This window comes from Pseudomonas putida (genome assembly GCF_003228315.1).
Classification (GTDB): Bacteria; Pseudomonadota; Gammaproteobacteria; order Pseudomonadales; family Pseudomonadaceae; genus Aquipseudomonas; species Aquipseudomonas putida_S.
In genome coordinates, this window is sequence record NZ_CP029693.1 from 171,409 (window position 1) to 227,513 (window position 56,105).

Below are 56,105 nucleotides of genomic sequence, written 5' to 3' on the forward strand. Positions count from 1 at the left end.
CATACGCCAGAGATGGCGGTAGTGGCGGGGGAGGCGGTGGTGGAGGCGGTCACGGCGGTGGCGGTGGCTCAGGTAACGGTGGTGGTGGCCATGGAGGCGGCGGTGGCGGTTCCGGTAACGGTGGCGGTGGCCATGGTGACGGCGGAGGCGGCAACGGTGGCGGCAATGGCGGCAATGGCGGCGGTGGCGGCGCTGGTGCTGGCAACGGTGGCGGTGGTGCTGGTGGTGCCGGCGCGGGCAATGGCGGTCATGGAGACGGTGGCGGTCATGCCGGCCAGGGCCACGGCGATGATCATGGCGGCGTGGCTGGCAACAGAGGCCAGGGCAATGCCCGTGACCACGATGCCAATGATGACAATGGCGGCGTAGCCGGCAACAGGGGCCGGGGCAATGCCCGTGACAACGATGCCAACGATGACAATGGCGGCGCAGTCGGCAACAGAGGCCCGGGCAATGCCCGTGACAACGATGCCAATGATGACAACGATCGCGACAGAAACGCTGCGAGAAACGATGCGGATGCCGCCCGCGACGCAGCCCGCGCTGATGCGGATGCTGCTCGCGATGCCGCCCGGGCCGATGCGGACGCCGCCAGGGCTGCTGCAAGAGCGGCCGGCGATCCGAACGCAGACGCCACTCGGGATGCTGCAAGGGCTGCGGCCGATGCAACGCGCGACGCTGCTCGCAGAGACGCGGATGCAGCCCGGGATGCGGCCCGAGCGACTGCTAATGCGACCCGAAATGCCGCCAGGAATGGAACGACCGCTCCAGGTGCGCCGGTTCAGGCGCAGAACTAGGTTCGTCGGTTCGTCGGTTCAGCAGTGAGACAGGCGCAGTGCGCTGCCTGATCCACTTTGAATGGACGTCGCTTTGAAGATCGCAGCCTACGGCAGTTTCTGCGGGGATTGCATACCCTGCAGCTGGCTGCGATCTTTTTTTGATCTTCGACCACTCGTCGCCCAACTAAAAAATAATCTTTGACTTCATTCGGTGTTTGGATGAGTATCTGTACATCGCATGCGATCTAATCGAAGGCGATCAAAAGAAAGCAACCCTTGACGCTTGGAGATCCAGTCATGAACACCGAAAGCAGCCACAGCCTGTTCCACTTTACCGATCACGCTTTCGATGGTCACAACGGCAATAACTGGATCACCGCCCCAGCGGCTTGATAAGCGACTTTTTAAATCACTAATATCGCATGCGATCAAATCGCATAAGAAATTGAACTGAGAGGAAGCCCCCATGAGCAAGATCGAAAAAGTCCTGGTAACCGGCAAAACCCACACCACCCACAGCGCTGCCGGCAACACCTTGCGTGGCCACAACGGCAATCTCGACATCGAACTGTCTTCGCCTGGCAGCAGCACGCCGGCCCACGTGTTCAGCGGCGTGCAACCTCATCCGAAAGCCGAGCAACTGTTCGCTGGCGCCTGGTCGGCCTGCTACACCGCCGCGGTCGGCCTGGTCGCTCAAGAGCGCAATATTGTGTTGCCGGCGAACATGGCCGTGGACATTGAAGTGGACCTTGGCCAGACCGGTGCGGAGTACTTCCTCCAGGCCCGACTGACCCTGAACGTGCCAGGGCTGGCGCATGACGTCGCGACCGAATTGGCGCACATCGCCGACTCCATCTGCCCTTACTCCAAAGCTACACGCGGCAATATCGACGTTGCCCTGAATGTAATCACTGCGTAACCCGCGAATTTTTATCAAAAACATCGCGTGCGATATAAGCGCATACGTATGTAAGCCCTGAAAACCCGAGGAAATCACCATGAGCAAGATCGAAAAAGTACTGGCCAGCGGCAAGACCCACACCACTCACAGCAGCACCGGCAACACCTCGCGCGGCCACAACGGCAGCCTCGACATCGAGCTGTCCTCGCCTGGCAGCAGCACGCCGGCCCACGTGTTCAGCGGCGTGCAGCCTCATCCGAAAGCCGAGCAACTGTTCGCCGGAGCCTGGTCGGCCTGCTACATCGCCGCAGTAGGGCTGGCCGCCCAACAATTGAAGGTGACACTGCCGGCCGATACCGCTGTCGACATCAAAGTGGACCTTGGCCAGACCGGTGCGGAGTACTTCCTCCAGGCCCGACTGACCCTGAGCGTGCCGGGCCTGTCGAACGAAGTCGCGACTGAACTGGCACACAAGGCCGATGCGATCTGCCCTTACTCCAAGGCCACTCGCGGCAACATCGACGTCGCCATCAACGTCATCACCGCTTGATGCAACACGCCGCCGGTTCACCTGGGAATCCCGGGTGAACCGGCGGCGCTCTTTCATGAACGACGGAGAAAGTGAGCACTACCGATACGATCGCATGCGATGTATAGTCGGTGCCTCGCAATCCCTTCGTTTCTGGCCACAGAGAACGCTCATGAAATCGACCAAGAAGCCCGCCGCCCTCGACCTCAAGCTCTCTGAATTCCTCTGCTTTGCGGTCTATTCCTCCAACCTGGCCTTCGGCAAGGCCTACAAGCCGATGCTCGAGCGGCTCGGCCTGACCTACACGCAATACATCACCCTCGTGGCGCTCTGGGAAGAAGACAACCAGACCGTTGGCAGCCTCGGTGAAAAGCTGTTCCTGGAATCCAACACCCTGACGCCGATCCTCAAGAAGCTGGAGGGGATGGGGTATGTGCGGCGCCAGCGCGACCCGGAAGATGAACGTCAGGTGCGTATCAGTCTGACAAAGGAAGGGCGCGAATTGCGCGAAGGCCTGACAGAAGACGGCTTTCCACAGACCGGGCTGGATCCCGATGACTTCGAGCAAATGCAGAAAGCCATCGTCAAATTACGCACCAATCTCATCCGCTCGACGAAAGACCGGGAATAAACGCAAGCGAGCAAGATTCCAAAAGATCGCAGCCAACGACAGCCCCTGTAGGAGCTGCCGCAGGCTGCGATCTTTTTTTTTGGCCGCTACGAAACCCCGCCGACCTGGCGACGATTTCCCAATCCCCTCGCCACCAAAAAAACGGGATTGTGTATCGCTCTGTATCCCAACCCGCTGTTCGGAGACTGGCTTACAAATGCCCCTCGAACCGGATACATCCGGGATACACGGTTGCAGTCAAATAGCCCTGCCTTAGCGAGAAAGCAGATGCGACTCGCACCACGGCTTATCGCCTTTGTGGCAATGACCCAAGCGGATTGACCGCACACTGTAATCGGAGAAACAACCATGTCCCGTATGTCCAACAAAACCCGTTTTGGCCTGATCGCAGTCGCTCTGGCCGGTAGCATGAACCTCGGCGCCTCCGCCTTTGCCGCTGATGCGCTGCCGCAGGGCTATCAACTGGCCTCGGCGGAAAAAACCAGCGAAGGCAAGTGCGGCGAAGGCAAGTGCGGTGCCGGCGAAGCCGCTGCCAAAGTGACCAAGGCCGGCGAAGGCAAATGCGGTGAAGGCAAATGCGGCGACGCGTCCTTCGCCCGCACCGACGCCGACCACGACGGTCGCGTTTCTCTGAAAGAACTGCTGGCCGTGGCGCCACAGGGCGGTGAGGAATTCAAGGCGATGGACACCAACGGCGACGGCTACCTTTCCGAAGCCGAGGTCTACAAATTCCGCACTAACCAATACATCTCCAACGGCAAGAAAGTACCAACCGAGCTGTTCACCAAAATGAGCAAGGCGCAGAACTGATTGCTTGAAACGGTTGTAAAAAAACCTCCCCGGTCTTGTGGCCGGGGAGGTTTTTTTTGTGCCTGATCAACAGTGGCAGGCTTATCCGTCAAACGCACTGCGATAGGCAAAAATCCCCGGCAACCCACCGGTCATCACAAACAGCAGATTACTTCCCGCCGGAAAATCCCCCCGACGCACCGCAGCCAGCAGACCGGCAAAAGCCTTGCCGCCATAGACCGGATCGGTGAGCAAACCTTCCTGGGAAGCGAGCAGGCGCACGGCTTCCAGCATGGCTTCAGTCGGTGCGCCATAGGCCTCGCCGCGCTGGCTGCCATCGACCTTGATCGAAGCTTCGGCCAGCGCGGTGGAGGGGGAGAGCAGTTGCAGGACTTGTCCGGTTTTTTCCACGGTCAGGGCCGATGCCTGTTCTTCGGTGGCCAGTACGGAGTAGCCGAGGATTGTAGTGGGTGCCTGGGCGAGGGTGACACCGGCCAGCAAGCCGGAGTGGGTCCCGGCGCTGCCGTTGGGCACGGTGATTTGCTCGAACCGGATGCCGAGTGTATCGGCCTGGCGCAGGATTTCGCCGGCGCAGGCGGCGTAACCCAGACTGCCTCGGGGGCTGGAACCGCCCAGCGGCATGACGAAGGGTTTGCGGCCTTGTTGCTTGAGCCTGTCGACCCGTTCGGCAGCGAATGTATCCGGTGCGACGCCACGCGGCAGGCGATGGATGCTTGCGCCGAACAGCGCGTCCAGCACGACGTTGCCGTTGTGGCAGAAATCGTCATCGCTGCGCACGGCCGACGGCGTCAGGATCAGCTCGCAGGCCAGGCCTTGTTGCGCAGCGACGGCAGCGGTCAGGCGGGCATGGTTGGATTGAAAACCACCCCAGGTCACCAGGGTGTCGGCACCGGCGGCCAGCGCTTCGCCCAGCAGGAATTCGAGTTTGCGCAGCTTGTTGCCGCCACCGCCCAGGCCAGTCAGGTCGTCGCGCTTGACGTAGATATTGCAGCCGTTCAACTCGGGAAGTCGGCTCAGTCGCTGCAGTTTCTGGATCGGTGTCGGGCCTTCGAGCAGGGCCACCCGTGGGTAGGTGGCGAGCGCGGCATCAAGATGACTCAAATCGTGGGGCATGAAGGATCACTCTTGGCAGGGAAGAACGCGGTGCGTCGGCCACTGTAGAAAGGCGTCTGGTGAAGATATACGGCTGTTGGGGAATTACTGTTGATACACGGTGTAATCAACGGGCGGCACCGAACCCCTGTAGGAGCGAGCCTGCTCGCGATGGATGACTGAACACCGCGGGGCATCAGGCCTCCAGCGTCATCGTTAACGACCATCGCGAGCAGGCTCGCTCCTACAGGATGGTGGTATCTGTTATTTGGATATCTGTTGCCTAATTAATTCGTTTATTGAGATATCGCCTGCGCGCGTAGAGTCGGCCCAACTAAAGAATGGAAGGGCAGACGATGAACAGCGTGAAATCAGCAACGGCGCTCCAGCCCGCCAGCCCATGGCGAGGTACGGTGGCGGGGTTTTCGGCGAGCCTGGTCGGCATCGGGCTGGCGCGGTTTGCCTACACGCCGTTGCTGCCGGCGATTGTCGGCGCACATTGGTTCGATGCCTCCCGGGCGGCGTATCTGGGCGCGGCGAATCTGGCGGGCTATCTGGCCGGGGCGTTGTTCGGGCGCGCGCTGGCGGCGAAAACCTCAACCCGCTTCACCCTCCGGGCGATGATGCTGCTGGCGAGCATCGCGTTTTTCGCCTGCGCCTATCCGGTGTCCTTTGCCTGGTTTTTTGCCTGGCGATTGTTCTCGGGCGTCGCCGGCGGAGCACTGATGGTGCTGGCCGCGCCGACCGTTCTGGCCCACGTGCCGCCTTCGCGTCGGGGCTTGGTCGGCGGGGTGATCTTCATGGGTGTCGGGGTCGGGATCGCAGCGTCCGGCACCCTGGTGCCGTTGCTGCTGCAACAGGGCCTTGCGCAAACCTGGTTGGGCCTGGGGTTGATAGCACTGTTGCTGACGGCCATCGCCTGGAGTGGATGGCCGGCGCAGGATGCTCCGGCTGTCGAAGCTGTGCATCATCGACGCCCACCGTCCCAAGGCACCCTCAAGGCGTTGTATGTCGAGTACGCACTCAACGCCGCAGGCTGGGTGCCGCACATGATTTTTCTCGTGGATTTCGTCGCCCGAGGCCTGGGGCAGGGGCTGCAGACCGGCGCGCAATATTGGGTGCTGTTTGGCCTTGGCGCCACCGTCGGCCCTCTGCTGGCGGGGGCTGTGGCTGACCGGATCGGCTTTGGTCGCGCACTGCGGGCAGCGTTCCTCATCGAGGCTGTGAGTGTCGCGGTGCCGGCTTTGGGGCTGGGGACGGTCTGGCTCATGGCCTCCAGCGTGATCGTCGGCGCCTTTGTCACGGGCACTGTGCCGCTGGTACTCGGTCGCCTGCAGGAAGTGCTTGAGAGGCATCCCGCGCAACAGGCCGCTGCCTGGCAAACCGCCACGGTAGGGTTCGCGCTGTTCCAGGCGGTCGCCGCCTATGGTCTGTCCTTCCTGTTTTCGTACAGCGGTGGTGACTACCACCTGCTGTTCGGCATCGGCACGGCGGCCATGTTGATCGCCTTTGTCATCGACGTGATTGCGGCACTGCGAAGCGCCCGGTCAATCGAATCTACGGTCCTCTGACGGAGCGCTTTTCACGTGAATTATGCCAATCGAAATCTTCCCTACTGGCGACGCAACCTGGCGGTTTGCGTGTTCGGCTCGTTCACCACGCTGGTGAGCCTGAGCATGCTGCTGCCGTTCTTGCCGCTGTATGTTCAACAACTGGGCGTCACGGTCCAGGCCGATGTGGTGCAGTGGTCGGCGGTGGCCTTCGGTGCGACGTTTTTCGGCACGGCGATGACTGCACCGCTCTGGGGCCGGCTGGCGGATCGCTTTGGGCGCAAGCCGATGCTGATCCGCGCCGCCATCGGCATGGCGATTGTCATGTCGCTGATCGGGCTGGCACGCAACGTCACCGATCTGGTGGTGCTGCGCCTGATCGCCGGTTTGATCGGTGGTTATGCCTCTGCGTCGATTGTGATGATCGGATCCCAGGTGCCACGTGAAAAGGCCGGGTGGGCGCTGGGCGTGCTGTCGACCGGCGCCTTGTCCGGCAACCTGATCGGACCGCTGGTGGGCGGTTTTCTGCCGCAGCTGGTGGGTATTCGCGGCACTTTTTTCGTCGGCGGCGCGATGATCGCTGTGGCGGCGATCACCACCATTCTCCTGGTTCGCGAGGATTTCCAGCCCGGGGTGGATGGTTCGCGTCGCCCGAAAACCGAGACGCTCGAAGGCGACACTGCCCGCTGGCCGATCATCGCCGCGCTGCTGGTGACGGCGATGATGGTGCTGCTGGCCAACATGTCGATCGAGCCGATCATCACCGTCTACATCGGACACCTTGGCGTAGCCTTCGATGATCAGGCACGGGTGGCCGGGGTGGTGATGGCTGGCTCGGCCCTGGGCAGCATTCTGACGGCTGCCCGGTTGGGCGCACTGGCCGACCGCATCGGCAGTTGGAATGTGATCATCGGTTGCCTGGTGTTGACCGGCATCGTCATGGTGCCCCAGGCGTACATCACGCAGTGGTGGCAGCTGGCAGTGCTGCGCGGCTTGATGGGCATGACCATCGCCGGGCTATTGCCGGCGATTGCCAAGCTGGTTCGCCAGTCGGTGCAAGAACACAACACCGGCAAAATCCTCGGTTATCTGCAATCGGCGCAGTTTTCCGGGCAGGTGATCGGGCCGCTGATCGGCGGCCAGATCGGTGCGCATTTCGGTTTGCACTATGTGTTTCTGGTGACCGGCGCGTTGCTGGTGCTGTGTGCCGGCATCAATGTCTGGGTAAAGAACCGGTTTTACCCGGTGACGACCTCGTCATCGCGCACGCTTTGCAGAAAAGTCGACAGGGCGCTGGAGTAATAGCCGTCGATGCGGCGCACGAACACGGTCTCCACTTGCGCCATGTCGGCCGGAAGATCGTGCATCGCGACCAGGCCATCGCGGGCTGCGTTGGCCGCCACGCCCCGGGGCAGCAGGCTGATGCCGACGCCCGCCGAGACGCAGGCGATGATCGCTTCGATCGAGCCGAACTCCAGCGGCTCCGGGGCGACGATGCCGAGGTGGGTCAGCAGCGTGTCGAGGCGCTGGCGATAGGAACAGCCGATGCGAAACACCACGGTCTTGAGGTTCTTGACCCCGGCGATGGCTTCCAGGCTTTGCAGGGCCGGCGAGGTCACCAGCACCAGCTCTTCGCGAAACGCTGCTTCGCTGTGCAGTTCCGGATGATTGACCGGGCCTGCGACGAACGCGCCCTCCAACTGGCAGTCGATCACGCCCTGAATCAGGCTGCAGGTGGTGCCGGTGCGCACCACCGGGCGGACTTCCGGATAGGCCTTGGCGAACTGCGCAATCAAGCGTGGCAGGCGCATGGCCAGGGTAGTTTCCAGCGTGCCGATTTCCAGCACGCCTCGAGGCTGGCCATCGTCACGGGCGGCGCTGGAGGCATCGAGCAGCAGCTTGGACAGTCGTGCAGCGAAGGGCAGGATGCGCCGTCCCGCCGGCGTCACTTGAACGCCTTTGGCGCTGCGTTGAAACAGTGCCACCCCAAGCTCGTCCTCCAGCGAACGAATCCGCGCCGACACGTTGGATTGCACGGTGTTCAGCTCGCTGGCGGCCTTGTTCATGCTGCCGTGCCGAGCAACCGCATCCACCACCTTCAGGTCCGCCACGTCCATCGCCATCACCTATCTGTAAAAGTCATAACAGGTGCCGAATCTAAAGCTTCTCAGCGATTAGTGAAAGCGCCATTCGGAGAAAGTACGGTTCACCAAAACAGATCAACTGATTCACAAATGATCATTTTACATGATCACTTGCCGAGCATAGGTTGAAGGGGCACAGATACCGCAGCCAGTGGCGGATCGAGTCTGAATCTGAGGCTGTGGAACAACAATAACGCAACCACTGCTACACGGAGTCAACGTGAACCATGCAACTGAATCAGCCAGAATCCGCAATCACCCGCGCTACAAGGAACTGGTCTCCCGGCAACGCAAGTTCGTCGCCGGCCTGACCACGGCAACCCTTGTTCCGTACTTCACGTTCATCCTCGTCGCCGCCTTCGCGCCCCGGTTGCTGGCGACCAAACTGTCCGCCGGCAGCATCATCAACATCGGCTGGCCATTGGGCCTGGTGTTCATTGTCGGCGCCTGGTTGTTCACCGGGCTCTATATCCTCAAGGCCAACGGTGAGTTCGATGCACTGACCGCGCAAATCCGCGCGGGGGCCATCGTATGAAGCAGGTCCTGCGCCACCTCATCCTTCCTGTTCTGCTGAGCGCATTCGCGGCGCGCGCCATGGCTGGCGATGTCTTGCAGAACGTCGAAAAACAACCGATCAACCTCACCGCGATCAGCATGTTCCTGGTCTTCGTCGTGACCACCTTGGGCATCACGTACTGGGCGGCGTCCAAGACCAAATCCATGGACGATTTCTACAACGCCGGCGGTGGCATCACTGGCTTTCAGAACGGCCTGGCGCTGGCGGGTGACTACATGTCGGCGGCGGCGCTGCTGGGCGTGACCAGCATGATTTTCTTCAACGGCTTCGATGGCGTGCTGTACTCCATCAGCTTTTTCGTCGCCTGGCCGTTGCTGCTGTTTCTGTTTGCCGAACGCATCCGCAACCTGGGACGCATCACCATCTCGGACATCGCGTCCTTCCGCCTCGATCAAAACCGCATCCGCACCATGACCGCCTTCGGCTCGCTGACAGTGGTGTGCTTTTACCTGGTGGTGCAGATGGTCGGTGCAGGGCAGTTGATCCAGCTGTTGTTCGGCCTGCCGTACAACTACGCGGTGATTGCCGTGGGCCTGTTGATGGCGGTGTACGTGACCTTTGGCGGCATGGTCGCCACCACCTGGGTGCAGATCATCAAGGCCGGGTTGCTGCTGTTGGGCGGGACTTTGTTGGCGTTCCTGGCACTGAGCAAATTCGGCTTTTCCTTCGATGTGCTGTTTGAAAAAGCCGTGGCCGCGCACCACGACGGCGAGAAAATCCTGTTGCCGAGCAAACTGGTGGCCGACCCGCTGTCGCTGATCTCGTTGTCGCTGGGACTGGTGTTCGGCACCGCCGGGTTGCCGCACATTCTGATGCGCTTCTTCACCGTGCCCGACGCCAAGCAGGCGCGTAAGTCGGTGTTCGTCGCCACCGGCTTCATCGGCTTTTTCTACCTGATCGTCGCTGTGCTCGGCCTGGCCGCCATCGTGATCGTCGGCCAGGACCCGGTCTTCTACGAGTCCGGCAATCTGGCGGGCAAGTTGATCGGCGGCGGCAACATGCCGGTGATGCACCTGGCCAAGGCGGTGGGCGGCGACCTGCTGCTCGGTTTCATTTCCGCCGTGGCGTTCGCGACGATTCTGGCAGTAGTGTCCGGGCTGACCATGGCGGGCACCTCGGCGATCTCCCATGACCTGTATGTGATGGTGGTCAGGCAGGGCAAGGCCAATGCGCGGGACGAGCGTCGGGTGTCGCGCATCGCTTCGGTGGGCATCGGCATCGTCGCGGTGGTGCTGGGGATTTTGTTCAAGGACCAGAACATCGCATTCCTGGTAGCGCTGACGTTCGGCGTCGCGGCGTCGGTGAATTTCCCGATCCTGGTGCTCTCGATGTACTGGAAGGGCCTGACCACCCGTGGCGCGTTGATCGGCGGCGTTGCCGGGCTGATCAGCGCGGTGGGGTTGGTCATCCTGTCGCCGGCAGTGTGGGTCAAGGTGCTGGGCAACGCCGAGGCGATTTTCCCCTACGACTACCCGGCCATCATCTCGATGAACGTGGCGTTCCTCTTCACCTGGCTGGGCTCGGTCACCGACCGCAGCCACGGGGCAGGGCTTGAGCGCGAGCGCTTCGACGACCAGCTGATTCGTGCCCAGACCGGGCTCGGTGCCGCGCAGGCGGTCAATCACTGATTCGTTCCATCTCCTCTTATTCCTGATTGGCGTTAGCTGCAAAAGGAGTCAGCCATGCAACTGAAAGACAATGGCTTGAGATTTTCCCCCATCACCATCGCCCTGCATTGGGTCGTGGCGTTTTCCCTGCTGGCGATCTTCGGCCTGCAACTGATGATCGGCCAGGCGTCCGACGATGCCGTTCGGATGGCCCTCGGTCGCGTGCAAAACCTGGTCGGCCTGCTGCTGTTCCTCGTTTCGATCTACCGCTTCTGGGCGCGCATCACGGCCTATCATCCGCTGCCGGTGGGCACGCCCAACCCCATCGAAGTGATCATCAGCCGCTCGGTGGCGGTGTCAATGGCCCTGGCGATGGTGCTGTTGCCCATCGCGGTCTGGGCGTCGCGCTGCGCCGGCGGCGAGGTGGTGGAATTGCCCGGCGGCGGTTGGCTTCCGAGCCTGCTGCCGGTCAATGCCACGCTCAAGCATGTGGTCGATGTGCTGTTCAACATCGGTGCTTCGGCGTTCCTCGCCGGGTTGGCGCTGCACATCTTCGGCGCGGTCAAGAATCACTTTCTCCTGAAGAACAACACGCTCAAGCGCATGCTGGGCAAACACGTGGAGCTGTGAGCATGAACCAGGACAGAATCGATTTTGCCGGTAACGCGATCACTCGGCTTTGCGGTGTGAAATACCCGATTTTTCTCGGTGGCATGGCGGCCATTTCCGGACCGCAACTGGTGGGAGCGGTGGCCAATGCCGGGGGTATGGGGGTGATCGGCGGCTTGCGCCTGCCGCCGTTGGCCCTGCGCCGCTGGATCCACGAAACCCGTGCGCTGACCGACCGGCCGTTCGGGGTGAATCTGGTGCCGCAATTTGGCGGCCCGGATGTGTTCGAAGCGCAGTTCCAGGTGATCCTCAAGGAAAAACCCAAACTGCTGTCGCTGTTCTACGCCGAGAAATATTCCGCCGATATGATCCCCCGGGCCAAGGACGCCGGCTTGCTGGTCATGGTCCAGGCGGGGTCGGTGGAGCTGGCGCATATCGCCATCGAGCAGGGTGCCGACATCATCATCGCCCAGGGCAGTGAAAGCGGTGGGCATCTCAATCGCGGGACCATCGGCATCATGCCGTTGCTGACCTCGATCCTCGCCATCTGCGAAGGCCGGCCAGTGCTGGCGGCCGGCGGTGTGACCCACGGCGACGATGTGCGGGCGCTGATGTCGTTGGGCGCCTCCGGGGTAGTGGTGGGCACGGCGTTTATCGCCACCGAGGAGTCGAATGCCCACCCGCTGTACAAGCAGAAGATCGTCGAGGCGAGCACCGATGACACCGAGTATCGCACCGGCTATTCGTTTGGCTGGACCTACGGCACCCCGCATCGGGTGATCCCCAATCGCGACAAATGGAACCTGTTGCGCTTCATCGGCGGCGGCGCCCGGGCCATCGACAAACCGCGCATGGCTGAAAAGTTATCGCTGTATGCGGGGCAGGGGGTGGGCAAGATTCACAGCGTGGTGCCGGCGGCGCAGCGGGTGGCGGAGTTGGCCAGTGGGCTGGGGACTGTAACGGATCGATCGTCCACCCAATCCCCTGTAGGAGCGAGCCTGCTCGCGATGGATGACTGAACACCGCGGGGTATCACGTCTCCAGCGTCATCGTTAACGACCATCGCGAGCAGGCTCGCTCCTACAGGGGTGGCGGTGTTGATTAGACCGCAGTCGGCCGTGATATCTGCTGCTGCGCCATCCCGATGAATGCACTCATCGCCGAGGTGATCATCGAGTCGTTGCGGCGAATGAACACGGTGGAGACGTTGGCGAATTGCGCCGGCAAGGCGTGCCAGCGAATGCCGTGGCGCACGCTGCAATTTTCCGCGATGGCCCGGGGCAGCAGGGTCACGCCCATGCCCGCCGCGACGCACGAGAGGATGCCGTCGAGGGTGCCCAGTTCCATGATCTGGTTGGGTACCAGGCCCACTTGGTAGAACCAGTTTTCCAGGGTCGAGCGATAGAAGCAGCCGGTGCGAAACACCAGCACCGTCTGCTGGGGCATTTTCTCCATCAGCGCTTCCAGGGAATCGAACTGGTTGCTGCTGACCAGCACCAGTTCTTCGCTAAACACCTCTTCCTGGGCCAGTGCGGAGTTCTGGTGAAAGCCGCCGACGAAAGCGCCGTCGAGGCGATGGCTTTCAATGGCCTTGATCAACTCGACGGTGGTACCGGTCTGCAACGACAACTGCACGTCGGGGTATTGCTCGCGGTATTTGGTCAGCACCTGCGGCAAGCGGATGGCCGCAGTGGTTTCCATCGAGCCCAGGCGCAACAGGCCTGCGGGGCTGCCAGTGTCCAGCAGGGCGCTGCGGCTTTCTTCGGTCAACTGCAGGATGCGCCGCGCATAGCCGAGGAAGAGTTCTCCCGCCGCCGTCAGCATCACGCCGGATTTCTTGCGAATGAACAGCTCGCGGTTGAGCTCGGCTTCCAGCTCTTTCACGCGCATGGTCACGTTGGATTGCACGGTGTTCACCTGTAATGCTGCGGCGGTGAAACTGCCCAGCTCGGCGACGGCGCAGAAAATCTTTAGTTGGCGCATTTCCATTATTGTTTTCATCCATCTCTAAAAGTGATTATGGACATATCTAACGATCACTTTACGGCTGTTATCAGCGATTAGTAAAGTGGCCAAGACCCTGCAAACGAGCACCGTTCGTCCCATGACACTGACCACGAAAATCGACCACGTCTTCGCCGGTGGCCTGGGTGTGTTGCAGCCCGAGGGGCAGCGCACCGGCATCTTCAAACAGCGCCATACCGGGCCCGTTCGCGTAGAGCTGCACGGCATTGTCGGTGACCAGCACGCCGACACCCGTGTCCACGGCGGCCCGGAAAAAGCCGTGCACCAGTACGCCACGCAGAACTACGAACGGTTGGCCCATGCTTTCGCCCGCAGCGCGCCGCAACTGGTGGCGGGCAGCCTGGGGGAGAACCTTGCCGCGTTCGGCCTCTGTGAACGCACAGTGCATATCGGTGATGTGTTCCAAGTCGGCAGTGTGGTGTTGCAGGTCTCCCAGCCGCGCAGCCCGTGCTGGAAAATCAATCACCGTTTCGATGCCGAGCACATGTCGATGTTCGTGGCCAAGGAGCGCATTACCGGTTGGTACTACCGGGTGCTTCAGCCGGGCTGCCTGCAAGCGGGGGATAGCCTTGAGCTGCTGGAGCGCCAAAGCGAGCGGTTTTCCATCGACCGGTTCTGGCAGGTGCAGTTGGCGCACCGGCCGGTGATCGAGGATCTGGTTGCATTGGCGGCGACACCCGGCCTGTGCGAGGACTGGAAGCGACGGCTGGGCGAGCGCGCGAAATACCTGCAAAACCGTGCTTCTGCTCCACTGTAGGAGCGAGCCTGCTCGCGATGGTCGTCAACGATAACGCGGGAAACCTGATGCCCCGCGGTGTCCGTGGGTCCATCGCGAGCAGGCTCGCTCCCACAGGGGTGGTGATTCATAAAATATGATTTATACGATCATTAATCATCATTTTACATGATGATGTATCTCACCTATTTTTAGGCCTCCGCTCCCGATTCCCCCGCGAGGCCAGGCGCCATGCCACTGCTCAAGTTCGACATCATCCACGGCCGCACCGATGAACAATTGCGCACGCTGCTGGATGTGGCACACCAGGCCATGGTCCAGGCCTTCGATGTTCCATTCAGTGACCGCTATCAGAGCGTCACGCAACACCGTCCGGGGGAGCTGATCCTGCATGACACCGGTTTGGGATACACGCGCTCGGCGAAGGTAGTGCTGCTGACCGTGGTGTCACGACCCCGCTCGCAGGAGCAGAAAATCGAGTTCTATCGCTTGCTGGCCGAGCGGCTGCAGGCGGCCTGCGATCTGTCCCCCGATGACCTGATCGTTTCGCTGGTGGAAAACAGCGATGCGGACTGGTCCTTCGGCGGCGGGCGGGCGCAGTTTCTGACCGGCGAGCTCTAGCCTTTTTTCACATGTTTCGTTCAGGTGCTGTCATGTCCAATCCCTTGCTGTCGCTGTTGAACATCGAACTGCCGATCATCCAGGCGCCCATGGTCGGCGTCTCCACGCCCAAGCTCGCTGCGGCGGTGTCCAATGCCGGTGGACTGGGTTCCATCGGTATCGGTGCGAGCAACGTCGAGCAGGCGCGAGCCATGTTGCGCGAGACGGCGGCCCTGACCGACCGACCCTTCAACGTCAACCTGTTCTGCCATGTGCCTGCGGTGCCAGACGCGACGCGTGAAGCGCAGTGGCTGGAGTTTCTCGCGCCGCTGTTTGCCGAATTCGAAGCGCCCGCACCCACGGCGCTGCGTGAGATCTACACCTCGTTCGTCGAAGACTTCGGCATGCTGGAGATGTTGCTGGAAGAAAAGCCGGCGGTGGTGAGTTTCCATTTCGGCCTGCCACCGCAATCGTCCATCGATGCATTGAAGGACGCGGGTATCGTCCTGCTCGCTTGCGTCACTAGCCTCGCCGAAGCACAGCAGGCCGAGCGTGCTGGTGTGCATGCCCTGGTGGCGCAAGGTTACGAAGCCGGCGGCCATCGAGGCGTGTTCGACCCACAGCAAGATAGTCAGATGGGTACCTTCGCTCTGGTGCGTGTGCTCAGCGAATCTTGTGAACTGCCGGTGATCGCGGCCGGCGGCATCATGGACGGAGCGGGCGTCAAGGCTGTCATGCAACTGGGTGCCAGCGCGGCGCAACTCGGTACGGCATTCATCCTGTGCCCCGAGTCCTCCGCCAACGCGGCCTACCGCGAAGCCCTCCAGGGGCCGCGCGCGCACCAGACCCGCGTCACCAGCGCCATTTCCGGGCGCCCTGCACGGGGCATGGTCAACCGCAACTACATCGACCTTGAAACCAACGCCCCGGCGTTGCCGGACTATCCCATCGCCTACGACGCCAACAAGGCACTCAATGCCGCCGCCGCAACGAAAGCCAACACCGGCTTCGCCGTGCAATGGGCCGGGCAGGGCGCACCACTGGCCCGGGCCATGCCGGCAGTGGCCTTGATCAATGTGCTCACAGCCGAAATGAACGCCTGACACCACCCCCTGTAGGAGCGAGCCTGCTCGCGATGGTGGCCAACGATGACGCTGGGCACCTGACACCCCGCGGCATATTCGGGTTCATCACGAGCATGCTCGCTCCTACAGGATAGAGATCCGAAGCCACCTCAGGTGGCCAACTCTTGCGCCAGAAAATCGGCAAACGCCCGCGCCGCCATCCGCGTTGAGCGACCCATGGGAAAGTAGGCATGCACCGGCAGGTCGGCCATTTTCCATTGCGGCAGAAGCTGCACCAGCGAGCCGTTTTCCAGCTCCAGTCGGCACGCCCAGGAGGTAGTCGACACGATGCCAAGCCCTCCGGCAGCGGCGGCCAGCGCGCCAGCGGTGTCGTTGATAATGAGCTGTGGCTTGAGATCAAGGGATTGGGTGTTACCGTCCCGCTCCATTTGCCAGGACGACGCATGCGCCCCCACCGGCCCACCGACGATGCGATGCTCCTGCAAATCCTCAGGCAGCAGCGGCGTGCCGTGACACGCCAGATAATCCGGTGACGCGACGATCACCCGCTGCATCGTGCCGATCAGCCGGGCGGTGCCGGACAGGTCCGGCAGGTGGCCCACGCGGATCCCGACATCGACCGCCTCCTTGATCATGTCCTGTCTTTTGTCTTCGAGCATCAATTCCAGATGCAGTAAAGGGTGACGCTCGGTAAAGGCCGACAGCCTTGGAATGATCACGCGGATACCCATGGTCGACGGCATGCCGATGCGCAGCAAACCCCGCAGCTCGCCGGTTTCGCGCACGCTGTTCTCGGCATCGTCGAGGGCCGCGAGGATCGGTTCCATGCGCGCCAGAAACTCAAGGCCCGCCTCGGTCGGCGCCACGGCGCGGGTGGTGCGCGACAGCAGCCGCACGCCCAGGCCCGCCTCCAGCTCGGCGACCATCCGCGACACCTGGGATTGGGTGAGCCCGCTTTCCCGGGCGGCCGCCGAAAAGCTGCCCAGGTGCGCGACGCGGGTGTACAGCCGCAGGCTGAGGATGTCTTTGAAGGGCATGCGGTTTCCTGTGCAGGCTCGCTTTTGCGGCGCGCGCGTCGATTGATGCTGGTTGAAGATAGATGTTAGTCGAAATCGACGGCTACCGACCCTCGGGTGGGGAAGGGATAGTAGGCCCATGCGGTAGCCCCGGCGCCGCCTTACCCTTCAACGATCGAGGTAACCCATGGACTTTCTCCAGACCCTTGCCCAACGCAATTCGGACTTCGCAGACAACGAATTTACCGCCGGCATGAAGATGATGCCGTCGCGCCGGACCACCATCATCGGCTGTGTCGACCCCCGGGTAGACCCGATGAATGTGCTCAAGCTTGAACCCGGTGAAGCGGCGGTGATCCGCAATGTCGGTGGCCGGGTCAACCCGGCGCTGCTGGAAACCATGGCGCTGTTGCGCAGCCTTGCCAAAGCCCGTGGCTCGGAGATCGGCGAAGGCTGGAACCTGATCCTGCTGCACCACACCGATTGCGGCATTGTGGGCTGCTCGCACCATGCCCCGGAGTTGCTGGCGAAACACCTGGGCATCGCGCCGCAAGACCTGCCGGCCAAGGCCATCGACGACCCCTACCAGTCGGTCGCCCAGGATGTGGCGATGCTCAAAGCCAACCCGAACCTGCCCGGCGACCTGGTCGTCACTGGCCTGGTCTACGACGTGGCCACCGGGCGGATCGAAACGGTGGTGCCGCCGAGCCCTCTGAGATCTGCATAAACCACCTGTAGGAGCGAGCCTGCTCGCGATGAACCTGAGAACGGCGCGGGGTGTCAGGCATCCAGCGTTATCGTTGACGACCATCGCGAGCAGGCTCGCTCCTACAGGGGGGATGGATCAGAAGTCCACGGTCGCCGACAGTTTCAACGTCCGTGGCTCGCCCTGGGTCAGGTAGTTGTTGGCGGTCGAGGCCGCAGACCAGTACGCCTTGTTCGCCACGTTTTCGACGTTGGCCCGCAGGGTGATGTACTTGTCATCGGCTTTGAAACCGTAGCGGGCTCCGAGGTCCACGCGGGTCCAGGCCGGAATGCTCAGGCTGTTGGCGGCATTGACGTACTCGCCGCCGGTGCGCAGCAGGCGACCGTTGAGCGCGGCGCCCTGAATGCCTGGCACGTCCCAGTCGGCACCCAGGTTGTACTGGAAGCGCGGAACCCCGGCGGCACGATTGCCATCGTTGAGACCGTTGGAGGTTTTCTTCTGTTCGGTGTCCATCCAGGTCGCGCCGGCCAGCACCCGCAGGCCATCCAGCGGTTCACCGAACACGTTCAGCTCCACCCCCTTGTTCACCTGCTCGCCATCGACGCTGAAGGTCGGCAGGCGGTTGCCGGTGAGGGTCGAGGTCGAGCTGTTCGGCATCTCGATGCGGTACATGCCGAGGGTCGCGCCGAAGCTGTTCCAGTCGAGCTTGACCCCGGCCTCGGTCTGCTTGCTGCGGTTGGGCGCAAAGACTTCGCCGGGGTTGGTCACGCCAGTGGTCGGCGCGGTCGGGCCCTGTTGCAGGCCTTCGATGCGGTTGGCGTAGAACGACACGTGTTCCCACGGCTTGATCACCAGGCCGTAGACCGGCGTAGTGATCGACTCTTCATAGTTGGCGGTGCGCGCACCGCTGGTGGTGTTCCAGCTGTCGACTTCGATGGTCTGGCGACGCACACCGAGGGTCAGCAGCACGCGGTCGTCGATGAAACCCAGGGTGTCGGACATGGCGGCACTCTTGATCCGGTTCTTGCCGACGATGCGCGGGTCATGGATGTCGCTGCCGAAATAGGTGTTGGTCGGGCGCGGCACTTGCACCGGGTTGTACAGGTTGCCGTTGACGCGGTTGGCCACCAGGATCGCTTCGAACGCCGAGCGCTGCTCGCCCCAGGTGCCCGACAGGCCGAAGTTCATCTGGTGGGTGACAGGGCCGGTGTTGAAGTGGCCGTTCAAGCCGGCCATCGCGCTCTTGTTGTCTTCGTCATGGGGCGAATAGAGAAAGCCCACCTTGCCGCTGCCGTCGTTGGCCACATACAACGAGGAGTATTCGCCGTTTTCCCGGGTGTGCTTGGCGCCGCCACCGGCATAGGCCGTCCAGTTGTCGTCGAGGTCGTACTCGGCGTTGACCATGCCATAGGTGTCTTCCAGCTCCGACCAGGTCCAGTTCTGGGCGTAGTTGTCCCTGGCCGACGGCGCATGCGGGACCTTGGTTCCGGTGGGGTAGACCACGGAGCGGCCGTTGTTGATGCGCAGCTTCTGATAGCCAAGGTCAGTGGAGACGCGCAGGCGATCGCCGCGATAGTCCAGCCCCAGGGCCACCAGTTGTGAGTGTTCGGACTCGTCATCCACGGCGGTGTCGCCACCGTGATTGGCCAGGTTGACCCGGGCGCCGAAGCGGTTGTCTTCGCCGAAGCGCTGGCCAAGGTCGAGATGCCCGCCGACCTGGGTGTCGCTGGCGTAATCGAGGGTCACGCTGCGGGTCGGGGTGTCCTGCGCGCGCTTGGGCACCAGGTTGACGCTGCCGCCGATACCGCTGCCGCCCGGCGCCACGCCGTTGATGAAGGCGTTCGGGCCCTTGAACAGTTCGACCCGCTCCAGGGCCTCGGTGGTGATGATCTGCCGGGGCAGCACGCCGTAAAGACCATTGAAGGAAATATCGTCGGTGGTCAGCGGCAGGCCGCGAATGGTGAACACCTGGGAAAAGTTGCCGAAGCCCGCCGACTGGCGCACCGAGGCATCGTTGAGCAGCACATCGCCCACGGTCCGCGCCTGTTGGTCCTCGATGGTCTTGGCGGTATAGCTGACCACGCTGAATGGCACGTCATTGATGCTGCGATTGCCCAGCACACCCAGGCGCGCGGTCTTGGCCACCTGACCACCCGCATAGGTGTCGGCGTCCTCGGTGATGCCGCTGACCGTGGTGGCGCCCAGTTCCAGTGCCGCGCCGCTGTCGACCTGCGGGGCCAGGGTGTAGCTGTCGGTGCCGGTGTTGATCAGCGAAAAACCGCTGCCTTGCAGCAGGCGCGCGAAACCCGACGCTACGCTGTAATTGCCTTGCAGGCCGGCGCTTTGCTGGCCATTGAGCAAGTTGGCATCGAACGACAGCAACACGCCCGATTGCACGGCGAACTGCGCCAGTACACCGGCCAGCGAGCCCGGGCCGATGGCGTAGCTGTGGGTGGCTTCGTTCTGGATGGATTCGGCGGCCAGGGCGCTGTGAACCGGAGCCATGGCGGTCAGGGCGATGGCCAGGCTCAGCATGTTCAGTGGGAGCTTGTTCAAAGAGAGACGGGTAGGGCGGTTTCTGGAGCGCAACTGCGGTGAACTGGAAGTCATGCGGCATGCCTGCGGATGCAAAGGATAAAGAGAGTTCCTCTACACACCGGACGAGCGCGAAAAAGGTATCAGGCCATTGTGAAATAAATTTCTGTCGCTGTATTCCAATGTATCTCGTACACCGACAGCTACTTGCGCATACAAAAAACGGCATTGGGCGACACGCGCGGGATACAGGGCGAGCGCGTAATGGGCCTGCCTGATCAAGGCACCCCGCGCTATTTACCCCGCGCTCATTGGAGAATTGCGATGTCCCGAAATAACAAGACAAAAATAGCCTGCCTGCTCGGCGGCACCTTCGTCGCGACAGCGTTGACCGTTTTTGGCGGTGTGTCTCACGCTGATGAAGCCAAGCCAGCTTCCACCGGCCAGGCGCCTGCCAAGAGTTGGCAAACTGGCCTGAAGCGTACCGACCTGATCAAGCGTGACCTGGATGTCCAGGGGCAGGAAGTGGTCCAGGTGATCGTCGATTTCGATCCGGGCGTCGTTTCGCCACGACATGCTCATCCGGGTGTCGAGGTGGCGCACGTGCTTTCGGGGACCTTCGAGTACGAGCTTGAGGGCCAGCCGAACGTCGTGCTCAACGCCGGCGAGTCCCTGTACATCCCGGCCGGTACGGCCCACGTGGCGAAGAACGTCGGCAAGGGCAAGGCTTCGGAACTGGCGACCTACATCGTCAAGAAGGACGCGCCGCTGGTGATCCTCAAGCAATAAACACAAACGTCCCCTGTGGGAGCGAGCCTGCTCGCGATGGACGCAAGGACGCCACGGGGCATCAGGTTTCCCGTGTCATCGTTGACGACCATCGCGAGCAGGCTCGCTCCTACAGAGGGTGATGGCGATCAGGCAGGCAAGGCTGATCAACCCCGATGCCACGACGAAGGTCACGCGCATCCCGGCGCCGGCACCCAGTTCCATCGTCGTAGAAGCCAGGGCAAACACCGCGCCCAGTGCCGAAGCCCCGGTGATCAACCCCAGGTTGCGCGACAGATTGAGCAGGCCTGACACCACCCCCCGTTGTTCGGGCTGAACATCGGTCATGACCTGCGTGTTGTTCGCCGTCTGGAACGCGGCATAACCCAACGTCACCACCACCATTGGCACGATGTAGCCGACAACCCCGAGGCTGCGCGGCAACAGCGCCAGCAGCACGCAGCCAAGGCCGATGGTGAGCAACCCGGCCAGGGTCATGCGCCGGGCGCCGAATCGATCGGCGATGCGTCCGGCCGGTACGCCCGTCAGGGCCGCGACCAAGGGGCCGACGGACAGCACCGCTCCCGCCTCGAGCGTGCCCAACCCGAGGGCCTGTGTCAGATAGAACGGCCCGACCACCAGCGTGCCCATCATCACCGTGGCCACCAACAGACTCATGAGCAGGCTGGCGCGCAGTGGCCGGTCCCGGAACATCGCCAGGCGAATCAACGGCGCAGCGACCCGTTGCTCAACCCATACAAACACCCCGGCACCCACGCAAGCCAGAACGATCAACGCCAGATTGAGCACGCCGAAATGTCCACGACCAAGGGTCATGGCCAGCGCATAGGCGGCGAGGGTCAACGCGAGCATCAGCGTGCCCGGCCAATCGAACGTCGTCCCCGGGGTCTGGGCTTTCATCCGGTCGGCCGGCAAATGACGCTTGGCCAGCAGCCAGGTCAGCAGCCCCAGGGGCACGGTGATCAGGAAAATCCCGCGCCAGCCGAATTCACCAATCAACAAGCCACCCAGCGCCGGCCCCATTGCCGTACCGATGGCCGACATGCTGCCGAGCAACCCCATGGCGCTGCCGGACTTGTCCTTGGCCACCGTCTCGCTGACAAACGCCAGGGTCAACGCCATCATGATCGCCGCGCCCAGGCCCTGAAGCGCCCGCGCGCCGATCAACAGTTCCAGGCTCGGTGCGATGCCGCACAGGGCCGACGCCACGCTGAACAGGCCTATCCCGGACAACAGCAGGCGGCGTCGACCGATGAGATCGCCCAGGCGACCGACGCTGACAATCAGCGTGGTAATGGCCAGCAAGTAGGCGAGAACGACCCATTGCACTTGCTGAAAGGAAGCCTCGAATACCTCGGCCAATGTCGGCAGGCCGACGTTGGCAATGCTGGTGCCCAGTGATGACAGCAGCATCGACAGCGACAGGCTGGCCAGTGCCCACCTGATTGACGGGGTTCGTTGGCTATCTGCCGTGGCGGCTGTAGTGGAATTCATGGTGCACCCCCTTTGTGACCGCTCCCGATTGGAGCTACCACCAATCTACGTTCGCGCCTAACATGGCGGAAGACGCATGGGTTGCAGTTAATACATGCATTGAACGCCACTTCACTTGAGCCAGAAGGCGCCACTCATGTCCTCGCCCGATTTCAACCTGCTGATCACCCTCGACGTCCTGCTGACCGAAGGCAGTGTCGCCGCAGCGGCCAAGCGCCTGCGCCTGAGCCCGTCCGCCATGAGCCGGGCATTGGCGCGCCTGCGCGAAACCACCGGTGATCCGCTGCTGGTCAGGGCAGGGCGCGGGCTGGTGCCGACGCCCCGGGCGCTGGAGCTGCGTGAACGGGTCAATCAGTTGGTGCAGGACACCGAAGCCGTGCTGCGCCCGGCCGAACAACCGGACCTTCAGCAATTGGTGCGCACCTTCACCCTGCGCACCAGTGAGGGTTTTGTCGAAAACTTCGGTGCCGCGCTGATCGCCCGCCTTGCCGAGCAGGCACCGGGCGTGCGCCTGCGCTTCATGCACAAGCCCGACAAGGACAGTTCAGGGCTGCGCGACGGTACGGTTGATCTGGAAACCGGTGTCGTCGGCAAGGCCGCCAGCCCGGAACTGCGCACCCAGGGATTGTTCCGTGATCGTTTCATCGGCGTGGTGCGGCTCGGCCATCCGCTGGGCGAGGGCCAGATCACCCCGCAGCGCTATGCGGCCGGCCGTCACATCAGTGTTTCGCGACGGGGGCTGGACAAGGGACTGATTGACGATTGCCTGGCGCCGCTCGGCTTGCAGCGGCACATTGCAACCATCGTCCCCGGCTTCTCCACTGCACTGGCACTGGCCCGAACCAGCGAGCTGATCGCCAGCGTACCGGAGCGCCACACGGCCAATCTGCGGGCGGGCCTGCACAGCTTCGAGCTGCCGCTGACGTTGCCGGACTTTACCGTGGCCATGCTCTGGCACCCGCGTCTGGACGCCGACCCGGTGCATCGCTGGTTGCGGGGTTGTTTGCGGGAGGTGTGCGGGCAATAACGCAAAAAAAAGCTCCCCGCCACCTTTCAGTGTTGGGGAGCAAGCACACGGAGTTCAGTTCAAGTCGACGACGGAGGGCGTCGGCTCAGAAATATTGATGATTGCGACGGGCGGTCGCCGCCAGTTCAACTTCGAGCAAATGCTCGGCCAGCACGTCATTCAGGAAGCGGAACTGATCGTTCAGGCCCACCACTTCGTTGCTGAAGTGATGATCGGCAGCGGGAATCAGCAAGTCTTCGAATTTTTCGTCGAACACGAGGGTCAACTCCTTACGGGACTCGTAGGTCTGCTCGTAGTAGTTGTTGCCGAATACCGCAAAGCTCACGGCCAGGGTGACTTCGGTGATCATGACGTGCGCTCCTCGGTAAGGACGAACCAGGCAAATACGCTCAACGTGAAGGCCGTCAGGGCCAGACAGGTCAGGAGATGGATCACCATGATTCGACCCTCCGCTACAGGGTTTCGTGTCGGGTTGAGATCGATCCTACGCTGACGGCGGCGGGGCGGAAGGCAATCGTGGCGATTGTGAATATCGATGGGAGTGATGGTCGGTTCGTCGGTGTTCTTGCGGGCCCCATCGCGGGCAAGCCTTGCTCCCACAGGTTTGGAGGCGCACGCCGCATATCCGTGGGAGCAAGGCTTGCCCGCAATGGGGCCTGAGAGAGCACCATCAAAACCAGGTGGACAATGGCCGCCACCTATACTCAATTCAGGGCTTTGAGCGCCCCCTATGGGTTCGGCGCCCGACTTCAAGGAACCGCGATCTTGAACCTGCGTTCGCTGATCGTCGCCGTGCTGGTGGTCTTGGCCGGATGTGCCACGCCACCCCGCGCGCCGGTGGAAGTGCCGCAGGTGATGATTGCGCCAAGCACCTGGCAGCAGGTAGACCGGGAAATCATCGAGGCGTCGCAGTCCGCCACGGAGCAGACCAAGATCTACGCCCGAGGTGCCATGGACTACTGGCGCACCCGGGTCTATCAACTGACCGAAGAAAACTTCATCCCCTGGTTCAGCAGCTACTGGACCCAGGAATGGCTGTCGATGAAAGTCAGCTGGTACACCATCAGCGCCCAGGGCGAGAAGGACGCTTCGGAAAAACGCCTGGCCGCCTACCTGTTGGAGGCCTACCAGGAGAAGGTGCTGGCGCCGGTCGCGGTGGAAATCGATCCGGATGCGATTCTGGGCCTGGCCTCGGCGTTCTACATCGACATCCTCAAGGAAGAACTGCAGAAAATCTCCCAGCGCCACGGCGTGCCGATGCCCCAGCTCAACGGGCGCATCCAGAAAATCCCTGCCATTGCCCTCGGGCCGCCGCCGGCCCGTAACGCTTCGCTGTACCAGATTGTCTACGCCGAGCCGCTGAACACCTTGCCGGCCTACGCCGCGTTGATCGACAAGATCCATAAGGCCGGCGGCGACAAGGGCGTCGGGTCGACCGACACCGCGATGGCGCCGGTGGCCAAGCGCGCCAGCCAACGCATGGAGGCCGAAATGGCACCCCGTGGCGCGGCAAGTGCCGTGGCGGCGGCTGCAGGGAAGCTGGCCGGTGGCTTGATTACCGTGGGCGTCGCGGGCGTTCGCGCGTTGATCCAGGCCGCCGACCGGCCGGACAGCGAGGCGCTGATTCGCAGCAGCCTGGGCAACACCTTCGACAAGGCCTGGACCAAGCTGGTGCAGAACCCGACCACCGGTGTCATGGCCGGCACCCTGTACATGGCCTCGCAGATCGAAGGCAACCTGGCGGCCAGCGCGCAACCGCCGGTCGGGCTGGATGCCGGAAATGTCGAGTTGAGCCCGAGCCAATCGACTATCAAGCAGATCACCCCATGAGCCAAGGAGAACACCCATGTCCTACGTCAATGGTTTTGTCGCGGCAGTGCCCACCGCCAACCGCGAGAAGTTCAAGAAGCACGCCGAAATCGCCGCCGCGTTGTTCAAGGAAAGCGGCGCCCTGGATGTGGTCGAGTGCTGGGGCCTTGATGTGCCCGATGGCAAGCTGACGTCGTTTCCCATGGCCGTGAAACTCAAGCCCGACGAAACCGTGGTGTTCAGCTGGCTTATATGGCCGGACAAGGCCACCAGCGACGCGGCGATGGAAAAAATGATGGCCGACCCGAGGATGAAGCCGGACGTCAATCCCATGCCATTCGATGGCCAGCGGATGATCTTCGGTGGCTTTGAAATCATCGTGAAGGCGTGAACCGGCTGTGCAGGGTCACTCCGGCGTCGGGGTGATCCTGCAACTCTTGCGGTTGAGAATCTCACTGTCCGTCGGTCGTTCCCTGACGAATTCGAAACGCGGCTCGCCTTCGTTGTAATGAACCAGCCAGCCCCATTCCAGTTCGGACTCATCCTGACCGGGTTTCGGTGGCACGGCCCACCATGGCTCCTTGCTGATGATTTCTCGCATGGCCCCCTCCAGTTCAAGCGGTTGCATGAACTATAACTTGGATGTCAGGAGGTGCCACCGATGAGCGACGAATCCCGCGAACCCTTCAAACGACTGTTTTTTGCCCTCGATTGTGCACCCGCGCAACGCAAGGCCATTGCCCAATGGCGTAGCACCTTGCAACTGCGCAGCGGACGTCCGGTACCGGCAGAGAACTTTCACCTGACGCTTAAGTTTCTGGGCTCGGTCGATGCCGCGCAGATTGCGGCGATCTGTGACGCCGTGATGTCTGTGCATGCGTCGACTGAGCGCTTGACCGTGGTGCTGGATCGGCTGGATGTCTGGCGCAGAGCAGGGGTGCTGGTGTTGGCCCCGGAGCAGGCGCCGCCGGGGTTGCTGCGCCTGGTGTATGACCTTGAGCAGGCGCTGCTGCCGTTCGGCCTGGAGGAAACATCGAAGGAATTTCGCCCGCACCTGACTTTGGCCCGGGACTATCGCGCGCCCGCGCCGGAGTCGCCCACGGCACCGGAGTTCTTCCTGCGCGCCGACCATTTCACCCTGTTCGAATCCCGCAAGGGCCGCTATCACGCGTTGGCCCGATGGCCATTGCGCGACCAATAAAAAAGGCGCCCGAGGGCGCCGAACTTCACCTTAACCGAGGAGCCAGGTGAGCAATGCAGCGGTGGTAAGGCGCTGCATGAAGAGAAAAAGGCAGATATGAAATGTGTATTGAATGTTCCGAACTCATCGCGAGCAGGCTCGCTCCCACAGGGGAATGCATTTCAACTGTAGGAGCGAGCCTGCTCGCGATAGCGGTATCAAATTCAACAGTCTGTTGAGCGAATTACTTGCCCAGCTTCACCTTGGTCCAACCCCGGGTCATGACCCGCTGCACACCAATCGGCATATCCGGAATCGCATACAAGGTCGCCATGGTTTCCTGCGACGGGTACGAACCCGGATCGTTGCGAATCGCTTCATCCACCAAGGGCGTGGCCGCCGCGTTGGCGTTGCTGTAGCCGATGTTGTTGGTGATCTCGGCGATGATGTCCGGGCGCATCAGGAAGTTCATGAACAGGTAGGCGTTCTCGACGTTGGCGGCATCGCGGGGGATGGCGACCATGTCGTAGAAACTGCCGGCGCCTTCTTTCGGGATGCTGTAGTCGATCTTCACCTTGTCGCCGGCTTCCTGGGCGCGGGCCTTGGCCTGCAGCACGTCGCCGGAGTACCCCACGGCCACGCAGATGTTGCCGTTGGCGAGGTCCGAGATGTATTTCGAGGAATGGAAGTACGACACCGACGGACGAATCTTCATGAACAACGCTTCGGCTTCGGCAATGTGCGCCTTGTCCTGGTCGTTCACCGGGTAGCCCAGGTAGTGCAGGGCGGCCGGGATCATCTCGGTCGGTGAGTCGAGGAAACTGATGCCGCAGGCTTTGAGTTTTTCGGCGTTTTCCGGTTTGAACAACAGGTCCCAGGAGTTGGTCGGGGCGTTGGCGCCCAGCACTTCCTTGACCTTTTCCGGGTTGAAGCCGATACCGATCGAGCCCCACATGTACGGGAAGGCGTGACCGTTATCCGGGTCGCTGGCCGAGGCGTTTTTCAGCAGCACCGGGTTGAGGTTTTTCCAATTAGGCAGCTTGGATTTGTCCAGTTCCTGATAGACGCCAGCCTTGACCTGCTTGGCCAGGAAACTGTTGGACGGCACGACGATGTCGTAGCCGGACTTGCCCGCCAGCAGGCGTGCTTCGAGGGTTTCGTTACTGTCGAACACATCGTAGGTCACCTGGATCCCGGTCTCGTCTTCGAACTTCTTGACGGTGTCCGGGGCAATGTAATCCGACCAGTTGTAGACGCGCAGTACCTTGTCATTGGCTTGGGCGCCAGCGGCGATTGCGCCCATTAAGGACAGTGTCAGCAGAGTCCTGCCAAACATTTTCATCGGTACAACTCCATTCTTTTTACTGAAGAGCTTTTCTTATTCAAAATCACACGACACACATCTGTGGCAGGAACGCTGCGCGCTCCACTGTAGGAGCGAGCCTGCTCGCGAAAAACTCAAGGACGACGCGTTTATTCAGGTAGCCCGCGTCATCGTTGACGTCCATCGCTAGCATGCTCGCTCCTACAGAGGGGTTAGGCGGTTGCAGCGGTCCGTTGCGGTTGTTGCCAGGATTCGCTCGCCGTCTGTTCCATCGCTTCCTGGATCGCCCGCTTGCGGCTGGCTTCGGCGCGGCGGCTGAAGTACCAGACCATGAAGGTCACGATCGACACCGCCAGCAGAATCAGGCTGGCCACGGCGTTGATCTCGGGCTTCACGCCCAGGCGCACCGCCGAGAACACTTCCATCGGCAGGGTTGTGGAACCCGGGCCGGAAACGAAGCTCGCCAGTACCAGGTCATCCAGGGACAGGGCGAACGACATCATGCCGCCGGCTGCCAGGGATGGCGCGATCATCGGGATGGTGATCAGGAAGAACACCTTGAACGGCTTGGCACCCAGGTCCATGGCCGCTTCTTCGATGGACAGGTCCAGCTCGCGAAGGCGGGCGGAGACTACCACTGCAACGTAGGCGGCACAAAACGTGGTGTGAGCGATCCAGATCGTCACGATGCCGCGTTCCATCGGCCAGCCAATCAGCTGCGCCATGGCCACGAACAGCAGCAACAGCGACAGACCGGTGATCACCTCAGGCATCACCAGCGGCGCGGTGACCAGGCCACCGAACAGCGTGCGACCCTTGAAGCGGGTAACGCGAGTCAGCACGAACGCCGCCAAGGTGCCCAGTGCCACTGCCGCGACCGCGGTGTAGCAGGCGATTTCCAGCGAGCGCACCACCGAACCCATCAGCTGTGCGTTGTCGAGCAGGCCGGCGTACCACTTGAACGACCAGCCACCCCACACCGTCACCAGCTTCGAGGCGTTGAACGAGTAGATCACCAGAATCAGCATCGGCAGATAGATGAACGACAGGCCGAGCCACAGCATCATTTTTGAGAAACCGAAACGTTTCATCCCCGTGCCTCCATCTCTTTGGCCTGACTGCGGTTGAACAGCAGAATCGGCACAATCAGGATCAACAGCATCACCACCGCCAGGGCGGAAGCCACCGGCCAGTCGCGGTTATTGAAGAACTCTTGCCACAGCACGCGACCGATCATCAGGGTCTCCGGGCCGCCCAGCAGCTCCGGAATCACGAACTCGCCCACCACCGGAATGAACACCAGCATGCAGCCGGCGATGATGCCGTTCTTGGCCAGCGGCACGGTGATTTTCCAGAAGCTGTTGAAGGTGCTCGAACCCAGGTCCGAGGCGGCTTCCAGCAGGCTCTGGTCGTGCTTGACCAGGTTGGCGTACAGCGGCAGCACCATGAACGGCAGATACGCATACACCACGCCGATATAGACGGCGGTGTTGGTGTTGAGGATCTCGATCGGGTGATCGATCAGCCCGGTCCACATCAGGAAAGCGTTGAGCAGACCGTTGTTGCTGATGATGCCCATCCACGCATACACGCGGATCAGGATCGCGGTCCAGGTCGGCATCATGATCAACAGCATCAGGACGTTCTGCGCTTCCTTGCTCGCCTTGGTAATGGCGTAGGCCATCGGGAAACCGATCACCAGGCACATCAGCGTGCTGAAAAACGCGACCTTCAACGAACCCAGATAAGCCGACAGGTACAGCTCGTCTTCACCCAGCAACGTGTAGTTGCCGATGTTGAGCATCAACTGGAATTTCTGCTCGGCGTAGGTGTAGATCTCCGAGTAGGGCGGAATGGCCAGGGCCGCTTCGGAGAAGCTGATCTTCATTACCAGGAAAAACGGCAGCATGAAGAACAGGCACAGCCACAGGAATGGAATGCCGATCACGATCTTTCGGCCGCTGGGCACCAGGCGCAGGAATTGCTGATTGAAGGTTTTCATGCGCGCAGTACCACGCCGCTGTCATCTTCCCACCACACGTAGACCTGATCGTCCCAGGTCGGACGTGCACCACGGCGTTCGGCGTTGGCCATGAACGACTGCACGACTTTGCCGCCAGGCAGTTCGACGTAGAACACCGAGTGGCCACCGAGGTAGGCAATGTCGTGCACCTTGCCGCTGGACCAGTTGTAGCGGGTGTCGGGCTTGGTGGTGCTGACCAGCAGTTTTTCCGGACGGATCGCGTAGGTGATCGACTTGTCCTGCACCGAGGTGCTGACGCCGTGGCCGACGTAGATCTTCTGCTCCAGGTCCGGGCTGTGGATGATCGCGTGACCTTCCAGGTCTTCCACCACCGTGCCTTCGAAGGCGTTCACGTTGCCGATGAATTCGCAGACCATGCGGCTGACCGGAGCCTCGTAGACATCCACCGGGCTGCCGATCTGGGCGATCCAGCCCAAGTGCATGATGGCGATGCGCTGGGCCATGGTCATGGCCTCTTCCTGGTCGTGGGTCACCATCACGCAGGTCACGCCGACGCGTTCGATGATCTCCACCAGTTCCAGCTGCATTTGCGAACGCAGCTTTTTATCCAGCGCGCCCATCGGTTCGTCGAGCAGCAGCAGCTTCGGACGCTTGGCCAGGGAGCGGGCCAGGGCCACACGCTGACGCTGGCCGCCGGACAACTGGTGCGGTTTGCGCTTGGCGTATTGGGTCATGTGCACCAGGCGCAGCATCTCCTGCACACGGGCGTCGATTTCGGCAGCGGGCAAACGGTCCTGCTTGAGACCGAAGGCGATGTTCTGCGCCACGGTCATGTGCGGGAACAGGGCGTAGGACTGGAACATCATGTTGATCGGCCGCTCGTAGGGCGGCATGTCAGTGATGTCCACGCCATCAAGCAGAATCCGGCCTTCGGTCGGGCGTTCGAAGCCGGCGAGCATGCGCAGCAGCGTCGATTTACCGGAACCGGAGCCACCGAGCAGGGCGAAGATTTCGCCCTGATGGATTTCCAGGGACACATCGTCCACGGCGGTGGTTTCGTCGAATTTCTTGGTGACGCGATCGACTTTTACCAGGACCTTTTTCGGTGCCTGCTGACCTTCGAGAGCCTTCCTGTAAGTGCTGGAGGCGTTTGCCATGTGAAACTCCCAACAGATTTCAGTCGCCGGGCCAACGTGGCCCGACTTAATAGTTGATTGCAAACCCGGGGGCGGGTAACGCCTGCCACTGTAGGAGCGAGCCTGCTCGCGATGGACGCCAACGATGACGCGGGCGGTCTGAATGCCCGCGGTGTCCGGACATTCATCGCGAGCAGGCTCGCTCCTACAGGGAATTGCGTTGCCGCTCCTTTCGGGTTTATTCGGTGCCGCCTTCCTGGCTGCGGTACTTGTTGTTATTGCAGTGTGTTGTTGTCGTGATAGGCGGGCGCGCAGAGGCACGCCCGACTGGCTCACGGGGGCAGTAAATGGATGTCGGTGTTTTAGGTCAGCGCGCGTTTCGCAGCGCCGCCCGTTGCCGGCACGCTTCGCCGAACGCCTGGAAAATGCGCAGGTAAGGCGGGTTGTCCAGCACCTGCCATTCCGGGTGCCATTGCACGCCGAGGGCGAAGGTCTTGCTGTTTTCCACCGAGACCGCTTCGATCAGGCCATCAGGCGCGACGGCTTCGGCGCGCAGGCCGGGAGCGAGGCGGTCGATGCCTTGGCTGTGAATCGAATTGACCTGGAACACCGGTGGCAAGTCCAGCGCCTGGAATACGCCGCCTTCTTGCACGGTGACCGCGTGGGCCGGTGCGTACTGCACGGCCAGCTCAGGATGGTTGGCTTCACGGTGATCGAGGAAGCCGGGGAGCTCATGCACCTTCTGATGCAGGCTGCCGCCGAACGCCACGTTCATCTCCTGGAAGCCACGGCAGATGCCGAGCACCGGAACGCCAGCAGCAATAGCCGCGCGGATCAGGGGAAGGGTGGTGCGATCCCGCTGGGGATCATGTTCGGTGCCGGGGGCGCTGTCGGGGCCTTGATAGTGGAAGGGTTCCACGTTCGATGGCGAGCCGGTCAGCAACAGACCGTCGAGCTGCGGCAGCAGGTCCTCGATTTCGGTCAGTTCGGCCAGGGAAGGAATGACGACAGGCAGCCCCAGCGCCGCAACGCTGACAGCACGCAAGTACTTGTCGCCGCTGATGTGGTAGGGGTGCAGGCCAATTTGTTTGACGCACGCAGTAACGCCGATCAATGGCTTGAATGCCATTTTTATTCACCTCGAAGTTTGACACTTGAACGAGCTTTTCCGGAGCTTAGCCTCGTTGATTTTAATTAACAACTCTAATGTCAAAAATTATAAACGCCGCACGTCCGACCCCCAGGTTTTACGCATGTTTGGTAATAATATTGGTACATGCGTGCCGCTAAGAGGCCCAAAAATAAACGCTGAGCGGCTGGGTGTTAACTATTGACATCACTTGGTCTTTCGGATTGACTGGCTGCGTGAAAGGGCGGTGAACATAATAATTAACAGTAAAAAATAGGTGCATCATGTCGGTCCCTCTGCGTGCCGTTCAACTCAACGAAGCAAACGCATTCCTTAAGAAACATCCTGAGGTTTTGTACGTCGACCTTCTGATTGCGGATATGAACGGTGTGGTGCGCGGCAAGCGCATCGAGCGCACCAGTCTTCATAAGGTTTACGAGAAAGGCATCAACCTGCCGGCGTCCCTGTTTGCACTGGACATCAATGGCTCGACGGTGGAAAGCACCGGCCTTGGCCTGGACATCGGCGACGCCGACCGGATCTGCTACCCGATTCCCGGCACCCTGAGCATCGAGCCATGGCAGAAGCGCCCGACCGCGCAACTGCTGATGACCATGCACGAACTGGAAGGCGAGCCGTTCTTCGCTGACCCGCGTGAAGTACTGGCCAATATCGTGCGCAAGTTCGACGATCTGGGCCTGACCATCTGCGCCGCGTTCGAGCTGGAGTTCTACCTGATCGACCAGGACAACGTGAACGGCCGTCCGCAATCGCCACGTTCGCCAGTGTCGGGCAAGCGTCCGATGTCGACCCAGGTGTACCTGATCGACGACCTGGACGAGTACGTCGACTGCTTGCAGGACATCCTCGAAGGCGCGAAAGAGCAGGGCATCCCGGCTGACGCCATCGTCAAGGAAAGCGCCCCGGCGCAGTTCGAAGTCAACCTGCATCACGTGGCCGACCCTATAAAGGCTTGCGACTACGCGGTCCTGCTCAAGCGTCTGGTGAAAAACATCGCCTACGACCACGAGATGGACACCACCTTCATGGCCAAGCCGTACCCTGGCCAGGCGGGTAACGGTCTGCACGTGCACATTTCGATTCTGGACAAGGAAGGCAACAACATCTTTGCCAGCGAGGATCCCGAGCAGAACGCCGCGCTGCGTCACGCGATCGGCGGTGTGCTGGAGACCCTGCCGGCGCAGATGGCCTTCCTGTGCCCGAACGTCAACTCCTACCGTCGTTTCGGTGCGCAGTTCTACGTGCCGAACTCGCCGAGCTGGGGCATCGACAACCGTACCGTGGCCGTTCGCGTGCCGACCGGTTCGCCGGACGCCGTGCGCATCGAACACCGTGTCGCCGGTGCCGACGCCAACCCGTACCTGCTGATGGCCTCGGTGCTGGCCGGTATCCACCACGGCCTGACGAACAAGATCGAGCCGCCTGCCCCGGTGGAAGGCAACAGCTACGAGCAGAACGAGCAGAGCCTGCCGAACAACCTGCGCGATGCATTGCGCGTGCTGGACGACAGCGAGGTCATGGCCAAGTACATCGACCCGATGTACATCGACGTGTTCGTGGCGTGCAAGGAAAGCGAGCTGGCCGAGTTTGAAAACTCCATCTCGGACCTTGAGTACAACTGGTACTTGCATACCGTTTGATGGATTGAGTGGTGTACGCATTCCCTGCTTACACCACTCATCAACTGTGGGAGCAAAGCTTGCTCGCGATGGCGGCGGATCAATCAACATTGATGTTGCCTGGCACACCGCTATCGCGAGCAAGCTTTGCTCCCACAGGTCTTGCGATCACTTATTCCCCTGCGTCGAGTCACAACCATGACAATCACCCGCAGCGACTGGGAACAACGCTTCCAGTCCCTCAACATCGAAAGCCGTGCCTTCATCGACGGTCAATATTGCGCGGCTGCCAGCGGTGCCACGTTTGAATGCGTGAGCCCCGTGGACGGTCGCTTCCTGGCCAATGTCGCCAGCACCGACGAAGCCGATGCCAATGCCGCGGTCGCGGTGGCTCGTCGCACATTCGAATCCGGCGTCTGGGCCAAACTCGCCCCGACCGAACGCAAGCGCATCCTGATTCGTTTCGCCGACCTGATCCTGGCCAACCGCGAAGAACTGGCGCTGCTGGAAACCCTGGACATGGGTAAACCCATCAGCGATTCGATGAACGTCGACATCCCGGCGACCGCCAACGCAATCCGCTGGACCGCCGAAGCCATCGACAAGATCTACGACGAAGTGGCCGCCACGCCTCACGATCAACTCGGCCTGGTGACCCGCGAAGCAGTCGGCGTGGTCGCGGCCATCGTGCCGTGGAACTTCCCGCTGATCATGGCCAGCTGGAAATTCGCCCCGGCGCTGGCGGCGGGCAACTCGTTCATCCTCAAGCCTTCGGAAAAGTCGCCACTGACGGCGATTCGCATCGCGCAACTGGCGCTGGATGCCGGCATTCCGAAAGGCGTGTTCAACGTGCTGCCAGGCTTCGGTCATACCGTAGGCAAGGCGCTGGCGTTGCACATGGACGTCGACGTGCTGGCCTTCACCGGCTCCACCGCGATTGCCAAGCAGCTGATGATCTACGCAGGGCAAAGCAACATGAAACGCGTCTGGGCTGAAGCCGGTGGCAAAAGCGCGAACGTGGTGTTCGCCGATGCACCGGATCTGCGCGCCGCAGCGCAGGCCGCAGCAGGCGCCATTGCCTTCAACCAGGGCGAAGTCTGCACCGCCGGTTCGCGCCTGCTGATCGAGCGTTCGGTTCACGAGCAGTTCATGCCGCTGTTGGTCGAAGCGCTGCAAGCGTGGAAACCGGGGCACGCGCTCGATCCTGCAACCACCGTGGGCGCGGTCGTCGACCAGCGTCAACTGGACAACGTGCTGCGCTACATCGGCATCGGCAAGGAGCAGGGCGCTCAACTGATCGCCGGCGGCAGCCGCACCCTTGAAGAGACCGGTGGCCAGTACGTCGAGCCAACGATTTTCGACGGTGTGACCAACGCCATGACCATCGCCCAGGAAGAGATTTTCGGCCCGGTGCTGTCGGTCATCAGCTTCGACACCGCCGAAGAAGCCCTGGCGATCGCCAACGACAGCATCTACGGCCTGGCCGCAGGCGTCTGGACCAGCAACCTGAGCAAGGCCCACACCTTCGCCCGTGGCCTGCGCGCCGGCAGCGTGTGGGTCAACCAGTACGACGGCGGCGACATGACCGCACCGTTCGGTGGCTTCAAGCAATCGGGTAATGGCCGCGACAAGTCGCTGCACGCGTTCGACAAGTACACCGAGCTGAAAGCGACCTGGATCAAGCTCTAATAACAACAAAAACGGCGGCCGCCGGTTGTGCTGGCGGCCATCGGAGAATCTTATGAAACATGTAAACAGCTACTACGCAGCCACCCGTAACTTCACCGGCGATTTCCCGGTACTCGAAGAGCTGGTGGAATGCGACGTCTGCGTGATCGGTGCCGGTTATACCGGTCTGTCCTCGGCACTGTTCCTCGCTGAAGCCGGCTACAGCGTCACTGTGCTCGAAGCGGCCAAGGTCGGCTTCGGTGCCAGCGGTCGCAACGGCGGTCAATTGGTCAACTCCTATAGCCGCGACGTAGATGTCATCGAGTCGCGTTATGGCGACAAGACCGCTGAAGTGCTCGGCAGCATGATTTTCGAAGGCGCCGAGATCATTCGTCAGCGCATACAGCACTACGACATCCAGTGTGACTACCGTCCGGGCGGCATCTTCGCGGCACTGAACAAGAAGCAGTTCAAGGGCCTGGCCGAGCAGAAGAAAACCTGGGAACGCTACGGCAACAAGAACCTGACCCTGCTCAGTGAGTCGGACATCAAGCGCGAAGTGGGTTGCGACAACTATGTTGGCGGCTTGCTGGACATGCAGGGCGGGCACATTCACCCGCTGAACCTGGCGCTGGGCGAAGCCTCGGCGATCATCGGCCTGGGCGGGAAGATCTTCGAGCAATCGGCGGCGGTGGAAATCACCTACGGCGAGCCGAATGTCGTGCGCACCGCCAAGGGCGTGGTGCGGGCCAAGTACCTGCTGATTGCCGGTAACGCCTACCTGCCGCAGGGCCTGGACAATCGCGTGACCAGCAAGAGCATGCCTTGCGGCTCGCAGATCGTCGTCACCGAGCCGTTGACGGAGAAACAGGCCAAGAGCCTGATCACCAACAACTACTGCGTCGAAGACTGCAACTACCTGCTCGATTACTTCCGCCTGACCGCCGACAACCGCTTGCTCTACGGTGGTGGCGTGGTCTACGGGGCTCGTGAGCCGAACGACATCGAGCAACTGATCCGTCCGAAAATCCTCAAGACCTTCCCGCAATTGAAGGACGTGAAGATCGACTACAGTTGGACCGGCAACTTCCTGCTGACCATGTCGCGCATGCCGCAATTCGGCCGTATCGAGAAGAACGCCTACTACATGCAGGGCTACAGCGGCCACGGCGTCACCTGCTCGCACCTGGCTGGCAAACTGATCTCGGAAGTGATCCGTGGCGACGCCGAACGCTTCGACGCGTTTGCCTCCTTGCCACACATGCCGATGATCGGCGGACGCACGTTCTCCGCGCCGCTCACCGCCATGGGCGCGGTTTACTACTCGCTGCGCGATCGGTTCGGGATCTAAGCGTTACCTCGCCGGCGGTGGCCCCAAAGGGTATCGCCGGCTTTTTAATTGCCAAAAATACCGCAATCCCTTGTAGGAGCGAGCCTGCTCGCGATGGCGGCATATCAGCCAAAATCAATGTCGCCTGACACACCGTCATCGCGAGCAGGCTCGCTCCCACAGTTGATGCAATATCAGAACTGATGGGTCTTTTTTTCAGCCGTTTATCGAACCTGCTTTGCAACAACGACAAACGTGATTTAATAGCCGCCTTTCACGTTTCCGGGACCGGAAAACGGCGTTATCCGCGCCTGCTCTCCACCCTTCCATTATCACTGTAGGAGCGAGCATGCTCGCGATAGCGTAGGTTCAGCCAACATCCATGTTGAAGGTCAGATCCACATCGCAATCAAGCTCATTCCTACGGGTTGGCATATAAGGCTGTCATGGATACGGGCTCACGACTCAAATTAGTACGCGAAAGCTACAAACTGTCCCAGCGCGAGCTGGCCCGACGTAGCGGCGTCACCAATGCCACCATCTCGCTGATCGAGCAGAACCGCGTCAGCCCCTCGGTCAGTTCCCTGAAAAAGCTGCTCGAAGGCATCCCCATGTCCCTGGCGGACTTCTTCACCTTCGACCAGCCGCCGCGCGAACACCAATACGTCTTCCGCGCCAACGAACAACCGGACCTGGGTCGCCACGGCCTGCGCCTGCTGTTGATCGGCGCCTCCATCCCGAGCCGCCAGATGCGCCTGCTGCGCGAGCAATACGCGCCCGGCGCCAGCTCCGGTGAAGAGCCGATCGTGCACGCCGAAGGCGAGGAGTGCGGGTTGGTCACGCGGGGTACGGTTGAGCTCACCGTGGATGGTCAGGTCAGCATCCTGGGGGCAGGGGACGGCTACTACTTCCCGACTACCTTGCCGCACCGCTTCCGCAATGTCGGCCAGGATGAGGCGGAGATCATCAGCGCCAACACGCCGGCGAACTTCTGATACTGCGACAGGCAGAAATCGCATTTGCCGTGGTTGATAAAAGAACCGATGCCCATAAAGCATCGGTTTTTTTTGCTCAATTTCCGTAGTCGGACCTGTTTAAGCGGAAGGGAAGCGTTATCAGTTGCGCAGGCATTGGCCTGGGATCCTGAGATCCTGACGTCTCGATGTGTGAAGAGGGTCAGCTTTTTGGGGTTATATCTGCGGGGTCAGGTGGAACTCACGTCATCCGCAACGTCTAAAATTCACAGGCATTGGCCTGACTTGAAGGAACGACTCATGCGCAGATCCCGCTCATTGATCGCCGCTGTTGTTTGCCTTGCGTTGGTTACCGGCCCGGTGACCGCATGGGCCGATCCCGGTAATGGAAAGGGCCAGGGAAACGGCAAGGGCAATCCGCATACTGCCCAGGACTCGGGCGCCCATGGAAACAAAGGCAAGAAGTCAGAGGGAGGCGATTGGGAGTATGGCCCGAGTATCAATCGCGCCAGTGTTCTGGGAGTGGTCGGCGGCTATCGCGAATACTGGACGCCCGGCCCGGCGTTGCCACCCGGGATTCAAAAGAACCTTGCCCGAGGCAAACCGCTACCGCCGGGGATTGCCAAAAAGCTCGATGGCCGGCTGATCGGCAGATTGCCGCATTATGACGGGTACGAATGGCAACAAGCGGGCGCCGACTTGATCCTGGTCGCGTTGGCCACCGGGCTGATTTACGAGGTGCTCAACGGGGCTTTTGATTGACGTTTCAGGGGGACTTTCCGTCCGTCGCGAGGGTTTGAACTGAAAGGGGGTTACCGCGTCATATAGCACGCGATATCAATCCTGTGGAAGCAATCATGCTTTTAAATAACAAAAGTCTCGCCGCTGTCCTGTCCTGCGCCCTGATGCTCGCAGCCGCTCCGTTACTGCCTGCTGACCTATCCATTATCAACGCCGCACACGCCAAGGAAGGTGGTGGTGGTGGTGGTGGTGGTGGTGGTGGTCACGGCGGTGGCAACGGTGGCGGGAATGGTGGTGGTCACGGTGGCGGAAACGGCGCAGGTAACGGTGGCGGTCATGGCGCTGGTGCTGGCGGCGGTCGTAACGGGTCGGATCACGCGGGCAACACCTCCAGCAATGGCCACGGCAAGGGACTGGCCAGCGATCATGCCGGCAAGGCGACCCGCAACCACGGGGTAAGTGGCAATCACTTCGGTAGTGAGCGTAACGATGACAACGGTCACGGCGTCGCGACCTCCGGTGTCGCCCACTCCAAGGACACTCGTGGCGTCAGCAAGGCTCGGGCCATTTCGGCCACCAAGCCAGTTCACGACAGCAAAGCGCTGAGCAAGGCCGCCGTGACCGGAGCGCACAAGTCTCATTGAGTGAATGCCTGAAGCGACAAGCCAGGGCCAAAAAAAACCGCAGCGATGCGGTTTTTTTTCATCTGGAAATTGGCGCAAAGGCACACTCCACGGACAGAACGCGAATGGCGCGGACACATCGCGCTGTGATTTGCGTTTTTGCGGAATTTGTCATGTTCGTCGGCGTTTCGATACAGATAGTAGGCAGCCCAATGTGTCTTGAATGAGGCTGTCTCGTGTTTCAACGTCTTCTCTGTTCGCTGTCCGTTTTAAGCCTGTCCATCGCCGCCGCCCAGGCCGCCGAGCCTGTGGAGCTCAATACCCCGAGACTCAGGAGCATCGACAATTTCCGGGATGTCGCCGGCCTCACCACCGCCTACACCACGGCCCACGACGGCACCATGCGCGCCGGGGTGTTTTACCGCTCCAATGCGCTGACCCCGTCGCCGGCGGACCTGGCCACCTTGAATAGCCTGGGCATCAAGGCGATTTTCGATTTGCGCACCCCGGCGGAAATCGCCGCCACCCCCGATACGCTGCTCACCGGTGCGACCTACAGCAACATCGACATCATCGGCGGCACCACGTCCGGGTCGAACATCACCACGGTTTCGATTACCAGCGCCGCCAATGCCATCGCGATGATGCAGGAAACCAACCGCGCATTCGTCAGTGACGCGGGGATGCGTGGTCAGTTGGGTGTGTTGTTCAACGAGCTGGCCGGCGTCGACGGTGCCGCGCTGTTCCATTGCACCGCCGGCAAGGACCGCACCGGCTGGACCGCCGCAGTGCTGCAGAGCATCGCCGGGGTCGACGACGCCACCATCATGAGCAATTACCTGGCCACCAACGACTACACCGCCGCCCGTATCAAGGCGACCCTGGCGGCGATGCCCCCGGCCATGGCGGCCATCTATGGGCCGATGATCGGCGTGGATGCCAGTTACCTTCAGGCAGGTCTGGACCAGGTGACGGCGCAGTACGGCACCATGGATAACTACCTCAAGCAAGGGCTGGGGCTGTCCCAGGAAACCATCTACGTGCTGCGCGGGAAGATGGTCGAGTACAACAGCCTGCCGGGGCAGGCGGGTCTGTTGGGTAATGCCGCGGCCGGTGCGCAGCTGTTGCAACAGTTGCAGAACACCCGTCTGTCGGGCACTTACAGCGCCTACAACTATTACCTGCAATCGGCGATCGATGCCGGGACGCTCGCCGGTGTGGAATCCACCGTCGGCGGGCAAGTGCATGCCGACGCCGCCAGCTACCTGCTGCGCCAGAACGCCTTGATCGAGCAGGCCGCCGCACCTTACGCCAGCGGCACGGACCTGAAGGTCGGCCAATATCGCCTGTGGAGCACCGCGCTGGCCGGCTACTTCGGCACCGACGGATCGTCCCACGCTTCCAGCAGCAACGAGCACAGCCAGGGGATGATGGTCGGCGTCACCCAGCGTTTCTCCGAACAGCTCAGCGCCCACGGCGGTTTCGGTTACAGCCGTGGCAACGTCGGCGGGGCGGGTGGCGAGGCGGATACCGACCTGACCTTCATCAGCGTCGGCGCACGCTTTGCGCCCAATGGTCTGGAGCGTGGCCTGTTTGTCGACGCCGACGCCAGCGCCGGCTACCTGGACTACGACAGCAAGCGCGAACTCGGCGATGGCCTGGGCACAGCCAAGGGCGACAGCCATGGCACGCTTTCGGGGTTGACCCTGGCGCTGGGCTATCGTGTGCCGGTCAACACCGTGACCCTGGAGCCAAGCCTCGGCGTGCGTGTCAGTCATCTTGATTTGTCGGGCTTCCAGGAGAAGGGCAGCGAACTGGCCCTCGATGTCGATGGCATCCATGAGACCCGTCAGAGTGCCGTGGCTAACCTCAATGCATCATTTGCAGCGATCGGCATGGGCGCCTGGCAGCTGGTGCCGGGTGTGCAGGTGGGTTACGAGCATGTGTTGGGTGATCATGAAGTCGACAGTCAGGGCCATCTGCTGGGCCTGGATGTCGAGCAGCGTGCAGCCTTCGACAACCGTGACCAATTCACCGGAGGCGTGAACGTTATGGCCAGCCTCGGAGCGTTGAGTGTCGGGGCTGAAGTGGGGGCCAGCGGTGGCGGTGACAGCCATGGCAGTTACGGCAGCCTCAAGGCCAGCTACCTGTTCTGACCGATGGTCAATGGCCCAGGCTATGGCTTGGGCCTGTCCTCACGGGTAGCCCGTTCGCAGACCTTTTCGGACGTCCGCCGGGCTGACCCCATAGGCTTTCTGGAAGTACTGGCAAAACCGCCCGACATTGCTGAAGCCCAGTTGCACGGCCACGTCGGTCACCGACGGCGCGGCGTTCCGGGCGAGGGCGGCATAGGCACGCTCCAGGCGCACTTGCCGCTGGTAGGCGACGATCGACGTGCCGATGAAACGCTGAAAACCGTCCTGCAAGGCGCGCAGGCTGACGTTGGTCAATCGGGCGAGGTCGGTGCCACTGACCAGGTTCTCGGGGTGATCCTGAATGTATTCCACCGCCAGCTTCACATGTCGTGGCGCGATCAGCGGGGCCGGTTGGCGCAGGGCCGCCGTGAAGTTGTGCGGCCAGCTCTCCAGCACCGCATCCACCAGCATTTCCCGCAGGCGCGAAGGCATCAGCGAGCCGGCATTGAGCAGCAGGTCGAACTCGCTGCCGGTGGCCAGGTCCACCAGCGCCCGAATGCCCTGGAACGCCGGCGCATTTAAATCCACCACGGGCTCGAAGCGCAGCTTGTGCAGGATCGGTTTGCCCAGCAGTACTGACAGGCGTTCGGTGAGCAGCGCCCGGCTGATCGACAGGCCGTGCTGGGCGTGATCATCGATGAAGCGCATCGAGCGAATATCGACCTTGTCGATGGCCAGGCCCACCTGGCTAAAGCCCACCGACTCGGTGGCATGGTTGAAGATGATCTTGCCGGCGGTGGGGATGACAAAGGTGATTTCGTCAAAGGGCTCGGGAAACTCCACGGTGAAATCGCCCCGGTACTGCATGCGGCGAAAACTGACACCTTCGTGCCGGCCGTAGACGCCGCCGATGATGATGTGGCGGGGAATGGGCGGCGAGTCGGAATAACGGTTGCCAAACATCTTCGAGAACAGCGCGCCGAAGTCGTCGCTGCTCATGTCGTCGGACCTGAGGATGAAGGGTTTGCGGGTCGGGCTTGAGTACACCGGAAGTGTCACCTTGGGCGGTTGGCGGAGGGCATTTGCAAGAGAATGTTTCGGGGCAAACCCGCGGACGTTATCAACGGCTGATGACAGGCGCGTGACCGGCACCTTCGAGCAAACGCTCATTTCAACGTTCGTCGGATGTCAGGTGGCTATCAGTGCGATTGCCTGCCGATCCGTCCATGGCTGCTACGCTTGGACCTTGCGGCGCCCTGGCCCGACGGGTTTGCGTGGTGCCGCTAATCACGGAGTACGACCTCCCTTCCTGTCGACAACCTGCACGGAGGCAGGCGATGGTGATCAATCACATGGCCGGGTCGAGTGCGGACGGGCTTCCCGACCCGCTCGACCCACAAGAGATGGAGCGGGTGCTGGCGTCGTTGCTGGCCAGTCCCCAGTTTGCCAAGTCCCGACGCATGGGCAGCTTGTTACGTTTTCTGGTCGAGCATGACTTGCAATCTTCAAACATTCCCCTGACCGAGCACGCCATCGGCCTTGCAGTGTTTCGCCGCGACCCGGCGGTGTACTGCACCGGCGACGACCCGGTGGTGCGGGTGCAGGTGGGGCGGCTGCGACGCAAGCTCGCGGCGCACTACGCCAGCAACGGTCAGCAGGATCCGGTGCGCGTGAGCATCCCGCCAGGCTGTTATCGCCTGGTGTATCAGCGACTGCGACCCAAGGGCCTTGGTGTGCGCTGTCCGATTCTGCAGATTCAGCCGTTTACCTGCCTCACCCGTGAGGGGGATGACTTTGCACGAGGTCTGTGCGAGGAGTTGAGTTGTCGTCTGTTCGAGTCCTTCGAACAGGCGCCGAACGGGGCCAGCCACGTATTGATGCGCGTGCCGAGCGGTAGCGCCAGGGTCGCGGAAATCGGGCGGGGCGCACGTTACAGTTTTTGTCTGGAGGGCAGTGTGCGGGTCGAACCGGCGCGTGTGCGGGCGTCGTTGCGCCTGGTGGATGTGGCGCAGGGAAGGATTCGCTGGTCGGCGCAGTTTGATCGCAACCAGCCTTACGGCATTGCGACCCAGGAAGATCTGGCGGCCTCGATCTGCCAATCACTGTCGGGCTACTTCGCTCGCGGTGTACTCGATGAATGAAGGTAGGGGCAACCACGCGGTTGCCCCGGTTCAGCAGTTACACGGTTTTCCACTGACCGCCTTCGTACAGGCGACCTGCGGTGTTATCGAACGTCAGGTCGATTTCGATCGCCTTGGAGCGAGAGGTACTGAACATGGTGCTCGTCTGTACGTTTTGCTCGAACCACACGAGGATGGTTTCGACCGGGGTCAGCACGGTTCTGCCGGTGACCACCTGATCGACCGCCACGTAAATCGGGGTGCTGACCTGATTGCCGTCGATGCCGGTGGAGAGCTGGTTGATCCCCGGATGGATGGGAGCGTAGTTGTTCACGAAGGTCATGGAAATGTCCGGGCCGCCCGTTACGGCCGGGCTCAGCAGGCCGTGTTCATCGAGTGTCGAGGTTTGCCCCAGGCCGATGTTGACGGTGTTGGTCGAGACTTTGACCTGGACGTTCTCCTTGAACACGTTGGAGGCAAACAATTGGTACATCGGCGTCCAGCTGAATTCGTTGTTGCTCAGGTAATCGACATAGGACTGCCAGACCACGTTGTAGTCGGCATCGCCGACTTTCTTGGCAAAGCACAGTTTGTAGCCGGACTTCTTGAGCAAGGTCAGATCGCCAGGGGCGATCTCGATGGTGACGGTTTTCTGCGAAGCGGCCAGGGCGGCCCTCAGTACCTTGCCGTAGTCCGATGACTTCAGTTGCGTTGCACCCATGATCGACTTGACGGCTTCTTGCACATCGTTGTGAAGCTGCTGGCTTTGTTGGCTGACAGCGATTGATTTGCTCATGGTGTCCCTCTTCCCTGGTGGTGTGGTGTTGGAATCAATCAATGGGCGGCGGGCAATCTGGCCGGCGGCTCATCGAGGGCTTCACTCTAGGCGCGAGGGGCAGGCGAGCTAAGTGTCTTGCAGTTACAGGGAAGTAACGGGGTTGTATCAGCGGGCAAAGCAGCGGGGCGACCCGAAGGCCGCCCCGCTGTGCCGTCAGGCGGCCTGTGCGTCGGCCCAGACGAAGTTCCAGCTGGTGCGCTTGCCCTTGGCAACCTCGATCAGCTTGTTTTCGTACACCGTGTGATTGACCAGACCGGTGTAGGTCAGGGTTCGCGCCGCGTTGCTGCCGGTGCACTCGCCCGGCACGCCACCGGCTTCGACCATGGCTTTTTTCATGTCAGCTTCCGACGGGGCGCTGGCCTGGTTTTTTTCCACTTTGACGAAACTCATGATTTCACCTCTTCCGTGGTTATGGGATCGACGTGATGCAGGGCCGACAACCGGTGCCCCCGCAATCACACCGACGGCCATACTCTAGGGGGCTGCCCGACGGCGCAGAAGTGACAAGCGCGGCGCTGAGGTAACAGTCGGGAAACAGCGCAACGCCGTGATGTATCCGGGACGTATCACGTTGGTTGTTGTACGCAAGGTTTCAAGTTCAGGGAGAACCGCAATGACTCAGACACTGGAACACGCCATCGCCATCGCAGCCGGCGCCCATGCCGGGCAGGTCGACAAGGGCGGCTCGCCGTACATCCTGCATGCGCTGCGGGTAATGCTCAAAGTCGACAGCCCGGAAGAGCGTATCGTCGCCGTGCTGCATGACGTGGTGGAAGACTGCGACATCAGCCTCGATGAACTGCGCGAGGAAGGCTTCAGCGAAACCGTGCTGGCGGCCATCGACTCCCTGACCCGGCGGCCGGATGAGGCCTACGAAGACTTCATCGCCCGCGCGGCGCAGGACCCGATCGGCCGGGTGGTGAAGCTGGCTGATCTTGAGGAAAACAGCGATCTGTCGCGGATCGCCAATCCTGGGTGGGATGATCTGGAGCGGGTTGAGAAGTATCGGCGGGCGATGGGGGTTTTGCGGTAGTTGCGCTTGCTGGCAGTCTGCCGGATAGCTCGCTATTGGTGAAATATGTAGTCATAACTTTCTTTCCGGAAATGGAAAAAAGGTCAAAAAGACAAACGCATATCACCAATTTAAGGGGGTTGTTGTAATCCTTTTCTGAGTGGCTGTTTGAAACATCTGAAATGTTATGTAGGCATAGTTCCCAACATCGTGTGGGAAACTTCCGAGTCTATGTTTTGGGGGTGGCATGACAGGATCGGATAGTGCATCTTTGCCCTCCGGAAACATCGCTACGCATGTTTTTAGCGAGGTTTTTATTATTTGCGAGCTTGCATGGAGGATTTATGGCTTCGAACAGTTTTCAAAACGAAGTGCCCAAGGCGCGGGTCAATATTAAGCTCGATTTGCATACCGGTGGTGCGCAAAAAAATGTCGAGCTGCCACTGAAGTTGATGGTGATGGGCGACTACAGCAATGGCAAAGAACAGCGCGCTTTATCGGAGCGGAACAAAATTGATATCAATAAGAATAATTTCGATTCCGTACTTGGTGAGTTCTCCCCCGTGTTGAAGCTGGCAGTCGAAAATACTCTGGCAGATAGCACCGCTGACACGACGATCGAGCTGAAATTTCGGAACATGAAGGATTTCGAGCCCGAGCAAGTCGCCCGGCAAATTCCGCAGCTCCGAGCGCTGCTTGCAATGCGCAATCTGTTGCGCGACCTCAAGTCCAAACTACTGGACAACGCAACCTTCCGTCAGGAACTGGAGCGCATCCTCAAGGATGATGCCCTGAGTGACGAACTGCGCGCCGAACTGGCAGCACTGGCTCCGCAAGAAGTTCAATAGTTCAGACGGATTCTTATTTAAAGGGAAGTTTTCAATATGTCGGTAGATAGTTCTAACGTGCAATCGCGCGGCGTTACAGTGTTGTCTGAAGAAAGCAAAGGTGTGTACAGCGCACTGTTTGGAAAGATCAACCTGAACCCGGTTGAGACAATGGCCGGGATCGAAGTTTTCCAGAATGCCGAAGCACTTTCCGAAGCGACAGCGGATGAGCGCGTCACCGCCGCTGTCAGTGTGTTCCTTAAGTTGCTCAAGCAGTCGTCGCAGAAAGTCGAACGCCTGGATAAAGCGCTGCTGGATGAGCATATCGCCACGCTGGATGGACAAATCAGCCGGCAACTTGACGCGGTCATGCATCACACCGAGTTCCAGCGCGTGGAGTCCACCTGGCGCGGCGTGAAGTCGCTGATCGATCAAACCGATTTCCGGCAAAACGTGCGTATCGAACTGCTGGACGTCAGCAAGGAGCATCTGGTCCAGGACTTCGAAGACGCACCGGAAATCGCCCAAAGCGGGCTTTACGTGCACACCTACACCCAGGAGTACGACACGCCGGGCGGCGAGCCGATTGCCGCGGCCATTTCCAACTTCGAATTCGACCGTAGCCCCCAGGACATCGCCCTGCTGCGCAATATTTCCAAAGTGTCGGCGGCCGCGCACATGCCGTTCATTGGCGCCGTCGGCCCGGCGTTTTTCGGCAAGCAATCGATGGAGGAAGTGGCGGCGATCAAGGACATCGGCAACTACTTTGACCGTGCCGAATACATCAAGTGGAAGGCCTTTCGAGAAAGTGACGATGCCCGTTACATCGGTTTGCTCATGCCACGAGTACTGGGGCGCCTGCCGTATGGGCCGGACACTGTTCCGGTGCGCAGTTTCAACTACATCGAAAGCGTCAAGGGGCCCGATCACGACAAATACCTGTGGACCAACGCCTCGTTCGCCTTCGCCGCCAACATGGTGAAAAGCTTCATCGCCAATGGCTGGTGCGTGCAAATCCGCGGGCCGCAGTCCGGTGGTGCGGTCACCGATCTGCCGATCCATTTGTACGATCTGGGCACGGGCAATCAAGTGAAGATTCCGTCGGAGGTCATGATTCCCGAGACCCGGGAATTCGAGTTCGCCAATCTCGGTTTCATCCCTCTCTCGTATTACAAGAACCGCGACTACGCGTGCTTCTTCTCGGCCAACTCGGCGCAGAAACCGGCGCTGTACGACACTGCCGATGCAACAGCCAACAGCCGCATCAATTCTCGCTTGCCCTACATCTTCCTGCTGTCACGGATCGCTCATTACCTGAAGCTGATCCAGCGCGAGAACATCGGGACCACCAAGGATCGACGTCTGCTGGAACTGGAGCTGAACAAGTGGGTCGGCGGCCTGGTGACGGAAATGACTGATCCAGGCGATGACCTGCAGGCCTCACACCCGTTGCGTGACGCCAAGGTGACGGTGGAGGACATCGAAGACAACCCGGGCTTTTTCCGAGTCAAGCTGTATGCCGTGCCGCATTTCCAGGTGGAAGGCATGGACGTCAATTTGTCGCTGGTTTCGCAGATGCCCAAGGCAAAAGCCTGACCCGTACAAGTCACTTCGTAGGGAAACGACTTCATGAAAATCGACCGCCCCTTGTGGGCCGCGGGGGCACTGTTGTCTCCGCAGCAATTCCAGCAGCAGGCACGCTGGGAAGCCTTGACCAATGAGGCTGTGGCTCGTTTGTGTCTGGTGAACCCTTGGGGCGTCCAGGATGTCGCATTTGATCTGCAAGCGCTGCGCCTGGGTAAGCTCAAGAGCACCCGGCTGCGCTTGCGGATGCCCGATGGCACGTTGATCGATAGTGATCAGGTGGATCGCCTGCCCGACGGCCTGGAGCTGGCTCGCCTGCCAGCCGAAGACACCCAGCGGGCGATCTTGCTGCTGGCCTTGCCACTGGAACAGGCCAACGGCAACAACTGCCTGTTCGAGACGAGTCATACGGATCGCCCGACGCGCTATCGCCAGGATTGGCGGTCGGTGCAAGACCTCTATGGCGATGAGTCGCAATCGGTCGGCGTGCTGGAGCACGTGCTGAGCCTGCGCTTGGCGAATGACGATAATGGAAATTACCTGACCTGCCCGATTGCGCGCCTGATGCGTGACGAGCAGGGCGCGTGGAGTCTCGATCCCGCTTACGTGCCGCCGCTGTTCAGCTTCGATGCCCATCCCGGGCTGCTGGTACAACTGGACAATCTGTTGACCCAGCTGTCCGCCAAACGCCAGCGGCTGATGGACATGCGTCGCGAAAGCAACCAGCGCATGGCGGACTTCGCCGTGGCAGACGTTTCGTTGTTCTGGCTGCTCAATGCCCTGAACACCTATCAGCCGGTATTGGCCGACATCAAAAGCTTTCCCGCACGGCATCCCGAGCAGGTGTATCGGGAGCTGGTCAAGTTGGCCGGTAGCCTGCTGACCTTTTCACTGGAACACGATATCGAGCAAATTCCGCCTTACCGGCACGAAGAGCTGGAAAGCGTGTTTCCACCGTTACTGGACCTGATCTCGACATTGCTGGAGGCCAGCCTGCCTTCGCGAGTCGTTGCCCTTGAGCTGGAAGAAGCCGGCGCCAATCGCTGGAAGGTTCGCCTCAACGATGAACGCCTGCGTGAGCCGGACAGCGTCGATTTTTATCTGTCGGTGCGCTGCCGCATGCCGGCTGCGCAGTTGCAAGAGCAGTTCCCGCGCCTGTGCAAGATCGGCGCGCCCCACGATCTCGATCAACTGGTCAATGCCGCGCTCGACGGCGTGCCCCTGCAATCGCTCAGCCATGTACCGGCGGCCATTCCCTTGCGTCTGGAAAACCAGTACTTCGCCCTGGATCTCAGCCATGCGAAGGGGCGAGCCATGTTGGCTTCGGGCAACTGTGCCATCTACGTCCCCGGCACCCTGGCCGACGTCAAACTTGAACTCTTCGCGGTACTGCGCACATGAATCCGATCCCATCAAAAAAACACCAGGCCTGTGCGCTGGCCGTCGACTCGCTGTTGCAGGACAGTTATTTGCTGGTGGTCGAACTGCGGCAAAAAGCGTCCATAGACAGCAGTCAACCCTTCATTGATCTGTGCACCCGGCAAGTGGAGTACGTGCGGCAACGGCTGGAGCAGGCAGGGTTGAACCCGCGCAGCATCGATCACATCAGCCATGCGCAATGCGCCTTGCTGGACGAAACCGTACTCGGTTGCGCCGAGGAGAGGGACCACGCCAAATGGGCCAGCGAACCTCTGCAAGCAAAATTCTTCAACCGACACCAGGCGGGAGAGTTCTTGTATGAGGACATGCGTGAAGTGCTGCGCGAGCCCGCGCCGGACCTGCATGTACTGACCGCCTTCCACCGGGTACTGATGCTGGGTTTCCAGGGGCGCTATCGCGACATCAATGATCCTGAACGTGAGCTGTTGCTCACGGAACTGAGTGCCCGGGTCGCACCACTGAGCCTCGGCCAGACCATTGCAACACAGGTTACTGCGGGTTCCCGGCGCGCAACATTGCCCGGGCTGCAATCGCCGCTCGCTCAGGTATTGGCGGTGGTGCTCCTGCTCGGGGCGACCTGGTGGGGGCTGGACCATCTGCTGGCGGGTTGGGTTGCCACGCTCGTGCCTGAGGTGTGAGAGAACAATGACGTTCAAACTCAAACGCCTTCTCTGGCTTTGGGCCGGTGCGCTCGCCATCGCGTTGCTGGTCATCATTGCGCTGTCCGTCTGGACGCGCACATTGGCGATTCTGGCTGTGATTGTTGGCGTGCTCCTGATCTGCAGGCGGATCGGCGAGCATGCGGCTCGCCAGTGCGACACGCTGGTGTTCGCGGACAATCAGTCGTTGCCCAAGGCTTCGTATCGTCAGCCGGTGGTGCTGGTCTGTGGTGATGGATTGGTTGGCCTGTTCGGCGCGGTCCCGATCGAGCAACTGGCCCTGCGCACCACCGGCAAGGGCTGCTATATACGGGTGCCCGACCTGGAACTGTTTGCGCAGGTGGTCGACAGCCTGATGGCTTCGCGCCCTGATTGGGGCCGGCAACTGAGCGTCATGTTCATAATCAATCCGCAGGCGCATACCGACCGCGAAGTCCTCGCTGGACGACTGCGTGCCTTGCGTCATCAGTTGCAACGGGTGCGCAAGCAAGGCATCGCCTTGCCGCTGATGTTGATCGGTTACCTGCAAGTGGCTCGAGGCGAGGGGCCATGGTTCAGTTGGGAGCAAGGACGAACCTGTCCGCGTGTGCGACAAGACGGTGCCTGCGACGAACTGGATGATTGGCAGACGCAAGCGGCAGACAGCACCACTCGTGCTGCTCGCGTGCAGGCCTGTGTCCGGTTGAGCAGTGCGGCGACATGGCTGTCGGAGGTGGTGCTACCGCATCTCGCCGCTCGTGATGCACACAACTCCAATGCACCGGTGGCCAGCGCTTTCACGTTGGTCACGTCATTGCCGCACGAGATGCCCGGCAATCTGTGGGAGCAATGGTTGCGTGAAAAAACTGCCTTGGTCGGCGGGGCGTTGTCCGACGAGGCCAGGGCCTTGCCGTTTCCTGATCCCTTGCTGGCGCTGCTGGTCAACGACACCCGCTACGCCCCGAGCCGTCGTGCCGGTCTCATTGCGCTCTGGCTGTTAGCGGCTGCCGGGTTGGTCGCGCTGGTCAGTTCAGCGTGGCAGAACACTTTGTTGGCGAGGCAGGTCAGTGATGATTTGCGTCGATACACAGCCATCCCCCATAACGAATTCGCCCGGCGTGAAGAGGCCATGAGCGAATTGCGTCAGGTTTCATCACGCCTGGACGGCTACTACCGCCACGGCGAGCCATTGTCGCTGGGCTTTGGCCTGTATCGCGGCAACATCCTGCGCGAGCAACTGTTGACGGTCATTGGTGCTCACCGGCAACCCATAAAAGCCGTCGCCAGCACCGTACGCCTCGACAGCCTCTCGCTGTTCAACAGCGGCAGCGCCCAACTCAAGCCTGACTCGACCAAAGTCCTGATCAATGCCCTGGCCAGTATCAAGGCCCAACCCGGCTGGCTGATCGTCATTGCCGGGCACACCGATGCCAGCGGCAGCGCAGAACACAACCTGCAATTGTCACGCGCCCGCGCCGCAGCGGTTCACAGCTGGATGCGCCAGATGGGCGACATCCCCGACAGCTGTTTCGCCGTGCAGGGCTTCGGCGCCAGTCAACCCATCGCCAGTAATGACACCGAGGCCGGACGCCAGGCCAACCGCCGCGTCGATATCCGCCTGATTCCGGAAGCGGGGGCCTGTGTGCTTCCCGTTGTGGGGTCGGGCATGCAACCCGAGCCGCATACCGCGGCATTCACGTACTGAGAAAAGGAGTTTCACATGGCAATTCCCGTTTACCTGTGGCTGCAAGATGACGGCGGCGCGGAAATCAAGGGGTCGGTGGATGTGCAAAAGCGCGAAGGCAGCATCGAAGTGGTCGCCCAGGACCACAGCCTGTACATCCCCACCGATAACAACACCGGCAAGTTGACCGGCACGCGGGTGCACACCCCGTTCCTGTTCAGCAAGGAAATCGATGCCTCCAGCCCGTACCTGTACAAGGCGGTGACCACCGGTCAGACCCTCAAGAGCGCGGAGTTCAAGTGGTTCCGGATCGATGATGCAGGGCAGGAAGTCGAGTACTTCAACACCCGCCTGGAGAACGTCAAGGTGGTGAAAGTCGCGCCGAAAATGCACGACGTCAAAGACCCGTCCAAGGAGAAACACAACCACCTGGAACAGATCGAACTGCGCTACGAAAAGATCACCTGGACCTACAAGGACGGCAACATCATCCACTCCGATTCCTGGAGTGAGCGCCAGAGCGCCTGACGCGTCATCGCCAGCAGGCAGGCCCCTGCCTGCTGGTTCTGGTGTGCCGCGTTGAGCGCCTGTTCGCGGGCGTTCAACTCGACACATCCCAACACTCCCATCCGCACAATCGACTACAGGCTGGACCTCCAGCACAAGGACGTAGCCCATGGCACATCACTCCACCCGCTTGCTTCGCCGTCTTAATCCCTACTGCGCCCAGGCCCTGAGTGCGGCGGCCTCGCTGTGCCAAAGCCGTGCCCATGGACAGATCACCATCGAACACTGGCTGCTCAAGTTGCTGGAACAGGGCGAGGGCGATCTGACCCTCATCGCCCGCCGCTACGAGTGGGGCATGGACGCGCTGTGGTGCGGGCTGCTCGACCACCTCGATACGCTGCCACGCAGTGTGCAGAGCAAGCCGCAGCTGTGCGGAAAGTTGCAGGAGTTGACCACGAACGCCTGGCTGCGTGCATCGCTGGAGGGTAATGAGCATCTGCGTTCGGCGGACCTGCTCGGTACGTTGCTGGAGAACCCTGACTTACTGGCGTGCGAAGCAGCATGGCCACTGCTCAGTGTCAGCGAGAGCCAGTTGCAGCACCTGTTGCCGGTACTGGATCAACACTCTGAAGAGCGACCGCAAGTGCAGCAAGAAGTGGCGCTGGACTCGTCCGGCGATCCATTGGTAATGACGACAGCGCCTGCCTCATGCTCCGTGGACTCAAGACTCGCTACGCCAGCCATCACGGCGTGCACATCCAGGACGCGGCAGTGCAGGCGGCAGTCAGTCTGTCGCGGCGCTATTTGACGGGGCGACAGCTACCGGACAAAGCCGTCGACCTGCTCGACACCGCCTGTGCACGGGTACGCATGAGCCTCGATTGCGAGCCGCAGGCACTGGTGCGGCTCAGGGCCCGGCAGGCGGCGCTGGATCTGGAGTGGCATGCCCTGCAAGAGGACCAGCAATTGAGTGGCAAGCGCGCGGACGAACGTCTGGCGGTCATCGCAGCGCAGCACGTAGAAGCCGACCACCGGCAAATTGAATTGACCCGGCAATACCAACTTGAGCGAGAGCTGACGCAGGCGCTGCTCGAAGCGAGGCAGAGTGACTCACCTGACACCCAAGCCTGCGCTCAGTTGCAAGCATTATTGATTCAGGTGCAGGGCGGTCAGCCGCTACTTTCTCTGGATGTTGATGTACGCCAGGTCGCCGAAGTGATTGCCGACTGGACCGGTGTGCCCTTGAGCAGTCTGCTCAAGGACGAACAAACCAGTCTGCTGATGCTGGAACAGCAACTCGGTGAACGGGTGATCGGCCAGGATCATGCCCTTGGTGCGCTGGCCCAGCGTCTACGTGCAGCCAAGACCGGCCTTACGGATGAACAGGCGCCGCTGGGGGTATTCCTGCTGGTCGGCAGCAGTGGCATCGGCAAGACCGAGACCGCGCTCGCCCTGGCCGATGGCTTGTTTGGCGGTGAAAAATCCTTGATCACTCTCAACCTCTCCGAATACCAGGAAGCGCACACCGTCAGCCAGCTCAAAGGTTCGCCACCGGGCTATGTCGGTTACGGCCAGGGCGGGGTCCTGACCGAAGCGGTACGCCAGCGTCCCTACAGCGTCGTGCTGCTCGATGAAGTGGAGAAAGCCCACCGCGACGTGCTCAACCTGTTCTATCAGGTCTTCGATCGCGGCTTCATGCGCGATGGCGAAGGCCGGGAAATCGATTTTCGCAACACCGTCATCCTCATGACCTCGAACCTTGGCAGCGACGAACTGCAGGCTGGACTTCAAGAACAACCCGATGCGCCGGACAGCACCCTGCAGCAATGGCTGCGTCCGATCCTGCGCGAGCACTTTCAGCCGGCCTTGCTGGCGCGCTTTCAAACCCTGATCTACCGCCCGCTGGACGCCTGCGCGCTCAAACGCATCGTCGCGCTCAAACTCGCCAAAGTCGCTCAACGCCTGCAACGCCATTATGGCCTGACCTGCCAGATCGAAGACTCACTCAACGACGCGCTGGTGGCTGCGTGTCTGTTAACGGACTCCGGCGCGCGCAACATCGACAGCCTGCTCAGCCAGCAGATATTACCTGTGCTCAGCCAGCAGCTTTTGCAGCGACAGGCTGTCGACATGAAAACCCTTGGTGTAACCCTGGGATTCAGTGACGAACACGGGGTTTGCCTGTCCTTCACCGATGCTGAGCAAGCGGCGTCCGCATTGGTCGGGGAGGCCTGAGCATGCTCAATTCACTTCCCATCTTCTTCGACCACAGCCGCCACAAACTCTGGGTCCGCAACCTCGACGCCCACCTCGACGTCCTCGCCTTCAAGGGCGAAGAACACCTCAGCCAACCGATTGACCTTGCGCGCGCTGGCCAGGGAATGACCGATGACCGATTTGAATCCTTCGCTCTACGAAATGCTCCTGCAGAACTTCAACGGTGACCTGGATCTGCATCAGGTCAGCGAAGAGGATCAGTACACGCTCTCGGTGCTGGACAATGTTCAGCGCATCCTCAACAGCCGTGCCGGCGCGCTCGCTCACTTGCCCGATTATGGCCTGACGGACATGGGCCTGATCCTGCAAGGCCTGCCCGCCACCGCGCATTCATTGATGAGCACCCTGCAAGACACCCTGCTCAAGTACGAACCCCGGTTGGCAGCCATCAGCGTCGCACTGCTGCCGCAAGTTCAACCTGGACATCTGGAGTACGGGCTGGATGTGCAACTTCGAAGCGGTAGACAGGTAAGTTTCGGCACCACTCTGACGCCTGAAGGCAATGTCATGGTGCGTCATCTGAAACGGCAGAACTGGTTGTCGCAATCGAACCTGTAACGGAAGGGATACTGAATGACAGATTTGATTGAAATGCGTATTCGCGTGGGTGGTGATCCGCGTAATTTCAGTGAGTTCTCGGCGTTGCGAGAAGAACTCGGCAAATTGAATCATCCGGCATGTCCGGACGTCGATTGGGGCAAGGTCGAGCAACTGTGCCTGACGCTGTTCCAGCTCAATGGAGCGGATTTGCAATCGGCTGCCGCCTTTGCCCTGGCGCGTAGTCAGCGCCATGGCCTGGAAGGCATGGCACAGGGAGCGGCACTGATCGATGCGCTCGGTTGCCAATGGTCGAATGTGTGGCCACCAATGGCGTCACTGCGCCTGGAGATCCTGAGCTGGCTGTTCGCCCAATGGCAGTCGTTCTTGCGCGGCCTGCCGATGAATGCATGGAGCCTGCCAGCGCTGGAACATCTGGATACCGAGCTGCTGCGTCTACAACTGCGTCTGGACCATTCGATGCAAATCCCTCTGGCTTCACTGCGCCAGCAGATCGAAAGCCTGACACGGCGCCTGCAGCAAAACGGCGCCCTGGTCGCCCCGATACACCTGTTGCCCAGAGCACCGGAGCCGGCCCGCTTGCCGCCGATCGTGATTTGGCCGGCTCCGCCTTTGCCTGAAATCAAGCGACCTCGACGGCGTTTTTTTCTGTGGTTGAGTGCTATTTCGGCGACGATCGTGTTTGTCGGCGGGGGTTGGCTAAGTGGCTTTGGTTCGGACGACAAGGGCGGGCGGCGCTTTACACAGCTCTTCGAACAGCAGCCGATGACGCCCATGCCCGTACGTCTGGACAGCCTGGCGCTGTTCGACGCCGGCAGCGCCGACCTCAAACCTGATTCGACCAAAGTTCTGATCAATGCTTTGGTCAACATCAAGGCTCAGCCGGGCTGGCTGATCGTCATCAGCGGCCACTCCGATGATCGTGGCAATCCCGAACAGAACCGCCAGTTGTCCCACGCCCGTGCATCGGCCGTGCGCGGCTGGATGCAGGGCATGGGCGACATTCCCGATAGTTGCTTCGCCGTGCAGGGGTTGGCCGACAGTCAGCCGATCACCACGAATGACAGCGCATCCGGACGCGCGGCGAACCGTCGAGTCGACATTAGTCTGGTACCGCAGGTCGGTGCCTGCGAGCAGTTGGCCGGCGGTCGCCCATAGCAACCATTCATTTGCTCGATATCTATCATTAAAGAATGCAAGTTCTGTTTTTCTGTCATCAGAGGAAGATAACGTCATACCGATCTCGCCTTTGAAGGAATCAGCGCGATGAGAATTTCGACCCTGCTGGCTTTTGTCGCCGTGTTCGGCGCCAGTCTCGCCACCACCGCACCGGCTGTTGCAGCCGATCCATCCTGCCGTTTCCTGCCCATCGCCGACAGCACCACCGTTTTGCAGCAGGCAAAGACGGTGGCGGTGCTTTACAGCGAAAACACCGTCAATACCCAGCAATACCTGGAGAACTACCACTCGGTGGCGGTGAACGGTGCGAAGAATCCTGAAATGGACAAGCAAATCAGCAAGGCCTTCGTCGACAGCTCCGATCCGCAGCGGGCGATCAACTGGCTGATGGGCTCGCTGCAGAAGGAATTCGCGTCGGTGACGGTCTACGACAGTCTTGATGCCGCGGTGCAGGCCCATCCGGATGTGGTGGTGATGCTCGACACCTATAGCCGCCTGGTGTCCAAACGCAATAATCAGGTCGAAG

Annotated in this window: 56 protein-coding genes and 1 pseudogene (2 of these 57 only partly in view); 41 read left to right on the top strand and 16 right to left on the bottom strand. The window is 61.1% G+C overall.

Annotation, left to right across the window (positions count from 1 at the left end):
* The 6 genes from DKY63_RS32050 to DKY63_RS00830 all read left to right on the top strand — a co-directional run.
* Positions 1–369: the 3' portion of a hypothetical protein gene (locus DKY63_RS32050; RefSeq protein WP_162634821.1), read on the top strand. The gene continues 15 nt to the left of window position 1, outside the view; the window shows 369 of its 384 coding nt (coding positions 16–384); its start codon lies beyond the left edge, outside the window; the stop codon is at positions 367–369.
* Positions 370–477: 108 nt separating this feature from the next.
* Positions 478–825, top strand: a complete 348-nt coding sequence (locus DKY63_RS00810) for a hypothetical protein (RefSeq protein WP_162634823.1) — start codon at positions 478–480, stop codon at positions 823–825.
* A gap of 420 nt (positions 826–1,245) precedes the next feature.
* Entirely contained in the window at positions 1,246–1,698 is a 453-nt protein-coding gene (locus tag DKY63_RS00815) for an Ohr family peroxiredoxin (protein ID WP_110962337.1), read from the top strand.
* 79 nt (positions 1,699–1,777) lie between these two features.
* The gene (locus DKY63_RS00820; protein ID WP_110962338.1) at positions 1,778–2,230 is read left to right on the top strand and encodes an Ohr family peroxiredoxin; all 453 of its coding nucleotides are present in this window, start codon (positions 1,778–1,780) and stop codon (positions 2,228–2,230) included.
* Positions 2,231–2,381: 151 nt separating this feature from the next.
* Positions 2,382–2,840, top strand: a complete 459-nt coding sequence (locus DKY63_RS00825; protein WP_110962339.1) for a MarR family winged helix-turn-helix transcriptional regulator — start codon at positions 2,382–2,384, stop codon at positions 2,838–2,840.
* A 348-nt stretch (positions 2,841–3,188) separates the two neighbouring features.
* Positions 3,189–3,650: an HvfA family oxazolone/thioamide-modified RiPP metallophore gene (locus DKY63_RS00830; protein ID WP_110962340.1), complete on the top strand. Its 462-nt coding sequence runs from the start codon at positions 3,189–3,191 to the stop codon at positions 3,648–3,650.
* 81 nt (positions 3,651–3,731) lie between these two features.
* Here DKY63_RS00830 and DKY63_RS00835 read toward each other — a convergent pair whose 3' ends face one another.
* Positions 3,732–4,763, bottom strand: a complete 1,032-nt coding sequence (locus tag DKY63_RS00835) for a D-cysteine desulfhydrase family protein (RefSeq protein WP_110962341.1) — start codon at positions 4,761–4,763, stop codon at positions 3,732–3,734.
* A gap of 335 nt (positions 4,764–5,098) precedes the next feature.
* Between DKY63_RS00835 and DKY63_RS00845 the strand changes: the two genes are divergently transcribed.
* Positions 5,099–6,313 (top strand): YbfB/YjiJ family MFS transporter, encoded by a 1,215-nt coding sequence (locus DKY63_RS00845; RefSeq protein ID WP_204354286.1) that lies wholly within the window; start codon positions 5,099–5,101, stop codon positions 6,311–6,313.
* Between the two features lie 15 nt (positions 6,314–6,328).
* Positions 6,329–7,594: an MFS transporter gene (locus DKY63_RS00850; RefSeq protein ID WP_110962344.1), complete on the top strand. Its 1,266-nt coding sequence runs from the start codon at positions 6,329–6,331 to the stop codon at positions 7,592–7,594.
* On the opposite strand, the gene DKY63_RS00855 is transcribed toward DKY63_RS00850, so the two are convergent.
* On the bottom strand, positions 7,531–8,409 hold the full coding sequence (locus DKY63_RS00855) for a LysR family transcriptional regulator (RefSeq protein WP_110962345.1): 879 nt from the start codon (positions 8,407–8,409) through the stop codon (positions 7,531–7,533). The genes DKY63_RS00850 and DKY63_RS00855 overlap by 64 nt on opposite strands.
* Positions 8,410–8,656: 247 nt before the next feature.
* On the opposite strand from DKY63_RS00855, the gene DKY63_RS00860 reads away from it, so the two are divergent.
* The 4 genes from DKY63_RS00860 to DKY63_RS00875 are packed head-to-tail and all read left to right on the top strand — an operon-like array spanning position 8,657 to position 12,248.
* A complete protein-coding gene (locus DKY63_RS00860) occupies positions 8,657–8,971 on the top strand; it encodes a DUF485 domain-containing protein (RefSeq protein WP_110962346.1) in 315 nt (104 codons plus the stop codon).
* Complete coding sequence (locus DKY63_RS00865) at positions 8,968–10,641, top strand: cation acetate symporter (protein ID WP_110962347.1); 1,674 nt, start codon at positions 8,968–8,970, stop codon at positions 10,639–10,641. The genes DKY63_RS00860 and DKY63_RS00865 overlap by 4 nt, the downstream gene beginning before the upstream one ends.
* A gap of 54 nt (positions 10,642–10,695) precedes the next feature.
* Complete coding sequence (locus tag DKY63_RS00870; protein WP_110962348.1) at positions 10,696–11,250, top strand: cytochrome b; 555 nt, start codon at positions 10,696–10,698, stop codon at positions 11,248–11,250.
* A gap of 2 nt (positions 11,251–11,252) precedes the next feature.
* Positions 11,253–12,248: an NAD(P)H-dependent flavin oxidoreductase gene (locus tag DKY63_RS00875; protein WP_110962349.1), complete on the top strand. Its 996-nt coding sequence runs from the start codon at positions 11,253–11,255 to the stop codon at positions 12,246–12,248.
* Positions 12,249–12,330: 82 nt separating this feature from the next.
* On the opposite strand, the gene DKY63_RS00880 is transcribed toward DKY63_RS00875, so the two are convergent.
* Positions 12,331–13,218, bottom strand: coding sequence for a LysR family transcriptional regulator (locus tag DKY63_RS00880; protein WP_110962350.1), 888 nt, complete (start codon positions 13,216–13,218; stop codon positions 12,331–12,333).
* A 115-nt stretch (positions 13,219–13,333) separates the two neighbouring features.
* Between DKY63_RS00880 and DKY63_RS00885 the strand changes: the two genes are divergently transcribed.
* The 3 genes from DKY63_RS00885 to DKY63_RS00900 all read left to right on the top strand — a co-directional run bounded on the left by DKY63_RS00885 (position 13,334) and on the right by DKY63_RS00900 (position 15,693).
* Positions 13,334–14,011 carry an MOSC domain-containing protein gene (locus tag DKY63_RS00885; protein ID WP_110962351.1) on the top strand — a complete coding sequence of 226 codons (678 nt, stop codon included), beginning with the start codon at positions 13,334–13,336 and terminating at the stop codon, positions 14,009–14,011.
* A 210-nt stretch (positions 14,012–14,221) separates the two neighbouring features.
* Positions 14,222–14,611 carry a tautomerase family protein gene (locus tag DKY63_RS00895; protein ID WP_110962353.1) on the top strand — a complete coding sequence of 130 codons (390 nt, stop codon included), beginning with the start codon at positions 14,222–14,224 and terminating at the stop codon, positions 14,609–14,611.
* 32 nt (positions 14,612–14,643) lie between these two features.
* A complete protein-coding gene (locus DKY63_RS00900) occupies positions 14,644–15,693 on the top strand; it encodes an NAD(P)H-dependent flavin oxidoreductase (protein ID WP_110962354.1) in 1,050 nt (349 codons plus the stop codon).
* Positions 15,694–15,824: 131 nt separating this feature from the next.
* Here the strand turns inward: DKY63_RS00900 and DKY63_RS00905 are convergent, their stop codons facing one another.
* Positions 15,825–16,712, bottom strand: coding sequence for a LysR family transcriptional regulator (locus DKY63_RS00905; protein ID WP_110962355.1), 888 nt, complete (start codon positions 16,710–16,712; stop codon positions 15,825–15,827).
* A 166-nt stretch (positions 16,713–16,878) separates the two neighbouring features.
* On the opposite strand from DKY63_RS00905, the gene DKY63_RS00910 reads away from it, so the two are divergent.
* Positions 16,879–17,418 (top strand): carbonic anhydrase, encoded by a 540-nt coding sequence (locus tag DKY63_RS00910; RefSeq protein WP_110962356.1) that lies wholly within the window; start codon positions 16,879–16,881, stop codon positions 17,416–17,418.
* A 117-nt stretch (positions 17,419–17,535) separates the two neighbouring features.
* Here DKY63_RS00910 and DKY63_RS00915 read toward each other — a convergent pair whose 3' ends face one another.
* Positions 17,536–19,932, bottom strand: coding sequence for a TonB-dependent receptor (locus DKY63_RS00915; RefSeq protein WP_239499437.1), 2,397 nt, complete (start codon positions 19,930–19,932; stop codon positions 17,536–17,538).
* A 324-nt stretch (positions 19,933–20,256) separates the two neighbouring features.
* On the opposite strand from DKY63_RS00915, the gene DKY63_RS00920 reads away from it, so the two are divergent.
* Positions 20,257–20,721, top strand: coding sequence for a cupin domain-containing protein (locus DKY63_RS00920; RefSeq protein ID WP_110962358.1), 465 nt, complete (start codon positions 20,257–20,259; stop codon positions 20,719–20,721).
* A gap of 75 nt (positions 20,722–20,796) precedes the next feature.
* Here the strand turns inward: DKY63_RS00920 and DKY63_RS00925 are convergent, their stop codons facing one another.
* Positions 20,797–22,215, bottom strand: coding sequence for an MFS transporter (locus DKY63_RS00925; RefSeq protein WP_110962359.1), 1,419 nt, complete (start codon positions 22,213–22,215; stop codon positions 20,797–20,799).
* 136 nt (positions 22,216–22,351) lie between these two features.
* On the opposite strand from DKY63_RS00925, the gene DKY63_RS00930 reads away from it, so the two are divergent.
* Complete coding sequence (locus DKY63_RS00930; RefSeq protein WP_110962360.1) at positions 22,352–23,242, top strand: LysR family transcriptional regulator; 891 nt, start codon at positions 22,352–22,354, stop codon at positions 23,240–23,242.
* A gap of 85 nt (positions 23,243–23,327) precedes the next feature.
* Here DKY63_RS00930 and DKY63_RS00935 read toward each other — a convergent pair whose 3' ends face one another.
* Positions 23,328–23,591, bottom strand: coding sequence for a hypothetical protein (locus DKY63_RS00935; protein WP_110962361.1), 264 nt, complete (start codon positions 23,589–23,591; stop codon positions 23,328–23,330).
* Positions 23,592–24,007: 416 nt separating this feature from the next.
* Here DKY63_RS00935 and DKY63_RS00940 point away from each other — a divergent pair, with 416 nt between their 5' ends.
* Both DKY63_RS00940 and DKY63_RS00945 read left to right on the top strand, forming a co-directional pair.
* Entirely contained in the window at positions 24,008–25,072 is a 1,065-nt protein-coding gene (locus DKY63_RS00940) for a hypothetical protein (RefSeq protein WP_110962362.1), read from the top strand.
* A 16-nt stretch (positions 25,073–25,088) separates the two neighbouring features.
* On the top strand, positions 25,089–25,442 hold the full coding sequence (locus DKY63_RS00945) for a DUF1428 domain-containing protein (RefSeq protein WP_110962363.1): 354 nt from the start codon (positions 25,089–25,091) through the stop codon (positions 25,440–25,442).
* Between the two features lie 15 nt (positions 25,443–25,457).
* On the opposite strand, the gene DKY63_RS00950 is transcribed toward DKY63_RS00945, so the two are convergent.
* Positions 25,458–25,652, bottom strand: a complete 195-nt coding sequence (locus DKY63_RS00950) for a hypothetical protein (protein WP_110962364.1) — start codon at positions 25,650–25,652, stop codon at positions 25,458–25,460.
* Between the two features lie 60 nt (positions 25,653–25,712).
* Here DKY63_RS00950 and thpR point away from each other — a divergent pair, with 60 nt between their 5' ends.
* A complete protein-coding gene (gene thpR / locus DKY63_RS00955; RefSeq protein WP_110962365.1) occupies positions 25,713–26,252 on the top strand; it encodes an RNA 2',3'-cyclic phosphodiesterase in 540 nt (179 codons plus the stop codon).
* 223 nt (positions 26,253–26,475) lie between these two features.
* Here thpR and DKY63_RS00960 read toward each other — a convergent pair whose 3' ends face one another.
* The 5 genes from DKY63_RS00960 to DKY63_RS00980 form a co-directional block, all read right to left on the bottom strand.
* Positions 26,476–27,573 carry a polyamine ABC transporter substrate-binding protein gene (locus tag DKY63_RS00960; RefSeq protein WP_110962366.1) on the bottom strand — a complete coding sequence of 366 codons (1,098 nt, stop codon included), beginning with the start codon at positions 27,571–27,573 and terminating at the stop codon, positions 26,476–26,478.
* Between the two features lie 194 nt (positions 27,574–27,767).
* The gene (locus tag DKY63_RS00965; RefSeq protein WP_110962367.1) at positions 27,768–28,646 is read right to left on the bottom strand and encodes an ABC transporter permease subunit; all 879 of its coding nucleotides are present in this window, start codon (positions 28,644–28,646) and stop codon (positions 27,768–27,770) included.
* Positions 28,643–29,524, bottom strand: coding sequence for an ABC transporter permease subunit (locus DKY63_RS00970; RefSeq protein ID WP_204354333.1), 882 nt, complete (start codon positions 29,522–29,524; stop codon positions 28,643–28,645). The genes DKY63_RS00965 and DKY63_RS00970 overlap by 4 nt, the downstream gene beginning before the upstream one ends.
* A 29-nt stretch (positions 29,525–29,553) precedes the next feature.
* The gene (gene potA / locus DKY63_RS00975) at positions 29,554–30,696 is read right to left on the bottom strand and encodes a polyamine ABC transporter ATP-binding protein (RefSeq protein WP_110962369.1); all 1,143 of its coding nucleotides are present in this window, start codon (positions 30,694–30,696) and stop codon (positions 29,554–29,556) included.
* Between the two features lie 346 nt (positions 30,697–31,042).
* The gene (locus DKY63_RS00980) at positions 31,043–31,804 is read right to left on the bottom strand and encodes a gamma-glutamyl-gamma-aminobutyrate hydrolase family protein (protein ID WP_110962370.1); all 762 of its coding nucleotides are present in this window, start codon (positions 31,802–31,804) and stop codon (positions 31,043–31,045) included.
* Between the two features lie 284 nt (positions 31,805–32,088).
* On the opposite strand from DKY63_RS00980, the gene DKY63_RS00985 reads away from it, so the two are divergent.
* The 7 genes from DKY63_RS00985 to DKY63_RS01015 all read left to right on the top strand — a co-directional run bounded on the left by DKY63_RS00985 (position 32,089) and on the right by DKY63_RS01015 (position 40,936).
* Entirely contained in the window at positions 32,089–33,465 is a 1,377-nt protein-coding gene (locus DKY63_RS00985; protein ID WP_110962371.1) for a glutamine synthetase family protein, read from the top strand.
* 177 nt (positions 33,466–33,642) lie between these two features.
* Positions 33,643–35,133, top strand: coding sequence for an aldehyde dehydrogenase (locus tag DKY63_RS00990; protein ID WP_110962372.1), 1,491 nt, complete (start codon positions 33,643–33,645; stop codon positions 35,131–35,133).
* A 52-nt stretch (positions 35,134–35,185) separates the two neighbouring features.
* Positions 35,186–36,463, top strand: a complete 1,278-nt coding sequence (locus DKY63_RS00995) for an NAD(P)/FAD-dependent oxidoreductase (RefSeq protein ID WP_110962373.1) — start codon at positions 35,186–35,188, stop codon at positions 36,461–36,463.
* A 425-nt stretch (positions 36,464–36,888) separates the two neighbouring features.
* Positions 36,889–37,437 (top strand): cupin domain-containing protein, encoded by a 549-nt coding sequence (locus tag DKY63_RS01000; RefSeq protein WP_110962374.1) that lies wholly within the window; start codon positions 36,889–36,891, stop codon positions 37,435–37,437.
* A gap of 279 nt (positions 37,438–37,716) precedes the next feature.
* Positions 37,717–38,178: an anti-virulence regulator CigR family protein gene (locus tag DKY63_RS01005; RefSeq protein WP_110962375.1), complete on the top strand. Its 462-nt coding sequence runs from the start codon at positions 37,717–37,719 to the stop codon at positions 38,176–38,178.
* Between the two features lie 95 nt (positions 38,179–38,273).
* A complete protein-coding gene (locus DKY63_RS01010) occupies positions 38,274–38,801 on the top strand; it encodes a hypothetical protein (protein ID WP_110962376.1) in 528 nt (175 codons plus the stop codon).
* A 215-nt stretch (positions 38,802–39,016) separates the two neighbouring features.
* Positions 39,017–40,936: a tyrosine-protein phosphatase gene (locus DKY63_RS01015; protein ID WP_110962377.1), complete on the top strand. Its 1,920-nt coding sequence runs from the start codon at positions 39,017–39,019 to the stop codon at positions 40,934–40,936.
* Positions 40,937–40,975: 39 nt separating this feature from the next.
* Here DKY63_RS01015 and DKY63_RS01020 read toward each other — a convergent pair whose 3' ends face one another.
* Entirely contained in the window at positions 40,976–41,914 is a 939-nt protein-coding gene (locus tag DKY63_RS01020) for an AraC family transcriptional regulator (protein ID WP_239499360.1), read from the bottom strand.
* Between the two features lie 338 nt (positions 41,915–42,252).
* Here DKY63_RS01020 and DKY63_RS01025 point away from each other — a divergent pair, with 338 nt between their 5' ends.
* Positions 42,253–43,056, top strand: a complete 804-nt coding sequence (locus tag DKY63_RS01025) for a hypothetical protein (RefSeq protein ID WP_110962379.1) — start codon at positions 42,253–42,255, stop codon at positions 43,054–43,056.
* Positions 43,057–43,093: 37 nt separating this feature from the next.
* Here the strand turns inward: DKY63_RS01025 and DKY63_RS01030 are convergent, their stop codons facing one another.
* Entirely contained in the window at positions 43,094–43,831 is a 738-nt protein-coding gene (locus DKY63_RS01030; protein ID WP_110962380.1) for a hypothetical protein, read from the bottom strand.
* Positions 43,832–44,026: 195 nt separating this feature from the next.
* On the bottom strand, positions 44,027–44,263 hold the full coding sequence (locus DKY63_RS01035; protein WP_110962381.1) for a hypothetical protein: 237 nt from the start codon (positions 44,261–44,263) through the stop codon (positions 44,027–44,029).
* 223 nt (positions 44,264–44,486) lie between these two features.
* Here DKY63_RS01035 and DKY63_RS01040 point away from each other — a divergent pair, with 223 nt between their 5' ends.
* The 12 genes and pseudogenes from DKY63_RS01040 to DKY63_RS01090 all read left to right on the top strand — a co-directional run.
* A complete protein-coding gene (locus tag DKY63_RS01040) occupies positions 44,487–44,906 on the top strand; it encodes an HD domain-containing protein (protein WP_110962382.1) in 420 nt (139 codons plus the stop codon).
* 323 nt (positions 44,907–45,229) lie between these two features.
* Entirely contained in the window at positions 45,230–45,733 is a 504-nt protein-coding gene (gene tssB, locus DKY63_RS01045; protein WP_110962383.1) for a type VI secretion system contractile sheath small subunit, read from the top strand.
* Positions 45,734–45,769: 36 nt separating this feature from the next.
* Positions 45,770–47,308 (top strand): type VI secretion system contractile sheath large subunit, encoded by a 1,539-nt coding sequence (gene tssC / locus DKY63_RS01050; RefSeq protein ID WP_110962384.1) that lies wholly within the window; start codon positions 45,770–45,772, stop codon positions 47,306–47,308.
* Positions 47,309–47,341: 33 nt separating this feature from the next.
* Positions 47,342–48,697, top strand: coding sequence for a type VI secretion system baseplate subunit TssK (tssK, locus tag DKY63_RS01055; RefSeq protein ID WP_110962385.1), 1,356 nt, complete (start codon positions 47,342–47,344; stop codon positions 48,695–48,697).
* Positions 48,694–49,374 (top strand): type VI secretion system protein TssL, short form, encoded by a 681-nt coding sequence (tssL, locus tag DKY63_RS01060; protein ID WP_110962386.1) that lies wholly within the window; start codon positions 48,694–48,696, stop codon positions 49,372–49,374. The genes tssK and tssL overlap by 4 nt, the downstream gene beginning before the upstream one ends.
* Positions 49,375–49,381: 7 nt before the next feature.
* Positions 49,382–51,079 carry an OmpA family protein gene (locus DKY63_RS01065; RefSeq protein WP_110962387.1) on the top strand — a complete coding sequence of 566 codons (1,698 nt, stop codon included), beginning with the start codon at positions 49,382–49,384 and terminating at the stop codon, positions 51,077–51,079.
* A gap of 15 nt (positions 51,080–51,094) precedes the next feature.
* The gene (locus tag DKY63_RS01070; RefSeq protein ID WP_110962388.1) at positions 51,095–51,586 is read left to right on the top strand and encodes an Hcp family type VI secretion system effector; all 492 of its coding nucleotides are present in this window, start codon (positions 51,095–51,097) and stop codon (positions 51,584–51,586) included.
* Between the two features lie 148 nt (positions 51,587–51,734).
* Positions 51,735–53,800 (top strand): annotated as a pseudogene (locus DKY63_RS01075) (AAA family ATPase).
* Positions 53,801–53,802: 2 nt separating this feature from the next.
* Positions 53,803–54,009 carry a hypothetical protein gene (locus DKY63_RS32055; RefSeq protein ID WP_162634825.1) on the top strand — a complete coding sequence of 69 codons (207 nt, stop codon included), beginning with the start codon at positions 53,803–53,805 and terminating at the stop codon, positions 54,007–54,009.
* A complete protein-coding gene (gene tssE, locus DKY63_RS01080) occupies positions 53,954–54,400 on the top strand; it encodes a type VI secretion system baseplate subunit TssE (RefSeq protein WP_110962389.1) in 447 nt (148 codons plus the stop codon). The genes DKY63_RS32055 and tssE overlap by 56 nt, the downstream gene beginning before the upstream one ends.
* A 15-nt stretch (positions 54,401–54,415) precedes the next feature.
* Positions 54,416–55,558: an OmpA family protein gene (locus DKY63_RS01085; RefSeq protein ID WP_110962390.1), complete on the top strand. Its 1,143-nt coding sequence runs from the start codon at positions 54,416–54,418 to the stop codon at positions 55,556–55,558.
* A 108-nt stretch (positions 55,559–55,666) separates the two neighbouring features.
* Positions 55,667–56,105, top strand: partial view of an ATPase gene (locus DKY63_RS01090; RefSeq protein WP_110962391.1) — the 5' portion only. Its footprint extends 230 nt past the window's final position; 439 of the gene's 669 nt are visible here — the first part of the coding sequence; it begins with the start codon at positions 55,667–55,669; the stop codon falls past the right edge of the window.

Excerpts from the sequence above, each read along its gene's own strand:
- DKY63_RS01025 (WP_110962379.1), top strand. The coding sequence starts at position 42,253 with ATGGTGATCAATCACATGGCCGGGTCGAGTGCGGACGGGCTTCCCGAC.
- DKY63_RS00980 (WP_110962370.1), bottom strand. The coding sequence starts at position 31,804 with ATGGCATTCAAGCCATTGATCGGCGTTACTGCGTGCGTCAAACAAATT.
- DKY63_RS00950 (WP_110962364.1), bottom strand. The coding sequence starts at position 25,652 with ATGCGAGAAATCATCAGCAAGGAGCCATGGTGGGCCGTGCCACCGAAA.
- DKY63_RS00825 (WP_110962339.1), top strand. The coding sequence starts at position 2,382 with ATGAAATCGACCAAGAAGCCCGCCGCCCTCGACCTCAAGCTCTCTGAA.
- DKY63_RS00995 (WP_110962373.1), top strand. The coding sequence starts at position 35,186 with ATGAAACATGTAAACAGCTACTACGCAGCCACCCGTAACTTCACCGGC.
- DKY63_RS00925 (WP_110962359.1), bottom strand. The coding sequence starts at position 22,215 with ATGAATTCCACTACAGCCGCCACGGCAGATAGCCAACGAACCCCGTCA.
- DKY63_RS00875 (WP_110962349.1), top strand. The coding sequence starts at position 11,253 with ATGAACCAGGACAGAATCGATTTTGCCGGTAACGCGATCACTCGGCTT.
- tssL (WP_110962386.1), top strand. The coding sequence starts at position 48,694 with ATGAATCCGATCCCATCAAAAAAACACCAGGCCTGTGCGCTGGCCGTC.
- DKY63_RS00945 (WP_110962363.1), top strand. The coding sequence starts at position 25,089 with ATGTCCTACGTCAATGGTTTTGTCGCGGCAGTGCCCACCGCCAACCGC.
- DKY63_RS01065 (WP_110962387.1), top strand. The coding sequence starts at position 49,382 with ATGACGTTCAAACTCAAACGCCTTCTCTGGCTTTGGGCCGGTGCGCTC.
- DKY63_RS00905 (WP_110962355.1), bottom strand. The coding sequence starts at position 16,712 with ATGCCCTTCAAAGACATCCTCAGCCTGCGGCTGTACACCCGCGTCGCG.
- thpR (WP_110962365.1), top strand. The coding sequence starts at position 25,713 with ATGAGCGACGAATCCCGCGAACCCTTCAAACGACTGTTTTTTGCCCTC.
- DKY63_RS00990 (WP_110962372.1), top strand. The coding sequence starts at position 33,643 with ATGACAATCACCCGCAGCGACTGGGAACAACGCTTCCAGTCCCTCAAC.
- tssB (WP_110962383.1), top strand. The coding sequence starts at position 45,230 with ATGGCTTCGAACAGTTTTCAAAACGAAGTGCCCAAGGCGCGGGTCAAT.
- DKY63_RS00985 (WP_110962371.1), top strand. The coding sequence starts at position 32,089 with ATGTCGGTCCCTCTGCGTGCCGTTCAACTCAACGAAGCAAACGCATTC.
- DKY63_RS01005 (WP_110962375.1), top strand. The coding sequence starts at position 37,717 with ATGCGCAGATCCCGCTCATTGATCGCCGCTGTTGTTTGCCTTGCGTTG.
- DKY63_RS01030 (WP_110962380.1), bottom strand. The coding sequence starts at position 43,831 with ATGAGCAAATCAATCGCTGTCAGCCAACAAAGCCAGCAGCTTCACAAC.
- potA (WP_110962369.1), bottom strand. The coding sequence starts at position 30,696 with ATGGCAAACGCCTCCAGCACTTACAGGAAGGCTCTCGAAGGTCAGCAG.
- DKY63_RS00810 (WP_162634823.1), top strand. The coding sequence starts at position 478 with ATGACAACGATCGCGACAGAAACGCTGCGAGAAACGATGCGGATGCCG.
- DKY63_RS01085 (WP_110962390.1), top strand. The coding sequence starts at position 54,416 with ATGACAGATTTGATTGAAATGCGTATTCGCGTGGGTGGTGATCCGCGT.
- DKY63_RS00855 (WP_110962345.1), bottom strand. The coding sequence starts at position 8,409 with ATGGACGTGGCGGACCTGAAGGTGGTGGATGCGGTTGCTCGGCACGGC.
- DKY63_RS01000 (WP_110962374.1), top strand. The coding sequence starts at position 36,889 with ATGGATACGGGCTCACGACTCAAATTAGTACGCGAAAGCTACAAACTG.
- DKY63_RS00865 (WP_110962347.1), top strand. The coding sequence starts at position 8,968 with ATGAAGCAGGTCCTGCGCCACCTCATCCTTCCTGTTCTGCTGAGCGCA.
- DKY63_RS00900 (WP_110962354.1), top strand. The coding sequence starts at position 14,644 with ATGTCCAATCCCTTGCTGTCGCTGTTGAACATCGAACTGCCGATCATC.
- DKY63_RS00915 (WP_239499437.1), bottom strand. The coding sequence starts at position 19,932 with ATGCTGAGCCTGGCCATCGCCCTGACCGCCATGGCTCCGGTTCACAGC.
- DKY63_RS00880 (WP_110962350.1), bottom strand. The coding sequence starts at position 13,218 with ATGGAAATGCGCCAACTAAAGATTTTCTGCGCCGTCGCCGAGCTGGGC.
- DKY63_RS00815 (WP_110962337.1), top strand. The coding sequence starts at position 1,246 with ATGAGCAAGATCGAAAAAGTCCTGGTAACCGGCAAAACCCACACCACC.
- DKY63_RS01035 (WP_110962381.1), bottom strand. The coding sequence starts at position 44,263 with ATGAGTTTCGTCAAAGTGGAAAAAAACCAGGCCAGCGCCCCGTCGGAA.
- DKY63_RS32055 (WP_162634825.1), top strand. The coding sequence starts at position 53,803 with ATGCTCAATTCACTTCCCATCTTCTTCGACCACAGCCGCCACAAACTC.
- DKY63_RS00870 (WP_110962348.1), top strand. The coding sequence starts at position 10,696 with ATGCAACTGAAAGACAATGGCTTGAGATTTTCCCCCATCACCATCGCC.
- DKY63_RS00960 (WP_110962366.1), bottom strand. The coding sequence starts at position 27,573 with ATGAAAATGTTTGGCAGGACTCTGCTGACACTGTCCTTAATGGGCGCA.
- DKY63_RS01020 (WP_239499360.1), bottom strand. The coding sequence starts at position 41,914 with ATGAGCAGCGACGACTTCGGCGCGCTGTTCTCGAAGATGTTTGGCAAC.
- DKY63_RS00830 (WP_110962340.1), top strand. The coding sequence starts at position 3,189 with ATGTCCCGTATGTCCAACAAAACCCGTTTTGGCCTGATCGCAGTCGCT.
- DKY63_RS01040 (WP_110962382.1), top strand. The coding sequence starts at position 44,487 with ATGACTCAGACACTGGAACACGCCATCGCCATCGCAGCCGGCGCCCAT.
- DKY63_RS00895 (WP_110962353.1), top strand. The coding sequence starts at position 14,222 with ATGCCACTGCTCAAGTTCGACATCATCCACGGCCGCACCGATGAACAA.
- DKY63_RS00930 (WP_110962360.1), top strand. The coding sequence starts at position 22,352 with ATGTCCTCGCCCGATTTCAACCTGCTGATCACCCTCGACGTCCTGCTG.
- DKY63_RS01070 (WP_110962388.1), top strand. The coding sequence starts at position 51,095 with ATGGCAATTCCCGTTTACCTGTGGCTGCAAGATGACGGCGGCGCGGAA.
- DKY63_RS00885 (WP_110962351.1), top strand. The coding sequence starts at position 13,334 with ATGACACTGACCACGAAAATCGACCACGTCTTCGCCGGTGGCCTGGGT.
- tssC (WP_110962384.1), top strand. The coding sequence starts at position 45,770 with ATGTCGGTAGATAGTTCTAACGTGCAATCGCGCGGCGTTACAGTGTTG.
- DKY63_RS00835 (WP_110962341.1), bottom strand. The coding sequence starts at position 4,763 with ATGCCCCACGATTTGAGTCATCTTGATGCCGCGCTCGCCACCTACCCA.
- DKY63_RS00820 (WP_110962338.1), top strand. The coding sequence starts at position 1,778 with ATGAGCAAGATCGAAAAAGTACTGGCCAGCGGCAAGACCCACACCACT.
- DKY63_RS01010 (WP_110962376.1), top strand. The coding sequence starts at position 38,274 with ATGCTTTTAAATAACAAAAGTCTCGCCGCTGTCCTGTCCTGCGCCCTG.
- DKY63_RS00965 (WP_110962367.1), bottom strand. The coding sequence starts at position 28,646 with ATGAAACGTTTCGGTTTCTCAAAAATGATGCTGTGGCTCGGCCTGTCG.
- tssE (WP_110962389.1), top strand. The coding sequence starts at position 53,954 with ATGACCGATTTGAATCCTTCGCTCTACGAAATGCTCCTGCAGAACTTC.
- DKY63_RS00845 (WP_204354286.1), top strand. The coding sequence starts at position 5,099 with ATGAACAGCGTGAAATCAGCAACGGCGCTCCAGCCCGCCAGCCCATGG.
- DKY63_RS00910 (WP_110962356.1), top strand. The coding sequence starts at position 16,879 with ATGGACTTTCTCCAGACCCTTGCCCAACGCAATTCGGACTTCGCAGAC.
- DKY63_RS00920 (WP_110962358.1), top strand. The coding sequence starts at position 20,257 with ATGTCCCGAAATAACAAGACAAAAATAGCCTGCCTGCTCGGCGGCACC.
- tssK (WP_110962385.1), top strand. The coding sequence starts at position 47,342 with ATGAAAATCGACCGCCCCTTGTGGGCCGCGGGGGCACTGTTGTCTCCG.
- DKY63_RS00935 (WP_110962361.1), bottom strand. The coding sequence starts at position 23,591 with ATGATCACCGAAGTCACCCTGGCCGTGAGCTTTGCGGTATTCGGCAAC.